At 50.8% G+C, this 57,671-nt stretch carries 48 protein-coding genes and 1 tRNA gene; 16 read left to right on the top strand and 33 right to left on the bottom strand.

Translation table 11 applies throughout. The features are described 5' to 3' along the window. Positions 1 to 44 precede the first annotated feature (44 nt). The 6 genes from flgM (at position 45) to AR688_RS00220 (ending at position 5,812) form a co-directional block, all read left to right on the top strand. Positions 45 to 335, top strand: a complete 291-nt coding sequence (gene flgM / locus AR688_RS00245; protein ID WP_068227595.1) for a flagellar biosynthesis anti-sigma factor FlgM — start codon at positions 45 to 47, stop codon at positions 333 to 335. Next, positions 332 to 763, top strand: a complete 432-nt coding sequence (gene flgN, locus AR688_RS00240) for a flagellar export chaperone FlgN (RefSeq protein WP_068227593.1) — start codon at positions 332 to 334, stop codon at positions 761 to 763. The genes flgM and flgN overlap by 4 nt, the downstream gene beginning before the upstream one ends. A gap of 34 nt (positions 764 to 797) precedes the next feature. Beyond that, positions 798 to 1,229, top strand: coding sequence for a bactofilin family protein (locus AR688_RS00235; protein ID WP_068227590.1), 432 nt, complete (start codon positions 798 to 800; stop codon positions 1,227 to 1,229). Positions 1,230 to 1,294: 65 nt separating this feature from the next. Further along, positions 1,295 to 2,488, top strand: coding sequence for a GGDEF domain-containing protein (locus AR688_RS00230; RefSeq protein WP_197412065.1), 1,194 nt, complete (start codon positions 1,295 to 1,297; stop codon positions 2,486 to 2,488). A 124-nt stretch (positions 2,489 to 2,612) separates the two neighbouring features. Further along, on the top strand, positions 2,613 to 5,045 hold the full coding sequence (locus AR688_RS00225; protein WP_068227584.1) for a hypothetical protein: 2,433 nt from the start codon (positions 2,613 to 2,615) through the stop codon (positions 5,043 to 5,045). A gap of 149 nt (positions 5,046 to 5,194) precedes the next feature. Beyond that, positions 5,195 to 5,812, top strand: coding sequence for a TetR family transcriptional regulator (locus AR688_RS00220; RefSeq protein WP_068230975.1), 618 nt, complete (start codon positions 5,195 to 5,197; stop codon positions 5,810 to 5,812). Between the two features lie 81 nt (positions 5,813 to 5,893). Here AR688_RS00220 and AR688_RS00215 read toward each other — a convergent pair whose 3' ends face one another. The 4 genes from AR688_RS00215 to AR688_RS00200 form a co-directional block, all read right to left on the bottom strand. Then, positions 5,894 to 9,043: an efflux RND transporter permease subunit gene (locus tag AR688_RS00215; protein ID WP_068227581.1), complete on the bottom strand. Its 3,150-nt coding sequence runs from the start codon at positions 9,041 to 9,043 to the stop codon at positions 5,894 to 5,896. Between the two features lie 15 nt (positions 9,044 to 9,058). After that, positions 9,059 to 10,213, bottom strand: a complete 1,155-nt coding sequence (locus AR688_RS00210) for an efflux RND transporter periplasmic adaptor subunit (RefSeq protein ID WP_068227578.1) — start codon at positions 10,211 to 10,213, stop codon at positions 9,059 to 9,061. Positions 10,214 to 10,464: 251 nt separating this feature from the next. Next, on the bottom strand, positions 10,465 to 10,869 hold the full coding sequence (locus AR688_RS00205) for a hypothetical protein (protein ID WP_068227577.1): 405 nt from the start codon (positions 10,867 to 10,869) through the stop codon (positions 10,465 to 10,467). A gap of 285 nt (positions 10,870 to 11,154) precedes the next feature. Beyond that, positions 11,155 to 12,414 carry an ABC1 kinase family protein gene (locus AR688_RS00200; protein ID WP_197412064.1) on the bottom strand — a complete coding sequence of 420 codons (1,260 nt, stop codon included), beginning with the start codon at positions 12,412 to 12,414 and terminating at the stop codon, positions 11,155 to 11,157. Positions 12,415 to 12,663: 249 nt separating this feature from the next. Between AR688_RS00200 and AR688_RS00195 the strand changes: the two genes are divergently transcribed. The 5 genes from AR688_RS00195 to AR688_RS00175 all read left to right on the top strand — a co-directional run bounded on the left by AR688_RS00195 (position 12,664) and on the right by AR688_RS00175 (position 15,846). Next, positions 12,664 to 13,458, top strand: coding sequence for a hypothetical protein (locus tag AR688_RS00195; protein WP_068227574.1), 795 nt, complete (start codon positions 12,664 to 12,666; stop codon positions 13,456 to 13,458). A 110-nt stretch (positions 13,459 to 13,568) separates the two neighbouring features. Further along, positions 13,569 to 13,808: a type II toxin-antitoxin system ParD family antitoxin gene (locus tag AR688_RS00190; protein WP_068227571.1), complete on the top strand. Its 240-nt coding sequence runs from the start codon at positions 13,569 to 13,571 to the stop codon at positions 13,806 to 13,808. Positions 13,809 to 13,811: 3 nt separating this feature from the next. Further along, positions 13,812 to 14,102 (top strand): type II toxin-antitoxin system RelE/ParE family toxin, encoded by a 291-nt coding sequence (locus AR688_RS00185; protein WP_068227568.1) that lies wholly within the window; start codon positions 13,812 to 13,814, stop codon positions 14,100 to 14,102. 107 nt (positions 14,103 to 14,209) lie between these two features. Then, positions 14,210 to 15,529 (top strand): type II toxin-antitoxin system HipA family toxin, encoded by a 1,320-nt coding sequence (locus AR688_RS00180; protein WP_068227566.1) that lies wholly within the window; start codon positions 14,210 to 14,212, stop codon positions 15,527 to 15,529. Further along, positions 15,526 to 15,846 (top strand): helix-turn-helix domain-containing protein, encoded by a 321-nt coding sequence (locus AR688_RS00175; RefSeq protein WP_068227563.1) that lies wholly within the window; start codon positions 15,526 to 15,528, stop codon positions 15,844 to 15,846. Before AR688_RS00180 ends, AR688_RS00175 begins: the two co-directional genes overlap by 4 nt. On the opposite strand, the gene AR688_RS00170 is transcribed toward AR688_RS00175, so the two are convergent. Continuing rightward, positions 15,824 to 16,450, bottom strand: coding sequence for a hydrolase TatD (locus AR688_RS00170; protein ID WP_068227561.1), 627 nt, complete (start codon positions 16,448 to 16,450; stop codon positions 15,824 to 15,826). The two genes, AR688_RS00175 and AR688_RS00170, sit on opposite strands and share 23 nt — an antisense overlap. A gap of 183 nt (positions 16,451 to 16,633) precedes the next feature. Between AR688_RS00170 and AR688_RS00165 the strand changes: the two genes are divergently transcribed. Next, positions 16,634 to 16,822, top strand: a complete 189-nt coding sequence (locus tag AR688_RS00165) for a YgaP family membrane protein (RefSeq protein ID WP_068227558.1) — start codon at positions 16,634 to 16,636, stop codon at positions 16,820 to 16,822. Positions 16,823 to 16,864: 42 nt separating this feature from the next. Here AR688_RS00165 and AR688_RS00160 read toward each other — a convergent pair whose 3' ends face one another. Beyond that, on the bottom strand, positions 16,865 to 18,889 hold the full coding sequence (locus AR688_RS00160; RefSeq protein WP_068227556.1) for a S9 family peptidase: 2,025 nt from the start codon (positions 18,887 to 18,889) through the stop codon (positions 16,865 to 16,867). Between the two features lie 272 nt (positions 18,890 to 19,161). Next, positions 19,162 to 19,238, bottom strand: a tRNA-Arg gene (locus AR688_RS00155). A 168-nt stretch (positions 19,239 to 19,406) separates the two neighbouring features. On the opposite strand from AR688_RS00155, the gene AR688_RS00150 reads away from it, so the two are divergent. Both AR688_RS00150 and AR688_RS00145 read left to right on the top strand, forming a co-directional pair. Further along, positions 19,407 to 21,344, top strand: a complete 1,938-nt coding sequence (locus AR688_RS00150) for an ATP-binding protein (protein ID WP_068227553.1) — start codon at positions 19,407 to 19,409, stop codon at positions 21,342 to 21,344. Positions 21,345 to 21,482: 138 nt separating this feature from the next. Next, positions 21,483 to 23,666 (top strand): M3 family metallopeptidase, encoded by a 2,184-nt coding sequence (locus tag AR688_RS00145; RefSeq protein ID WP_068227550.1) that lies wholly within the window; start codon positions 21,483 to 21,485, stop codon positions 23,664 to 23,666. Between the two features lie 175 nt (positions 23,667 to 23,841). On the opposite strand, the gene pmbA is transcribed toward AR688_RS00145, so the two are convergent. After that, positions 23,842 to 25,188 (bottom strand): metalloprotease PmbA, encoded by a 1,347-nt coding sequence (pmbA, locus tag AR688_RS00140; RefSeq protein WP_068230974.1) that lies wholly within the window; start codon positions 25,186 to 25,188, stop codon positions 23,842 to 23,844. Between the two features lie 118 nt (positions 25,189 to 25,306). On the opposite strand from pmbA, the gene yjgA reads away from it, so the two are divergent. Further along, positions 25,307 to 25,825 carry a ribosome biogenesis factor YjgA gene (gene yjgA, locus AR688_RS00135; RefSeq protein WP_068227546.1) on the top strand — a complete coding sequence of 173 codons (519 nt, stop codon included), beginning with the start codon at positions 25,307 to 25,309 and terminating at the stop codon, positions 25,823 to 25,825. A gap of 229 nt (positions 25,826 to 26,054) precedes the next feature. Here the strand turns inward: yjgA and AR688_RS00130 are convergent, their stop codons facing one another. From AR688_RS00130 to AR688_RS20705, 24 genes are all read right to left on the bottom strand, one after another. After that, positions 26,055 to 27,050, bottom strand: a complete 996-nt coding sequence (locus tag AR688_RS00130) for a branched-chain amino acid aminotransferase (protein ID WP_068227543.1) — start codon at positions 27,048 to 27,050, stop codon at positions 26,055 to 26,057. 63 nt (positions 27,051 to 27,113) lie between these two features. Continuing rightward, on the bottom strand, positions 27,114 to 28,556 hold the full coding sequence (gene tldD / locus AR688_RS00125; protein ID WP_068227540.1) for a metalloprotease TldD: 1,443 nt from the start codon (positions 28,554 to 28,556) through the stop codon (positions 27,114 to 27,116). Further along, the gene (locus tag AR688_RS00120; RefSeq protein WP_068227537.1) at positions 28,553 to 29,398 is read right to left on the bottom strand and encodes a carbon-nitrogen hydrolase family protein; all 846 of its coding nucleotides are present in this window, start codon (positions 29,396 to 29,398) and stop codon (positions 28,553 to 28,555) included. The genes tldD and AR688_RS00120 overlap by 4 nt, the downstream gene beginning before the upstream one ends. After that, positions 29,391 to 33,311 carry a YhdP family protein gene (locus AR688_RS00115; protein ID WP_068227535.1) on the bottom strand — a complete coding sequence of 1,307 codons (3,921 nt, stop codon included), beginning with the start codon at positions 33,309 to 33,311 and terminating at the stop codon, positions 29,391 to 29,393. Before AR688_RS00115 ends, AR688_RS00120 begins: the two co-directional genes overlap by 8 nt. Next, positions 33,311 to 34,777, bottom strand: coding sequence for a ribonuclease G (rng, locus tag AR688_RS00110; protein ID WP_068227532.1), 1,467 nt, complete (start codon positions 34,775 to 34,777; stop codon positions 33,311 to 33,313). The genes AR688_RS00115 and rng overlap by 1 nt, the downstream gene beginning before the upstream one ends. Next, positions 34,774 to 35,349: a Maf family protein gene (locus AR688_RS00105; RefSeq protein WP_068227529.1), complete on the bottom strand. Its 576-nt coding sequence runs from the start codon at positions 35,347 to 35,349 to the stop codon at positions 34,774 to 34,776. The genes rng and AR688_RS00105 overlap by 4 nt, the downstream gene beginning before the upstream one ends. Then, complete coding sequence (gene mreD, locus AR688_RS00100) at positions 35,346 to 35,828, bottom strand: rod shape-determining protein MreD (RefSeq protein WP_068227526.1); 483 nt, start codon at positions 35,826 to 35,828, stop codon at positions 35,346 to 35,348. The genes AR688_RS00105 and mreD overlap by 4 nt, the downstream gene beginning before the upstream one ends. Continuing rightward, on the bottom strand, positions 35,828 to 36,706 hold the full coding sequence (gene mreC / locus AR688_RS00095) for a rod shape-determining protein MreC (RefSeq protein ID WP_068227523.1): 879 nt from the start codon (positions 36,704 to 36,706) through the stop codon (positions 35,828 to 35,830). The genes mreD and mreC overlap by 1 nt, the downstream gene beginning before the upstream one ends. 28 nt (positions 36,707 to 36,734) lie before the next feature. Beyond that, entirely contained in the window at positions 36,735 to 37,778 is a 1,044-nt protein-coding gene (locus tag AR688_RS00090) for a rod shape-determining protein (protein ID WP_008219881.1), read from the bottom strand. Positions 37,779 to 37,996: 218 nt separating this feature from the next. Continuing rightward, entirely contained in the window at positions 37,997 to 42,412 is a 4,416-nt protein-coding gene (locus AR688_RS00085) for a DUF6701 domain-containing protein (RefSeq protein WP_068227520.1), read from the bottom strand. Further along, positions 42,412 to 42,822, bottom strand: a complete 411-nt coding sequence (locus AR688_RS00080) for a type II secretory pathway component (protein ID WP_068227519.1) — start codon at positions 42,820 to 42,822, stop codon at positions 42,412 to 42,414. The genes AR688_RS00085 and AR688_RS00080 overlap by 1 nt, the downstream gene beginning before the upstream one ends. Next, complete coding sequence (locus tag AR688_RS00075; RefSeq protein ID WP_068227516.1) at positions 42,812 to 43,555, bottom strand: prepilin-type N-terminal cleavage/methylation domain-containing protein; 744 nt, start codon at positions 43,553 to 43,555, stop codon at positions 42,812 to 42,814. The genes AR688_RS00080 and AR688_RS00075 overlap by 11 nt, the downstream gene beginning before the upstream one ends. Continuing rightward, positions 43,555 to 44,103, bottom strand: a complete 549-nt coding sequence (locus AR688_RS00070) for a type IV pilus modification PilV family protein (protein WP_068227513.1) — start codon at positions 44,101 to 44,103, stop codon at positions 43,555 to 43,557. The genes AR688_RS00075 and AR688_RS00070 overlap by 1 nt, the downstream gene beginning before the upstream one ends. Beyond that, the gene (locus AR688_RS20580) at positions 44,097 to 44,549 is read right to left on the bottom strand and encodes a type II secretion system protein (protein ID WP_068227510.1); all 453 of its coding nucleotides are present in this window, start codon (positions 44,547 to 44,549) and stop codon (positions 44,097 to 44,099) included. Before AR688_RS20580 ends, AR688_RS00070 begins: the two co-directional genes overlap by 7 nt. A gap of 13 nt (positions 44,550 to 44,562) precedes the next feature. Further along, complete coding sequence (locus AR688_RS20575) at positions 44,563 to 45,066, bottom strand: prepilin-type N-terminal cleavage/methylation domain-containing protein (protein WP_068230973.1); 504 nt, start codon at positions 45,064 to 45,066, stop codon at positions 44,563 to 44,565. A 13-nt stretch (positions 45,067 to 45,079) separates the two neighbouring features. Further along, positions 45,080 to 45,643, bottom strand: coding sequence for a prepilin-type N-terminal cleavage/methylation domain-containing protein (locus AR688_RS20570; RefSeq protein WP_068227508.1), 564 nt, complete (start codon positions 45,641 to 45,643; stop codon positions 45,080 to 45,082). An 86-nt stretch (positions 45,644 to 45,729) separates the two neighbouring features. Beyond that, positions 45,730 to 46,959, bottom strand: a complete 1,230-nt coding sequence (locus AR688_RS00050; RefSeq protein WP_068227505.1) for a type II secretion system F family protein — start codon at positions 46,957 to 46,959, stop codon at positions 45,730 to 45,732. A 5-nt stretch (positions 46,960 to 46,964) separates the two neighbouring features. Then, positions 46,965 to 48,692 carry a GspE/PulE family protein gene (locus AR688_RS00045; RefSeq protein WP_068227501.1) on the bottom strand — a complete coding sequence of 576 codons (1,728 nt, stop codon included), beginning with the start codon at positions 48,690 to 48,692 and terminating at the stop codon, positions 46,965 to 46,967. 4 nt (positions 48,693 to 48,696) lie between these two features. After that, the gene (locus AR688_RS00040) at positions 48,697 to 49,860 is read right to left on the bottom strand and encodes a tetratricopeptide repeat protein (protein ID WP_068227500.1); all 1,164 of its coding nucleotides are present in this window, start codon (positions 49,858 to 49,860) and stop codon (positions 48,697 to 48,699) included. After that, positions 49,857 to 50,774: an ExeA family protein gene (locus AR688_RS00035; protein WP_068227497.1), complete on the bottom strand. Its 918-nt coding sequence runs from the start codon at positions 50,772 to 50,774 to the stop codon at positions 49,857 to 49,859. The genes AR688_RS00040 and AR688_RS00035 overlap by 4 nt, the downstream gene beginning before the upstream one ends. Positions 50,775 to 50,776: 2 nt before the next feature. Continuing rightward, the gene (mshL, locus tag AR688_RS00030; protein ID WP_231731871.1) at positions 50,777 to 52,429 is read right to left on the bottom strand and encodes a pilus (MSHA type) biogenesis protein MshL; all 1,653 of its coding nucleotides are present in this window, start codon (positions 52,427 to 52,429) and stop codon (positions 50,777 to 50,779) included. 4 nt (positions 52,430 to 52,433) lie between these two features. Continuing rightward, positions 52,434 to 52,754: a hypothetical protein gene (locus tag AR688_RS00025; protein ID WP_068227490.1), complete on the bottom strand. Its 321-nt coding sequence runs from the start codon at positions 52,752 to 52,754 to the stop codon at positions 52,434 to 52,436. Next, positions 52,732 to 53,382, bottom strand: coding sequence for a hypothetical protein (locus AR688_RS00020; protein WP_068227485.1), 651 nt, complete (start codon positions 53,380 to 53,382; stop codon positions 52,732 to 52,734). The genes AR688_RS00025 and AR688_RS00020 overlap by 23 nt, the downstream gene beginning before the upstream one ends. Further along, positions 53,379 to 54,137 carry a PilN domain-containing protein gene (locus AR688_RS20705; RefSeq protein ID WP_442965984.1) on the bottom strand — a complete coding sequence of 253 codons (759 nt, stop codon included), beginning with the start codon at positions 54,135 to 54,137 and terminating at the stop codon, positions 53,379 to 53,381. The genes AR688_RS00020 and AR688_RS20705 overlap by 4 nt, the downstream gene beginning before the upstream one ends. A gap of 820 nt (positions 54,138 to 54,957) precedes the next feature. Between AR688_RS20705 and AR688_RS00010 the strand changes: the two genes are divergently transcribed. Further along, positions 54,958 to 55,911, top strand: coding sequence for a 1-aminocyclopropane-1-carboxylate deaminase/D-cysteine desulfhydrase (locus tag AR688_RS00010; protein WP_068227482.1), 954 nt, complete (start codon positions 54,958 to 54,960; stop codon positions 55,909 to 55,911). On the opposite strand, the gene AR688_RS00005 is transcribed toward AR688_RS00010, so the two are convergent. Further along, on the bottom strand, positions 55,868 to 57,493 hold the full coding sequence (locus tag AR688_RS00005) for an EAL domain-containing protein (RefSeq protein WP_068227476.1): 1,626 nt from the start codon (positions 57,491 to 57,493) through the stop codon (positions 55,868 to 55,870). The genes AR688_RS00010 and AR688_RS00005 overlap by 44 nt on opposite strands. Positions 57,494 to 57,671: the final 178 nt, after the last annotated feature.

Below are 57,671 nucleotides of genomic sequence, written 5' to 3'. Positions count from 1 at the left end.
CGCGCCGCTTTATCAGATCAGAGCCAAATTGTGGAATAGACAGTATGCAAATAGATCCGAAAAATCCGCTGCAGGTAAACCCGGTAAACCGGCTGGCGCAAGAGCAACATAGTGCAGAGCAGCCGCAAAGCCCGGCTGCAGGCAAAACTGAAGCAGGCGTAAGCCAGGTTAGCGCCTTTAGCCGTTCACTGGAGCAAACCTTTCAGTCACTGGCAGATAAAGACAGCGTAGATATGGCCAAAGTGCAGCAGCTAAAACTGGCAATTGCCAACGGCGAGCTACAACTGGATGAAGACGCTCTGGTCAGCGCTATGCTGGAAATGCACAAACGATGAGCGCCCAGCTGCTGAAACAATTTATCAGCAGCCTGCAGCAGGATGTGCAGCGGCTGGATCAGCTAAACCAGCTGCTGGAACACCAGTATGAACTGATGAGCCAGCGCGACGGCGAACAGTTGCAGCAACTGAACCAGCAGTCACTGCAACTGATGACGGCGCTCGAACTTAGCCACAATGAACGTGATGTGGTGCTGCAGCAATTTGGTTTGCAAAATAACCGCGACGGTATGCGCCAACTGGTAAGCCGGTTGCCGGCGCCGGTGCAACACGGCACCCGTCAGTTATTGCAGGAGCTGACGTTAAAAGCCCGCTTATGCCACGCCCAGAATGAAAAAAGCGGTAAGCTACTGGCCAGCCAACGCCAGCTAATGCAAAAACTCACCGGGATGCACAGCCGTACCAGCTATCCCGCCATGCCGCTGTAATAGCGGTCAGCATTCGCCACAGGAAGCCAACACCATGTTTTCAGCTAAAGTTACGCAGGATAAAGCCGCTACTAAACACGCAACATTGCTCTCTGAAGGCTGTGAATTACAAGGCGACCTGATGCTGAACTGCAATATGCAGATTGACGGCCGCTTGCAAGGCAATATTCGCAGTGTGCATGCAGTAACCATCAGCCAGCCAGGCCGGGTGCAGGGCAAAATTTACGCCCGCCATCTGATAATCAAAGGCAGCGCCGAGGGCGAGTTTTACGCCGAACAGGTTGAAATTCTGCAGTCGGGCGTACTAAATGGTACCATTTACAGCGATAATCTGAGCATTGAACCGGGTGGCCGCTTTATCGGCGAAGTGCAGGCAGCTGATGCCAACAGAAAAACCGGCAGCAATAAATCGGTATTGCCACTGCGTGGCGCCAGAGGCAAAGTACTGAGTATGACCACTGCATAATATAGTGCCAATTTACGCTGCTTATTAACGATACCGATTAATTATCACCGAGGTTTTGGGTGCATTTGTTTGTTCTGTTACCGCTGTTGCTGATCCTGTTACTGCAATGGCAGTTTGCGCCGCTGGCATCGGCTATCAGTGCCCTGTTTCCTCACATTGTTTATACCATGCTACTGCTAACCGCCATGCTGGCCAGCCTGATGCGGCAATGGCACTGGCTATATGGCCTTAGCCTGCTTGGCAGCCACTATTATGTAGTGCAACAGGCACTGCAGGGCCCGCTGACCGAGCCTGCTACTGCGGCCCTTAGTTTTACCTTGCCGCTAATGTTCACGGTACTGATGTTAGTGCTGCAATTGCAGCAAAAGCCGCAATTACTTACCCCGCGCGGGGTATTGCTGCTACTGCTGATGTTGCTGGCACCACCGGCATTACTATGGTTACCACTGGCCGATTGGCTGGCGTTGTTACCCCTGCCGGCAGCCTTTTTCCAGCCGGTATCAGCACAATTTCTGCTTAGTTGGGGCCAGTTATGGTGGATGGCAGTTATCGCTGCCTGTTGGTTGGGGTTATTAAATTTCTATGCTGCTAACAGCCAGCGCTGGGGCCAGTTTGCCGCCTGGCTGGCCATAATGCTGTTTTATTTGTTGATCCAGCAACCGCAAATGTCAGGCTGGATGACACTGGCAGCCAGCTTAAGTTTATTACTCAGCCTGGCCAGCCAGATGCTGCAGCTGGCCTATATTGATGAGCTAACCCAGTTACCACAGCGGCGCGCCCTGCTTAGCCATTTAAGCCGCCTTGGCCGGCGCAGCGCCGTAACGATGCTGGACGTTGATCACTTTAAAAAATTTAACGACACCTACGGCCATGATGTTGGCGATCAGGTATTAAAACTGCTGGGCTCTTTGCTTGGCAGCGAGCGCGGCCTAAGTGCATACCGCTACGGCGGTGAAGAATTTACGCTGGTATTCCGCCACAACAATAAAGATACCCTGGCAGACAAACTGGAGCAGGTACGCGCAAAGGTTGCAGAGTACCCACTGGTGATCCGCCAGCAAACCCGGCCGCAAGACAGTAAGCAAGGCAAACAACAACGCGGCAATACGCCGGGCAGTAAAACCGTGCATGTCACCATCAGCTTAGGCTGCGCCATCCGCAACCCCGGCGAAACCACAGAACAACTGCTAAAACGCGCCGACGAAGCGCTATACAGCGCCAAAAAAGCCGGCCGTAACAGGGTGGCTTTTGCGCGTTAAGACATAACATCAAACAAACATTTCACATCGCTTTAAAATAATAATTGACTTATTTTTGGCCTGAATATAGAAATAGCACAAATCTTAAACAATTTAACCTACCCCCTAATCAAGGATGATTTTCATGCAAAAATCTTATTTGCAGCCTTCAGTAATGCTGAAGTGGCTGATGTTTTGTGGTGCCTTCGGTTTACTCAGTGCCTGTGGCGGTGGTGGTGACAACAACACCGGCACTACCGTTACAGACACTACCCCGGCTGCCTTTAGTTTTACCGCGCAAACCAATACGCCGTTAAATCAATTGGTTACCACCCCCGCTGTTACTGTAAGCGGCATTAACAGCGCTACTGCTATCAGTGTCAGCAATGGCGAATTCGCTATTAATGGCGGTAACTTTACCAGCAGTAATGGTTCGGTAAGTAACGGTAATACCGTGGTTGTACGCCATATGGCATCAGCACAAAATGCCACTACAACAAGCAGCATTTTAACAATAGGCGGTGTCAGTGCCACTTTTAGCAGCACCACTGTGCCCGCAGCTACCGGCAACGTTGAGGCATTAGTAAATATTACCTTTCCGCTGGGTAAGGCGAAAACTAACAGCAATACAATAAGGGTTACCGGCACTGCCAACAGCACACTGCCATTGGCTAACCTGAGCGTTAATGGCACAGCTGCAACTATTGCAGATCTCAGCGCATCCGCACCCGGTAAAGTATCTGCAGCTCTGTCACCGCCAGATTATGCAGTTAGCTGGTATGCCGATGTTCCATTAACAGCTAACGCAGATAACACCTTAACAGTGGCGGTAACAGATGATGCTGGTAACAGGAATGATAAGGCTGCTACCGTGCAGGTTAGCCGTAAGTTTGCACCTTCAACTTTCAGCTATGATGCAACGGCAAACCGTTTATATGCCGTAGTAGAAAACAACGACCTGGTCAGCATTGACCTACAAAGCTATGAGTATCATGCTCTTAGCAACCTGCAATCGGCACATAACCTGGTATTTGCCCAAGGCACCGGCAAAGTATTTTATGCTAGCGCACTGAACAATAATGTCACATTGTACAGTACTGATATTGAAACGGGCATTGTTAACCAGGTACATACTTTTAGTGTCGCACTGCAAAATAGTCAGTTTATTAACCTGACGGATATCGTTTATGCCGACGTTACACAAACGCTGTATTTTATGCTGGTCTACCCATCCAGTGACCGAGCGTTATATTTGCATGAATTGTATGGATTCAACCTTAACTCAGGTGTTTTATCATTAATCTCCAGCGATTCTGTCGGCAATGGCCCACGGTTGGAAACCAACAAATTACTCGCAGTCAATAATATGCTACTTGGCTTTACCTGGGAGCGGGAAGGCCTGATTAGTATTGACCCCGCCACAGGCAACCGCAGCTTATTAATAGACGGTATAGCCGGCCACAATATGGTTCTGGCAAAAGGGGAAACTGATAATATTATTTACACCGCCGGTTTTGCTGGTGTATTTCGTATTGATTTAACAGCGCAGGAAATAACCAATATTTCGCCGGAAGCAGAGCAAGACATCTATGTTACCGAGCAAATACAAAGCCTGGCACTGGATGCTCAGGGTAACCGCTTACTGCTGAGTGACTCCACAGCTGGCCTAGTGCTGGCGGTCGATTTAACCACAGGTGAACGTAGTAAAGTGCTAAGCTCTGGCGTAGGTGATGGCCGCTACCTGTTGATGCCTCAGTTTATCGCTACAGACACCACTACAGATACTGTATATCTGCTGGATGCCAATACTAATGCCAACCAGGCACTACTGGAGGTAAATCTTAGCACTGCCAATCGTAGCTTTGTTACCGATAGCAATGCCTTACCTGATGATATTGCTGCCGATTTATTACTAGACAAAGCCCGTAACCGCTTAATTGCTATTTACTATAACCAGATAGTGGCTATCGACTTAACCAGCCGCGCTGTCAGTACACTAAAAACCAATAGCGGAGCTGCAGGCATAGCGGTACAAACCTTTAACGGCGGCGTAATTGACAGTGTAAATAATAAGCTGTTGATAAGCGCCTTCCATACAGATAATACATTGATAGAATTAGACTTAATTACCAACCAGCACCAGTTGCTGTCAATAACACCTGCGAATACCAATGCACCGGTAAGTGGTATTGTAGATATCGCCTTAAATGCAGATGGCAGCAAAGTTTATCTGCTCAGCCAGCACACCGGGGTTATTCATCAGTTGGATCGCAACTCTGGTGTAGCACAGGTGATCGTCAATGAATGTCTCAATGCATCGGGCATGAATATGCTGGACACTGATTACACAACGCTGCACAACATTATTTATAATCCTTATAACGACAGTGTGCTCATTACGGCCAATGCCGTACTGGAAGTAAACCTGGCCGACAACAGTTGTGTGGCTTACGGCAATAATGACGACAGTTATATTGATGTAAGCCTGACCAGCGATAATCAATTGCTGGCAACCGAACAGAATAAGCTACTGCACTACGATCGTATTAATAACCAAAGTGTGGTGATTTCACGCTAAAGGTTTTTTCTCTGCCGTACCACCAAATCCCGCTGCGGCGGGATTTGTTTTTCTTCTGATCCTGTAACCACATTGGGTTAGGCCCCAATCGGCAAAATATGGTAAAATTGCTGCCGTATTACGCAGATAACAGGGTTAAAAGACAACAAATGGCAAGACGTACCAAGGCCGAAGCCGAAAGCACCCGGGCAGCTATTTTAGATGCCGCAGAAGTGTTGTTTTTTCAGCACGGTGTATCGCGTACAACACTGGAAAAAATCGCCGTGGCCGCCAATGTAACCCGTGGCGCTATTTATTGGCACTTCCAGAATAAAGCGGATTTATTCAATGCCATGCTGGAACGGGTACGTTTACCGTTTCAAACGCTGTTAACTGAAATAGACAATAACCCCACCGACAACCCTTTTGACCAAATCCGTAATTTAATGATTAACGGTTTGCAGCTTATTGCCTCCAGTGATCAACACCACCGCGTGCTGACTATTGTATTTCACCGCTGTGAATATATTGATGAGCTAAACCCGGCGGTAAATAAGCAGGATGAACTGGATGAGCAAACCATTGCTATATTGCAACGGGCCTTTGAACGCGCAGCGCAGGCAGGTTTACTTCGTGATGGTATCTGCCCCTATCTGGCGGCAACAGCTTTACATATGTATATGGGCGGCATTATCAGTAACTTCTTACTGCGCCCGCAGCAGTGTGATTTACAACAACATGCCAGTGCGCTGGTAGATGCCATGCTGCAGGGCCTGAAAAAGCCATAAAAAAACCGGCAATTCAGCGTGGGACCGAAAAGCCGGTAAAGGTACAAACCTGACAGGGCAGCGTTGCTGCCCTGTATTCATTTAAGACTGCTTCACCACTTTGGTATCATCTTGTCCGGCATCATCCTGCTGCGTGGTTTTAGCTTTTGCTGCAAACACCCGCATTATCACCAGATAGAACACCGGTACCAGAAACACAGCCAATACTGTTGCTGAGATCATGCCGCCCAGTACACCGGTACCAATGGCATTACGGCTGGCAGAACCCGCGCCACTGCTGATCACCAACGGTAACACCCCTAAAGAAAACGCCATTGATGTCATAATAATGGGCCGTAAACGTAAGCGCACTGCCTCTAATATGGCATCTACCAGCGCTTTACCCTGCTGTTGCAGTTCACGGGCAAACTCGACAATTAAGATGGCGTTTTTCGATGCCAGCCCCATGGTGGTCAGTAAGCCCACCTGAAAGTACACGTCGTTACCCAGGCCGCGCATATAAGCGGCGGTCAGTGCACCAACAATACCCAGCGGCACCACCAGTATTACCGCAAAAGGTACGCTCCAGCTTTCATACAATGCCGCCAGACACAAAAACACCACCAGAATAGATAACGCATACAATGCCGGTGCCTGTGAACCAGACAGTTTTTCCTGATACGAGGTTGCCGTCCATTCAAAACCAATACCGTCTGGTAACTGGCCAATTAAGCGCTCCATGGTGGCCATGGCATCACCCGAGCTGGAGCCCGGTGCCGGTTCACCCTGAATTTCCATTGCCGATACACCGTTGTAGCGCTCTAACCGCTGTGGGCCGTACACCCAGTCGCTGCTGGCAAAAGAAGCAAAGCTCACCATTTCGCCGTTGCTGTTACGCACATGCCAGCGTTTGATATCTTCCGGTGTCATACGAAACTCAGGCTCAGCCTGCACATACACTTTTTTCACCCGGCCACGGTCAACAAAATCATTAACATAGGTAGAACCCCAGCCAATTGACAGCGTTTGGTTTATATCGCTAAGCGATACGCCAAGCGCCTGCGCTTTTAGCTGATCCACGTTAATTTGTAACTGCGGGGCATCTTCCATGCCATTTGGCCGCACACCTACCAGGCCTTGCTCTTGCGCTGCCATACCCAGTAACTGATTACGCGCATTCAATAATTCCTGATGCCCTACGCCACCACGGTCTTGCAAAAACAGCGAGAAACCCGTTGCCCGGCCCAGCTCCGCAATAGGTGGCAGGTTAAAGGCAAAAATCTGCGCTTCTTTTACGGTACTAAAAAAGCCCCAGGCGCGGCCAATAACCGCCTGCACACTATCTTCCGGGCCACGATCACCCCAGTCAGCCAACCGCACAAACGCTAGGCCCATATTCTGGCCCCGGCCGGCAAAGCTAAAGCCCGATACGGTAAAGACCGATTGCACCGCAGCCTCAGAGCCATAGTGCTCGGCCACTTTATCCATTACGGCCTCAGTACGCTCCTGGCTGGCACCGGTTGGCAGTTGTACCAGAGATAAAAATACACCCTGATCTTCTTCCGGCAAAAACGAGGTGGGTAAGCGCATAAACATCAGCGCCATAACAGCCACAATAGCGCCATACACCAGCATCGACCGCTTAGGCCGTGCCAGCATGCCGGCGACACCGCGCTGATAATTACGGTTGGTGCTGTCAAAACCGCGGTTAAACCAGCCAAAGAAACCGCCCTTGGCCTGATGATCGCCCTTAATGGGTTTTAACATAGTGGCACACAGTGCCGGGGTAAAAATTAACGCCACCAGCACCGACAACGCCATGGCTGTTACAATGGTAATAGAAAACTGCTGATAAATTGCCCCGGTAGCACCGCCAAAAAACGCCATAGGCACAAACACTGCCGATAGCACCAGGCCGATACCTACCAAAGCGCCGGTGATCTGGCCCATAGATTTACGCGTGGCTTCTACCGGGCCTAAGCCTTCTTCGCTCATTACCCGTTCAACGTTTTCAACCACAACAATGGCATCATCTACCAGCAGGCCGATGGCCAGCACCATACCAAACATGGTTAAGGTATTAATGGTAAAGCCAAAAGCCGACATCACACCAAAGGTACCCAGTAACACTACCGGTACCGCAAGGGTAGGAATTAACGTAGCGCGGAAGTTCTGTAAAAACAGATACATCACCAAAAATACCAGAATAATGGCTTCAATCAGCGTTTGCACAACCGAGCTGATAGACACCTCAACAAAGGGCGTGGTGTCGTAAGGGATCACGGTGGATAAACCAGCCGGGAAATAAGGCTCCAGCTCGGCCAGTTTAGCCCGTACCGCATTGGCGGTATCCAGCGCGTTAGCGCCGGTGGCCAACTCAATGGCTAAACCGGTGGCCATTTTGCCGTTATAACGGGCAATAACTGAGTAATCTTCACCGCCCAGTTCAATACGGGCAACATCAGATAGTTTTACTGTCGAGCCATCAGCATTAACCCGCAGTAATATCTGGCCGAATTCTTCAGCCGATGTCAGCCGGGTTTGCGCCAAAATAGCGGCATTAAACTGCTGGCCCGGCAACGCCGGAGCACCACCTAACTGGCCGGCAGTTACCTGGTTATTTTGCACCTGAATAGCCGAGGTGACATCGGCCGGTGTCAGCTGAAACTGGTTTAACTTATCAGCATCCAGCCATACCCGCATCGCATACTGGCTACCAAATACCTGCACATTACCTACACCCAGCGTACGGCTTAGCGGGTCTCTTACGTTGGCTACCACAAAGTCGGATATATCATCACGCGCCATGCTGCCATCTTCAGAGATAAAGCCGACAACCATCAAAAAGCCGCCGTTAGACTTGGCTACCCGCACGCCGTTTTGCTGCACTTCCTGCGGTAATAACGGTAACGCCTGCTGCAGTTTATTTTGCACCTGCACCTGGGCAATATCCGGATCAGTACCGGTTTCAAACGTCAGCGTCAGGCTGACATTACCGGATGAATCGGTATTAGCCGACATATACATCAGGTTATCCAGGCCGTTCATCGCCTGCTCAATTACCTGGGTTACTGCATCTTCTGCCGTTTGCGCCGCAGCACCACGGTATGAAGCACTGATACTGATTGCCGGTGGCGCTACACGTGGGTATTGCTCTACCGGCAGTTGTTTAATCGACAACACCCCGGCCAACATAATTACTATTGCAATTACCCAGGCAAAAATAGGCCTGTTGATAAAGAAATTTGCCATCTGCTACTCCTGAGTTTACTGCGCAGCAGTATTAGCGGCGTCGTTTTTAGTAGCAGCTTGCGCTGTAACCACTTTAACCGTGGCACCCGGCTGCACTTTTTGCAGGCCTGCCACAATCACTTTTTCACCCGCTTTAAGGCCCGACAGCACCTGCCAGCTTTGCTCAACAGTACGGCCGGTTTCAATAACGCGGGCTTCTACTTTGTTTTCGCTGTTTACCAGCATGACCGACGCCTCGCCTTTAGGCGTGCGGCTCACCGCCGCCTGCGGCACTAACAAGGCATTATCATCGGTACCGTGATGCAGGCGCGCCCGCACAAACATGCCTGGCAGTAAATCGCCGGTTTCATTCGGAAACACCGCCCGCAGCGTTACCATGCCGGTGCTGGGGTCTACATTCACTTCAGAAAACTGCAGGCTGCCTTTGTGCGCATATTCACTGCCATCATCCAGCAATAAATCCACGCTGACTTTTTCGCTGTTGTCGCCACTGTGCTGGCGTTTTAACCGCAGCAGCTCACTGCTTGATTGGGTTAAATCAACATAAATCGGGTCTAACTGGCGAATGGTAGCCATTACCTGAGCTTGGTTTGCTGTTAACAGCGCGCCTTCAGTAACCGCAGAGCGGCCAATCTGGCCGGCGATCGGCGCGGTAATTTCGGTGTAATTCAGGTTAATCTGCGCGGTTTGCAGCGCAGCTTCACTGCTGGCTACTGCGGCATCAGCCTGCATCAGCGTCGCCTGGGCATCATCAAAATCCTGCTGGCTTACCGCTTTGCCACCGAGCAAACCTTTAAAGCGGTCGGCTTTAAGCTTCGCATTGTGCTGCACGGCTTTGCTGCTGGTAAGGTTGGCTTTGGCATTAGCCAGTGCGGCCTGGTAAGGCGCGGCATCAATTTTATACAGTACCTGGCCCGCTTCAACCAGTTGGCCTTCAGTAAATAAACGCTGCTTTAAAATCCCGTTCACCTGCGGGCGGATCTCGGCCTGGCGATAATCCGTAGTGCGGCCCGGTAATTCGGTAGTTAACGCCACAGACGACTGGCTTATTGTGACCACCTCAACCTCGGGTGTGGCTGCCCCCTGTGCTCCGGCTTGCTCCGGCTCGCTACAGGCTACCAATAACACGGCCAGCACTGATGCACTTAACAGCTTAATATTTACACGCATACAAACTCCTGTGAGACACTGCCCCAACACGCTGTGCACAGCATAGGCAGAATAAGACTGGCAATATACATACAGGCTTGTATGTAATCAAGCGTGAACTAATCGCTGCGCGACCAACGGTGCAAAAACGCTGACCAACAGCAAAAATGTTCAGGATAGTAATGTCTAGTATAGTCTCGTCAGAGCAAAGCGGCAGAGGCGCCGGGCAGGCCAAACTCCGGCTCTGCCTTAGCGCCTGTGTTGTATAGCGCTTATTGGTGTGTAAGGGGTTTAGCGGTGTCCGGGGTGGGTGCTACCGGCAGCTTGCTGTCTGCTGGCTTGTTGTCGGATGCCCAGCTGGCCAACCAGGGCTGAATAGTGGCATTGGCTAATACTGCTGTGGTTTCAGAATATGCCGGCCGCGGGTAAGATTTATGGTCAAGAGCTTGCACCATATAAGATGAAGCAAAAAATACACAAGCTCCCAGGCCCAGCGCAGCTAAGGCATTTTTATAATCATCGTTGTGGCGGGTAATAAAAAATAACATCAACATGGCACAACAGGCCGCCATGTAAACTGCGACATAATTAAAAACATTATTACCGACAACAACACCCACGGTATAAATGCTCAGATACACCAGCACCGGTGCAGCCAACATAAATGTAGATTTCATATACCTGTACATGGTGTAAGCTCCTGTCGTTAAAGGTTAGTTGTTATCTGCAACCTAATTCAACGTTATGCCAGCAAAAAACAAACCAACCATACAATATTGTTTTTATTAAGATATTTAAAAGCTCCTTGTTTTGCTTATGTAGTTTTTACAAAAAGATTGGATTTTTTTCCTGCCATGCAGCGTTGCTGCCGGTAAAAAACAGTGCAGAGGGAAAAGGCGGTATTGTTAGTATCACGCACGCCACTCAAAGCGGTAACAGCGCGCGCACATTAACTCTGGCTTTTAGCCGCGCGGCCAGTAAATACAGGCCGGCAATTTTGCGGTGTAAAAAATGGCATCTGCCGGTGGCGCATGCCAGTAATTCTGCTGTAGGCTAACGGCGGTACCGGCTTCGCGCAGGCGCAGAGCTAAATCGGTATCGCCAAAATCAAACACCGCATCCTGCATCAACGGCTCACAGGCCATCGCGACCAGTTGCAGCACAGCCTGCTTCTGCTCTGGCACTATCTGCTGGCTAAAAAAACCAATCTCACTTAATGCCTGCGCCATTGCCGCGTTATCCTGTACCAGGGCGGCAGTAAATAAACGCCGGTAGTCCTGGCTAAACTTTGGGCTGTAACGGCGGCAAGCGCCAAAATCCAGCAGCACCAACTGCTGTGACGCAGGGTTATATAAATAATTGGCAAAATTAGGATCGGTTTGCACCAACCCAAATTCAAACAGCTCGCGAAACAGCAAAGCAAATAATAACTGCATTACCCTGTCACGCTCGGCCTGGCTATGCTGCGCCAACGACTCCACTGGCACACCGTCAACAAAGGTCATCGCCAGTATATTGGCCGTGCTCAGTTCAGCTATAGGTTCAGGCAATAAAAAGTCGCTGTTGTCGGCCAGCAACTGGCGGTACTCCTGTAAATACGCCGCCTCTTGCAGGTAATCAGCCTCGGCTTTTAATTGTAGCTTGGCCTCTTGCAGCAGGCTTTGGTAATCCACCCCGGCGGGCAGTGAACCACTAATGCGTAGCAGCGTAGCCACATTATCTACATCACTGTCGATACTGTGTTTTACACCGGGATACTGAATTTTTATCGCCAACCGGCGGCCATTATCATGATACGCCTGATGCACCTGGCCAATAGACGCCGCCGCTAACGGCGTAAAGGTAAAATCAGCAAAATGCTGCTGCCAGTTATCGCCCCACTCGGCCTGTAACACCGCCGCCAGTTGCTTTACTGGCATAGGGTTCGCCCCAGAGCGTAACCGGGCCAGAATATCGCTCAGCGTCGGTGGCAACATATCGCCGGCATCCATCGACAACAACTGCCCCACTTTCATCGCCGCACCACGTAAATGCGCCAGCTGATCAGCCACCCGGCGCACATTCGCCGGAGTCAGCAACATATCGGTTTTCGCCGGTACCTTACCCTGCGCCAACTGGCGCGCACCTTCAGCCAGCATGCCACCGGCAACCCGCCCCGCCAGCGACGCCAAACTGCCCAAACGGGAAAACCGATGCGCCGGAACCTTAGACCCTGCCGCCATAAATACCCCAAAGCTATTCAACAGTTAAGCTATACGCCAAAGCCGTGGGGTTAGTTTGTTTATATGTGGCAAAACACAAACTTCGGCTGATAGTTGCTTAGGTTTATCTCTAAGCTTTGAAACAGTATAAAGCACAGGTAGTATCAAAGCGTTTGTTGCGAAACCACGGCCAGTTACTCCCACCAGCGACCACCAAAACCTCAACACCAACTACCAATTTGGTTATAATGTCCAGCTTTGGACGCTGCTATGGCTAACGATACCCACTACCACCTGCTTGTGCCCACCCATAGCAACAGCTTTAATACCTGCTTTTACTGCGGCTGTATTGCCGCTACGCATGACTATGCGCCGCCGTTGCAGTATCTGGAGTTTTACCTTGCTACGCGCGAGGCCAGTGAGTTTTTAAAAATTCCGGTTTGTAATGAGTGCCATGAACTGGTTAAACCCTGCAAGGCCGGCACTTTGGATGAACGGCACAAATTTGCCAAAACCAAACTGGCTAAAAAGTATGCCAAGGCGCTGAGCATTTATGACATGTGGACAGTGGATGAGTTAGCGGCGTTAGATTTTAGCCTGCGCCACAGTATTGAAGCGGGCTTAAAGCTGGGCGCGGAAACCACAGAGCGGCTTAACTTTTTTGGCTTTGACTATGAAGCCGGTGGTATTAGCCAGCAGGTGCAAGATAGCGCCCCGTTGCACTTTGAGGTGTTTGGCGAGAGCTTTGATACTTTTCGTGAAGCACTGGATTTTGCCAGTAAGGCTTACCGCATCCCGAAAAACGCGTTAAAAGAAGCCTTTGCCGATAACGGCAATAGCTTTGAGCAGGCGATCCAGGCAATTCACCAGCAAGTGGCAGAAAAAGAATTTAACCAGCAGCTAAAGCAGCAATGCGCCGCCTTTGCCAAACAACATAAACAAGCAGTGATTTTTGTGCACAAACAGGTAGAGCGTTACCTGAGCGAAAACGCCGACATGACGATAACCGAAGCGCTGCAGCACTTATATGACACCAGAGTAAAGCCGGCAGCAGCCAGGCGTTAAATTTAACTTAAGCCATAGTTGTGCCTGGTTGGCCTAAGACTGATGAGCAAACTTGACAAAGTTTGCCATAACAGCACAATTAGCTTAACTGCAGTAACAGAGACAAGCCAATGGCAACCATGAACGTATCACTACCCGATGGCATGAAGCATTGGGTAGAACAACAAGCACAAACCGGCCGCTACAGTAATGCCAGCGACTACGTGCGGGACCTTATTCGGCGAGATCAGGAACGGGCAGCCAAAGTAGCCCACCTGCAGCAGCTGGTTGATGAAGGCATAAACAGTGGCCGGGGACACCGCACTATGGCACAGTTGGAAGCTGCGGCCCGTGCGAAACTGGCGCAATAACGCATGGCTTATATTCTTAGCAACAAAGCTGAAGAAGATATAATTGCTATTTTTGTCACGGGTGCAGAGCAGTTTGGCCTGATACAGGCGCAGCGTTACCACCAGCAATTAACCACTACTTTTGAGTTTTTGTCTGACAACCCGCAAGCAGCGCCTGTGCGCGAAGAACTTATCCCACCTGTGCGGCTGCATCCTGTCGGTTCACACCTGGTTATTTACCAACTTGAAGATGACAGCAGTATTTTTATTGTTCGCGTGCGCCACGCGCATGAAGATTGGTTAAATAATAACTAACTGCTAAACCTCTCACTTGGCAATGTCTGATATATCAGACAAATAATTGTCCTTTCTGCCTTTTTGTACGCTATATTAGACAACAGAACAGCAGCAACAGGACATTTATGCAGCTTACACTACAAGCCTTTAATGATGGCCACTGGCAGGATGCTTTTGTTATTACCATCGCCGCCCCGGAGGCAGGCAAACACAGCCGGGTTTCTTTGCAAGCCAGGACAACATACGCCGCAGCTTATTTTGATGAGACGGGATCACGTAGTTTTTCGGTCATGTACCCGGTTAACCCTATGGACGTGTACAGCTTTAGCAGCTGGCCCGGCGTATTTGAAGATATTATGCCGATGGGCTATGCCCGCACCTTATGGCTGGATATGCTGGGCCTGCAGCAACAACCGGTGGCCGTGCAGGATCTCACCTTATTGCAAGCCGGCACCATTGCCCCTGTGGGTAACTTGCGCTTGAAAGAGTCGGTTGAAATGGCCGCCGGGCAACAGGTAAATGCACTGGAGCAGATGCGTTTTGAGCAGCCGCAGGTAATAGAGCGCGACCATGACTTTCTAAACTATGCCCGACAACGCGGCGCAGTGTCGGGCGGCGCAACAGGTGCCGGTGGTGCCGCACCTAAATTGTTGGTCAGGCTAAACCCGCAGCGCGAAGTGTGGATAGACACACTGCAAAACGATAACAGTGCTGACGCACATTATCTGGTGAAATTTCCACGCGGTAACACTGCGATAGACCAAGATATTTTGCGCACGGAATACCACTACTACTGTGAATTGGCAGAGCTGGGGTTCACCAGCATGGACGTTGCCAAACTGCAGCTGCACGAAGGTAGCAAACAGCCCTCGCTTTGGTTGCCGCGCTTTGACAGGGAATTTAGTTCAAATGCTGTACAACGTTATGGTGTTGAATCTGTGTTCTCGCTGTTAAATAAACCCGCTGGCAGCCATTTGAAACATGAAGAGGTATTAAAGGTACTTATTCAAGTGGTTAACAGCCAAACTGAGGCAGAATTAACCGCCGAATACCTGAAGCGTGACTTGTTAAACGTGGTATTTGGCAACTCTGATAACCATGGCCGCAATATGGCGGTACTCAAACACGCGGCGGCGGTATCACTGGCCCCCATTTATGACTTTGCCCCCATGAAAGCAGACCCGGAAGTGGTAATGCGTACAACCCACTGGAGCAACACATTTGAGCGCGGTGGTGATATTGACTGGCTGGGGTTATGTGACAACCTGGCCTGTTATGGTGAAGCTGAATTGTTTAAAACCGAATTACGCCAATTGGCCGGCAAACTACAACACTTACCGGGGCGCTTAACAGAGCGCGGCGTGCCTGCCAGCATAATGCAGATGCCGGTGATGGGCTTTGCCTGTCTGGAAACCAGACTGCAGAAGTGGGGGTTATTACCATGACAAAAACTAAGGCCACTACCACAATAGATCGCTTTGCACTAAAACAACGCCTGGTGCAGCAAATGCTGTCTGGCAGCACAACTCTGGGCCAGATTGGTAAAGCCTTACGCACCGAAGGCTTGCAGATGTCACAAACAGACGTATGCAAACTTACCGGTTTGAGCCGCCAGGTTGTCAGCGATATAGAAAACGATAATGGCAACCCGCGGTTAGATAATTTACGCAGCTATTTTAAATTGCTCGGATTGGAGCTGGCGGTGCTGCCGCGCCAGCGCACTGAGCTGGATAGCTTGCTTAAGCCCCCGGCTGAGGTTTAACCACAAACTGCCGGGCGCCCAGGTCAAGCGCCAGCGCGCGCAATTCGCTTTGCTGTTTTACCGGGGCATAGGCAAAGCAGCTAACCTGTAACCCCGCCTCGCTGGCAGTATGAATAAACTGGCACACTTCACTAAAACCCAATTGTGTTGGCTTAACGGCCTGCTGATAGGCCGGCGGATTTGTGGCTGGCAGGTAAATTTCCAGCTTTTCTACTTCCAGTTCAAGCAGCTGTTGGCATAACGCCACAGCCTCACTTGGTACCACCAGACCATAACTGATTAACGTAACCGGCACGCCATGGCGCTGCCGTTTAAAGGCAGGCAATACCTGCGCCAACAGATCCAGTTGCAACAGCGGATCACCAATACCGGCAAAAGCCAGCCCCTGTAATTCAAACTCGGTGGAGGCCTGCTGCTCGTAACCTGCCTGATAAGCTTGCTCTGTGGCATCCAGTAATTGCTGCGCGGTGGGCTCTGCTGCCAGTTGCGCCAGCAGCGGTTCGTTACCCGCCAGTTGCAGCAAGGATTGCGCGGCCGGTAGCTGGCTGCCGCTTTGCAGCGTTAAACGCTGATGATCAAAATAATGGTAAGGGGATGATGACATTACGGTGCTCCATTTCAGGCTGAGCTGAAAGTAACACAAGCCGGTTTGGCTGTCTTGTTGCAACGCGATTTGGCCTATTGCACTACATATTGACGCAGCGCAGGTTTTAGCCTGATAAAGCTGCCTCTGTGCCGCCAAAACAGGCTAACATAAATAAGAATATACTAATTTATGAGGTGGGTTATGCAAGCGAACGTAGGTGGCATTGACAAGGGGCTGCGCATTATTGCCGGTATTACACTGATGATGCTGGCCGCAACCGGCACCGTAGGTGTGTGGGGCTGGCTGGGTATAGTACCGCTGCTGACCGGGCTGTTTAACTTTTGCCCGCTGTACAGCTTGCTGGGTATTAAAACCTGCAAAATCAGCTAATTGATGTAAAAACGGCGCCCGCAGGCGCCGTGATATTAAGGTTTAACGGGCGCCGGGTTCGGCGAACTTGGTCATCCAGTCTTTTACCTGATTATACCAATAAATGGAGTTATTCGGTTTTAAGATCCAGTGGTTTTCATCGGGGAAGTAAATCATCCGCGATTCTACGCCACGACTTTGCAGCGTGCGGAACAACTCAAAACCCTGGCCTACCGGTACACGATAGTCCAACTGGCCGTGGATCACTAAAGTTGGCGTGTTAAATTTGTCGGCATGGTAGTGCGGCGAGATGTTTTTGTAGATGTCGGGATTTTCCCAGTAGCCGCCAAAACGGGTGGAATGCACGGCAAAATCGGCCGCCATTTGCGAGTACATATTGTATACCGCAGCATGAATAAGCAGCGCTTTAAACGGGTGCTCGGTGCCCAGCAGCACTGAGGTTAAATAACCGCCGTAGCTGGCACCACCGGCTACCATGCGGTCTGTGTCTATCCAGCTTTGGTTTTCAAGCCATTTGGTTGCTGCCTGTATATCGGCTAACGGTTTGCTGCGCCAGTCGGGGTTTATCGCATCGGCAAAGTCCTGGCCAAAACCGCTTGAACCATGAAAATTCGGCCAGGCGGTAACATAACCCCAGGAGGCAAAGGTCTGGGCATTCCAGCGGTAGCTGAAACTGTCGCCAATGGCATTATGCGGCCCGCCATGGATCAGTAAAAACAGCGGGTATTTTTTGCTTTTATCAAAGCCCGCCGGGTAATGCACCCACATCTGAATATCTTTACCATCGGCGCCTTTATAGGTTACCGACTCATAACTACCCAGTTCGGTGTTATTCAGAATATCGTCATTAAAGCTATCCAGCCGGGTGGTTTTGCCGTTACGGGTATCTACCGTTACCAGCCGCGCCGGGTACATAAAGCTGTCGTTGGTAGCAACCAGAGTATTGCTGCCCGCTAAAGCTGGCTGGCCAAAGCTGGTAGCCTGGGTAATAGCGCGGGCTTTACCGCTTTTGGCATCGATATGGTACAGACGCTGGGTGGCGGCATCGTCGATACTGCTGTAAAAACCGCGGCTGTCGGCTGTCCAGACAAAATTACTGACTGAACGGTCCCAGTTGCCGGCTAACTCACGGCTGGTTTTCCTGGCCAGATCATAGATAGTTAATTTGGCGGTATCGGCATAAAAACCGTGAATACGCTGGCGGGTAAAAGCCAGGCTTTTGCCATCCGGGCTGAAACTGGGGTTAGCGTCCGGCGCCTGGTTATCGGTCGTCAGGTTTTGTGCGCTGTCGCCACCAATGCGGGCCAGAAAAATATCAATTTTGGCATCTACCTGATTATCCCAGCCGTTGGCAGTAAAGGCAATGTACTGCTCTTTGCTGTCAATATCGTAGCTGGATGCACTTTGGCTGGCACGCGGTAATTCATAACCCAATGGCTGGGTAACAGCCTGCACCTCACCGCCGCTGGCCGCGATACGAAATACATGCGCCTGGCGGTTTTCGTCTATCCAGTGGTCAAACTGTGAGTAAGGCAGCGCATTCCACTGCCGGGCCGACACTTTTTTATCTTTGTCGGCTTTTAGCTGTTCGCTCATTTCATCCCAGCTTTTACCCGGCCAGACACGGCTGATAAAATACAGGTGTTTACCAACCCATTTAATACCATGCACACCCGTTGGCACTTGCGTTAAGCGCTGCGCTTCGCCGGGTTTACCCATTGGCAGCAGATAAATTTGCCCGGCGTCGTCTTTGTCGCGCTGGCTGATAAAGGCTAAGGTTTTGCCGTCGGGTGAAAAAGTGGCCTCGCTGGCACGCAGGCCTTCGGCGCTAAGCGGTGTTTGCTGTTTGCCATCGGCACTGAACAGCCACAGCTGGGTTTGGCCTTTATCGGCCTTAACATCATATTTGGTAACCGGCGCAACAATATAAGTGCCATCGTTTGACGCCACGGGCGAGCCTATGCGCTGCAGTTGCCACAAGCGCTCTACGCTCAGGCTGTTGTCGTCCTGCGCCATGGCCATAAGTGGCAGCAGGCACAGCACCAGCATAAGGTGCAGTTTTCTCATCGGTGAAACTCCCTGGTTGTTATTAGTATGATACCGGGGAAGATACTAGCATAAGGCAGCAGCCTGTCAGCTAAGCGTAAGACAAACGGCGGCTTTAAGGCTGTTAGCGGTATAAGGGTAACCGCCGCGATTACTCGGGCTATCCTGCCCTCGCCCTTCGGGCCAGCTAAAGCTGTTCCAATGTGCTCCAGGCACATTAGTGGTCGAACGACGCGCTCTCATCGGGCAAGGTGTCAAAAACAAAAAACCGCCTGATTGGCGGTTGTTTGTTTTGGTGCACCCGCCGCGATTCGAACGCGGGACCTCTGCCTCCGGAGGGCAGCGCTCTATCCAGCTGAGCTACGGGTGCACAATCTGCAGTTATGCAGAAGCTGCGCATTATAGACAGCCTTGCCTTGTGTGTCTATCGCTTAGCTGAGCGTTTTTTCGGCACTCAGTTTACACAGGCGTATTTACAAGTTCGCCGCCTTAGCGCTACAGTGTTATCCGACCTTCTTTTGGTGTAACGCTTTAACTCATGCGCAATAAATTTCTGCCGTCTTTCTGGCAATGGCTGTTACTCATAACTCTGCTGCTTATTGCGATATTTGCTACCGAAACGTTAGTAAAGCACGAGCAACAACATGCCCGCAGCCAGCAATTGCGCCATGAAATTGCCAGTGCCGGGCAATTGCGGGCGCTGATTGAGTCTGAGTTGAATATACCGCTGTACCTTACCATTGGCCTTACTGCCCATGTGCAAGCCAGTAATGGTGAAATTTCGCCGGCCGAAATGCATTTATTGCTGCCTGAACTGGTGCACCAGGCCCGGCATATCCGCAATATTGGTATCGCACCTGGTAATACCCTGCGTTATTTGTATCCACTGATCGGCAATGAGCAAGCCATCGGCCTGTATTACCCCGACTTAAAAGAACAATGGCCGGATATTGAAGCTATTATTGCTCAGCGTGAAGCGCGGCTGGTGGGGCCTATTTCATTGCTGCAGGGCGGCACTGCTTTTATTTACCGCCTGCCGGTGTATATGAACGCCACCAGCTATTGGGGCATTATCAGTACAGTGGTTGATATCGATTCGGTGTGGAAGCTATTGGAGCAACAAACCTCTGAACAGGAGGTGCAGGTTGCTATTCGCAGCCTGTCGGCCAAAGGCCGTGCCAGTGCAGCGTTTTATGGAGATGAACGGCTGTTTCATGATGACAGCATGCTACTGGCGATTAGCCTGCGGGGTGCTTTATGGCAAATGGCGGTCCGCTCACTGACGCCGCCACCAGATCGCACGCTGCCTATCCGCGCTACCGCCTACAGTGTAGCCGCGCTGCTAATAGCATTGCTGTGCTGGTTGTTTATGTCGCGCCAGCATTTACGTAGCAGCGTGACAGAGCAGCAGCGCAATAAATTACAACTGCGCAGTATTATGGATAACGTGGCCGATGCCATTATTACCACCACACCGGACGGCACTATAGAGCAGGTGAACCTGTCGTGTTACCCGATGTTTGGCTATACCGCGGCAACCTTACCCGGTATGCACTGGTCTGCTTTACTGGTTGATCCGCAGCGGCTGGACGAGCTATACACCGCAACATCGACCAACAAAGCGGAATATGAAACTCTGGGCCGGCGGCGCGACAACAGTGTGTTTCCGCTGGCCATACGGCGCAGCCACATCAGGCTGCGCCGCCAGGCCCGCCAGTTGCTGGTGCTGCGGGATTTGTCGGAGCAGCACAGAACCGAGCAGTTAAAACAAGAGTTTATTTCTACCGTCAGCCATGAGCTGCGCACACCGCTAACCTCTATTTCAGGTGCGCTGGGGCTGGCAACAGGTGGCGCCCTTGGCGAGCTGAATTCATCGCAGCTACGTATGCTGCAGTTGGCACAAACCAACTGCCAGCAGCTTACCACTCTGGTAAATACGCTGCTGGACGTAGAAAAGCTGGCCAGCGGCAATATGCAGTTTCAGTTAAGCGTGCAACCGCTGCTGCCGTTGCTGCAACAATGTATTGATGATTGCCAGATACTGGCCCAGCCACAACAGATTACGCTAACGCTAGCCTGCCCAGCCGAGCTGCAACAGGTGCAGGTGCAGGCGGATGCGTCACGGTTAAAGCAAGTACTGCTGCATCTGCTGGGCAACGCTGTAAAGTTTTCTCCACCAAACAGTACGGTGCAGGTAAGCCTGCAGTTGCAGCAACGCCAGCTAAGGGTATTAATTGCCGATCAGGGGGCGGGTATCAGTGAGCAATTTGTGCCTAAATTATTTAGCCGTTTTAGCCAGGCCGACAGTTCTGACAGCCGCATACATGGCGGTAGTGGCCTGGGTTTGGCTGTCAGTAAAAGCATCATCGGCCATATGCACGGCAGCATTGGGTATATGCCCAATACGCCGCAGGGCAGCTGTTTTTATATAGAACTGCCATTTGACGCATCAATTCAGCCGGGACAGTTGCCCTGAGCCGGTTTTTGTCTTAATTTGTTGGCGTCTGGCTGCAAACTTAGTTTATCGCTGGGTATTTTTGGCATACTCGGTCAGGCAGCCTGCGCTAAGGCGCAATTATTACAACAAAGCTTTACATCTTCCAGGGAGATACTCATGCGTAAAACGCTTATCGCCACGGCCGTTGGCACTGTACTGGCGCTTACCGCCTGTTCTGACAACACGGCACCACAACAAACCGACACGACTCAAACCCAAACGCAGCAAGATGCTGCACCGGTAGCCGATGTGACTTCAACTAACCCGTTATTTGTAAAAAGTATGCTGCAATACGAAGCACCAAACTTTACTGAAATAAAAGATGAGCATTTCCTGCCCGCCTTTGAAGAGGGCATGAAGCAACACATGACCGAAGTGCAGGCCATTGCCAGCAACCCGGAGCCAGCAACCTTTGAAAACACGCTGGTAGCTTTAGAAAAAAGCGGCGAGTTATTAACCCGGGTTTCTCGTGTATTTTATAACCTGGCGGGTTCAGATTCTAACCCGGAGCGGCGTAGCATTCAGTCAGAGCTGGCGCCGAAAATGGCCGCACACTCAGACAACATTAACTTAAACCCACAATTGTTTGCCCGGATTAAAAACCTGTACCAGCAACGCAACGAGCTGAAGCTGGACAGCGAATCAGTGCGCTTAATTGAAGTGTACTACGAGCGCTTTGTGCGTGCCGGTGCACAGCTGACTGAAGAGCAAAAAACTGCTATTCGCGCGCTGAACGAAGAGCATTCTAAGCTCACTAACCAGTTTTCACAAAATCTGCTGGCTGAAACCAAAAACATCGCCGTTATCGTTGATACTAAAGAAGAACTGGAAGGTTTGTCAGATTCAGATATTACCGCTGCCGCCAAAGCTGCTACAGATGCCGGCCAAGAAGGTAAGTACCTGTTGAGCATTACCAACACTACCCGCCAGCCGGTGCTGTCGCAGCTGAGCAACCGCGATCTGCGTAAACGCGTATGGGAAGCGTCTGCCAACCGCGCGCAAAGCGGCGAAACCGACAACCGCCCACTGGTAGCCCGTTTAGCCCAGCTACGTGCTGAGCGCGCTAAACTGTTAGGTTATGACAACTGGGCCAGCTATGGCCTGGAAGCGCAAATGGCCAAAACGCCACAAGCCGTATTTGATATGTTAGGCAGCATGGTGCCTGCAGTAGTGGCCAACACCAACCAGGAAGCGGCTGCCATTCAGGAAATGATCAAGCAAAAAGGCGGTGATTTTGAGCTGGCACCGTGGGACTGGGAATACTATGCCGAGTTTGTGCGCCAGGCTAAGTTTGATCTGGATGAAAACGAAGTTAAACAATACTTTGAGTTTAACCGCGTATTAAAAGATGGCGTGTTCTTTACTATGAACCGCTTGTACGGCGTAACGTTTAAACCGCGTCCGGATTTACCGACCTACCACCCGGATGTAGACGCTTACGAGCTGTTTGATGCCGATGGTACCAGCCTGGCAATTTTCTATGCCGATTACTTTGCCCGCGAAGGCAAACGTGGCGGCGCCTGGATGAGCTCATTCGTTGGTCAATCACATTTAACCGGCCAAAAACCGGTAGTGGTTAACGTAATGAACATTCCAAAAGCACCTGAAGGTCAGCCTACGCTGGTAAGTTATGACCACGTAACCACTATCTTCCACGAACTGGGCCATGGCTTACACGGCATGTTCTCAGACGTGAAATACCCAACTCTGGCCGGTACTTCAGTATCACGCGACTTTGTTGAGTTTCCGTCTACGTTTGAAGAAGACTGGGCAGCACACCCTGAAGTGATTGCTAACTACGCTAAGCACTATGAAACCGGCGAGCCCATTCCAGCTGAGCTGTTGCAAAAAGTAATGAACTCACGCAGCTTCAACCAGGGTTTTGACACGCTGGAATATATGTCTGCTGCGCTGCTGGATATGGAATGGCACTCACTGTCTGCTGACGAGCCACTGCAGGATGTTAACGCTTTTGAAGCAGCTGCGCTGAAAAAACACGGTGTAGATTTAGCTGCAGTACCACCGCGTTATAAATCTACCTTCTTCTCACACTCTATGGGCGGCGGCTATTCTGCCGGTTACTATGCCTATATGTGGAGTGAGATTTTAGCGGCTGATGCTTACGCTTATGTACAGCAACAAGGTGGTTTAAAGCTGGAAAATGGCCAGAACTACCGGAAAAACATTCTGTCTGTCGGTAACTCACGCCCACCAATGGAGTCTTACAAAGCCTTCCGTGGTCAGGAGCCTACTACCGATGCACTGTTAATCCGCCGCGGCCTGAAAACCAAAGTAGATTAATATCTTGGCGGATATTGGTTTACTCTAAATCAACCGTTGAAGGCATGGATGCCTGAGTCGAGCCTACAGGGACGTATTTACGGCGCGTTGATGTGAGTAAACCAGTTAGCCGCCTGCCTGTGATACATTAAAAAGCCCGGCTAAGTTAGCCGGGCTTTTTGTTAGTGGCCCTTAATTAACTACCGGCCACCTGCATCTGGTTGATCAGTACCGAGCCGGTTAATACCCCTCCACGGCGGTCAACGTCGTTACCTACTGCACTGATATTCATCAACATATCTTTTAGGTTACCGGCGATAGTCACTTCAGATACCGGAAACTGAATTTCGCCGTTTTCTACCCAAAAACCGGCTGCACCACGCGAGTAATCGCCGGTTACGGTATTTACGCCCTGGCCCATCAGCTCGGTAACCAGTAAACCTTTGCCCATAGTGCGGCACAGTTGCAATAAATCTTCATCACCATGATTTACCAGCCAGTTATGAATGCCGCCGGCATGGCCGGTGCTGGCCATACCCAGCTTACGGGCAGAGTAAGTGCTGGTAAGATAAGTAGTCAGTACGCCCTGCTCAATTACCGCTAAGTCGCGGGTTTTTACGCCTTCGCCATCAAACGGGCTGGAGGCCAGCGCTTGTTTTAAATGTGGCTGCTCTACAATGGTAATCCCAGGCGCCATAATCTGCTGGCCTACTTTACCCACTAAAAAGCTGGAGTTACGGTAAATGGCGCCACCGCCAATCGCCGACACTAAATGGCCGAACAAGCTGCTGGCAATATCAGCGCGGAAAATTACCGGCACTTTTTGCGTGGCAATTTTACGGGCATTTAAGCGGGCGATAGTTTCCAGCGCGGCTTCACGGCCAATTTGTTTGGGGTCCAGTAACTGGCTGTACTGGCGTGCTACGGTAAAGCTGTAGTCGCGCTGCATATCGTCGCCATCTTCACCTATTACCACGCAGCTAAAGCTGTGGCGTGAGCTGGGATAACCCACTAACTGGCCGTGGCTGTTACCATACACCTTTAACCCCTGGTGCGTTGAGAACGACGCGCCTTCAGAGTTGGTAATACGTTTGTCGGTGGCAAAAGCCGCCTCTTCAGATACTGCACACAGCGCTATGGCTTCATCGGTGCTAATGCTGTCGGGGTAGAATAAATCCAGATCCGGCGGTGACATTTCCAGCCAGCTGGCATCAGCCAAGCCGGCGTGCGGATCTTCAGAAGTATAACGGGCAATATCGGCAGCGGCTTCAACCGTGCGGCGCAGAGCCTGCGGGCTTAAATCGGCAGTGGATGCCGAGCCTTTGCGCTGGCCAAAATACAGGCTGATGCCTAAGCCGCCATCCTGGTTAAACTCTACCGTTTCTACTTCGCCATGGCGGGTTTCTACGCTTAAGCCTTTGGTGCGGCTCATTGAGGCTTCAGCCGTGCTGGCGCCAAGCTGCTTGGCATGGGCCAGTACTTCGGCTACGGCCTGTTTAACTTCGTCAATTTCCTGCCAGATACTGGGTTGAGTTACTTGCATAATGTTCTGTCTGCCTGAAAAAATTGCCCTCAGCTTATCATAGTCTGCAAACGCTGGCTGCTGTTGCAACACCAGATCATGTATACTTAGCGGCATTATTGTTAAGAGTGAAGCAAGCATGACCGATTTTATTAACGGCGATACCTGGGATGAAGAAGAAGGTAAGAGTAAATCTCAGGTAAAGCGTGAAATGCACGAGTTACAAAAACTGGGCGAAGAGCTGGTGTCGTTAAGTGCGGCAGCCCGCGCTAAAGTGCCACTGGATGACGAGTTAAAAGATGCACTGCAACTGGCCGACAAGCTAAGCAATAAACGCGAAGCACTGCGCCGCCATATTCAGTTTATTGGCCGCTTAATGCGTACCCGTGAGCTGGAGCCGATAGAGCAAGCCTTAGCGGTATTGCGTAACACCAACCAGGCGGCCACACGGCAGTTTCATAAAGTAGAGCAATGGCGCGATAAGCTGCTGGCCGACAATGACACTGTAACCGACTTTATTGCTGCTTATCCTGACGTTGACGTACAACAGTTGCGCCAGCTTATTCGTAATGCGAAAAAAGAGCAGGAAAAACAGCAGCCGCCTAAAGCGTTCCGCGAGTTATTCCAGCTAATTAAGCCTTTGATTATTCAAGAGTAGTTTATCTGCTACAACGGCTACAACTCCGTTGTGCTAACTAAGCCAGATTGGGATGCCGTTGCGCACAGCCACAGACCATTTTCGCGTTAGCGAAGGCGGGTAAGGCATTCGTCAGGAACGAATGCCTTCAGCGCAAGCTGGCCCGCCAGATGAGGGGCAGGATTGCCCCGAATTCCACTGTGGCGAGCACAGCGGTAACCCAATCTGCCCAAGCGCAAGCAAGCCCGACTTAACAAACTTTCGTTAGCCAGCCATGTTTATCTTCAGCCTTGCCCCACTGAATATCATTTAGTGCCTGGCGCAGCGCATTGGTGGTGCTGCCGGCTTCACCTGAGCCTACCTGATATTCTTTGCCATTATGGATCAGTGTACCCACCGGCGTTAATACCGCAGCAGTGCCCGATAAAGCTGCTTCTGTACCTGGTTTTGCCGCACGTTCCAGCAGCTCATCCACTGTTAGCTCGCGCTCTGATACTGTCATACCGCGGTCGCGCGCCAGCGTTAAAATAGAATCACGGGTTACGCCGTGTAAGAACGAGCTATCCAGTGCTTTGGTAATAATTTCATTGCCGTCGATCAGCAAAAAGTTAGCTGCGCCGGTTTCTTGTACGTCGCCATTAGGGCAAAACAGTACCTGATCGGCCTGCACTGCGGCGCGGGCTTTCATAATGGGCTGCAGCGCACTGGCATAGTTACCACCGCTTTTTACCATACCCATATGGGCGGCACAGCGGGCGTTATCTTCCAGTAGCAAGCGCAGTGGCTTGGCGCCACCGGCAAAATAATCACCTACCGGTGATAACAATACATACAGCATGGATTCCAGGCTGGGTGCCGCGGCTTTGCCGATAGACGCCTCAGTACCGATATGTGTCGGGCGGATATACATAGAACCCGGTGGAGTCGGCACATCTGCAGCATAGTGCTTAACAATATCCAGAATCATCCGGTTTAGCATGGCGCCGTCTACTTTGGGCAGAGACAGCAGCTCGCTGCTTTGCTGTAAACGGTTGACGTTGCGGTCCATGCGGAACACATAAACGCCGCCATCAGCGTGGCGAAACGCCTTTAGGCCTTCAAAGCAGGTGCTGGAATAATGCAGCACATGCGCGCCCGGGTGCAGGCTGATGCTGTCAACCGGAACCATTTGTGGCTGGCTCCAGCCGGATTGCTCATAACGGGAGATCACCATCTCTGGGACAAACACAGTGCCAAACGCTGCCATCTTGTTTTATTTCCTGCTGTTGTTTTGGTTTAAATGCCGCCTTAACGCGGCTTTGCCTGTTATTTAGTGCTGGGTGCCACCTACGGTAATGGCATCCAGTTTTAATGTCGGCTGGCCGACACCTACCGGTACGCTCTGGCCCTGCTTACCGCACACACCTACTCCGGCGTCGAGCGCTAAGTCGTTACCCACCATTGATACCTGTTGCATCGCCTCCGGCCCCATACCAATTAAGGTTGCGCCTTTAATCGGCGCGGTAATTTTGCCGTTTTCAATTAAGTAGGCTTCAGAGGCCGAAAACACAAACTTACCTGAGGTAATATCTACCTGGCCACCACCAAAGTTAGGTGCATAAATGCCCTTTTTCACGCTGGCGATAATCTCAGCCGGATCGCTCTGGCCGGCCAGCATATAGGTGTTAGTCATGCGTGGCATCGGCAGGTTAGCAAACGACTCGCGCCGGCCATTACCGGTTGGAGCCACACCCATTAGCATGGCGTTGTGTTTGTCCTGAATATAGCCTTTTAAAACACCGTTTTCGATCAGCACATTGTGCTGGCTGGGTACGCCTTCATCGTCGATATTCAGCGAGCCACGACGGTGCGCCAAAGTGCCGTCATCAACAATAGTACATAGCTTCGACGCAACCTGCTCGCCAATGCGGCCAGAAAATGTCGATGAACCTTTGCGGTTAAAATCGCCTTCCAGGCCATGGCCTACGGCTTCGTGCAGTAAAACACCCGGCCAGCCGCTGCCCAGCACTACCGGCATAGTACCGGCCGGTGCATCTATGGCGGTTAAATTAACCTGGGCCTGGCGCACGGCTTCGCGGGCATAGTGCTGCCAACGCGGTGTGCCATCACTAAGCTCAAAGAAGTAACTGTAATCGGTGCGGCCACCGCCACCGGCGCTGCCACGCTCGCGCCGGTCGCCCTGTTGCAGCAACACGGAACAGTTTAACCGTACCAGTGGGCGGATATCACTGGCGTAGGTGCCATCGGTAGCCGCCACCAGTATTTCTTCATACACGCCGGAGATACTTACCATCACCTGTTCGGCGCGGTTATCCAGCGTGCGGATATAGGCTTCAATCTGATGCAGCAGGGCAACTTTATCGGTATTGGTTAAGCTTTGCAGCGGCTCGCACGGCAAATAGATATTGCTGTTACTGCTTTTGCTAAAGGCTTTGACACTGCCGCTCTGGCCCTGTGCTGCTATGCCACGCGCCGCTGCCGCGGCCTGTTTTAATGCCGCAGCGCTGATGGTGTCTGCATAGGCAAAACCAGTTTTTTCACCGCTGATAGCGCGCACGCCCACACCACGTTCAATATTAAAAGAGCCATCTTTAACTAAACCGTCTTCCAGCACCCAGGATTCATGCACGCTGGATTGAAAATACAAATCAGCAAAGTCGAGCTGATGGTCAAATAAATAGCCCAGCGTTTGCTGTAAATCAGCAGCGGTCAGCTCGGAAGCGGTGATCAGGTTCTGCTCTGGTGCAGTCATGGTTTGAGCTCACTGTTAAATCGGTTATGTTGCGCCAGCGGCATGCTTTGCCGCAGCTGCACAACGTCAGTTAAATCTATTGTTGCTGATACCCAGCCCGTTGCACTACCGGCATCGGCCAGTACCCGGCCCCAGGGATCGATAATCAGGCTGTGACCGTAAGTTTCACGGCCATTGGCATGCACGCCGGTTTGGTTTGGCGCCAGCACAAAGCACTGGTTTTCTATCGCCCGCGCTCTTAGCAACGTATGCCAGTGCGCCTCGCCGGTAACTTTAGTAAAAGCCGATGGCACTGTCAGCAGGTTCATGCCTTTACTGGCTAACGCCTGCGCCAAGCCTGCAAAACGCACATCATAGCATATAGTCAGGCCAAGCTTTAACTCAGCCAGTTCCACCAGCGTGATTTTCTGTCCCGGATAGGTGCTGGCCGATTCGCGGTAACTGCCGGTGCTGTCACTAACTTCGACATCAAATAAATGCATTTTCTGGTAATCGGCCACTATGCTGCCATCCGGCGCAAATAAGATACTGCTGGCACTGAAACGTTGCGGCTCAGGGCTGCTGGTGGGTAAAGAGCCTGCCAGTAAATACACGCCAAACTGTTTGGCCAGTGCAGCACAGCCTTGCTGAATAACACCCTGCCCCAGCGGTGCCTGATACTGCAATTGCAGGCCATCACGTCCGCCAAACACGGCAAAGCATTCGGGCAGTGCCACTAAGTGCGGCAGGCCGTCGGCATAAGTATCTGCCAATTGCTGCAGGTACAGTGCAACCTGCGCCAGGTTTTGTGCCGGATCAGGTGTGCTGGTTAGCTGAATGGCCGATACGCGCCAGTTAGCCATGCGGTTTATTCCTGTCGGTTTCGGGCTGCGTGGCTGCCGGCAACTGTATAATCGCCTCGGGCTGGGCTACGCGCACCGGTACCGGTATTTCGGTGCTGTGACGGTTTACTTCGGTAACCACGGGCTTGTCAAAACTGCCGGTAACGGTAAAGTTAATTTTCGAAATTACCTCTGCACTTTGAAACACTTCATCCAGCGCCAGTGCTGCCAACCCGGTAGCCGGGTTTACCATCCAGGCAATAATCACCGGTAAACTAGAGGTCACTTTGGGTGAAAACGCCATTTGGTAATCCAGTTTTTTGCTCACCAGATCGGCATAACCCTGAATTTGTAAATTGCCCGGCACGCCGTCAATACTGGCATCACTGGTTTGTGCTACGCCGTTTGCGAGAGCCAGATTACCGCTCATTTTGTTGTAGAAAAAGCCTTTGGCAAACACATCACGAAAATCCAGCCGCAGTTTACGCACCAGCGAATCGAGACTAAAAATAGAGAACAAGCGTGAACCCTGATCGCTGACCTCAGTTAACGAGCCTTCGCCCAGCGTATAACTCACATTGCCGGATAAATCGGCCACAGCATACTGGTTAGGCGCACCGGGCCAGTTCAGAGCAAACTGAATGTCGGCACTGCTGCCGGCAATGGCAGATGTCAGCTGAAATTCGTTCAGCATGGCGCCAATATTCGGGCTTTGCAGCTGGCCGGTAAATTCACTGACACCGGCATCGCCGTCGTTCTGCCAGAAGCCTTGCACCTTTAGCTGGTGTCTTTTGTAAAGCGCACTGAGTTCAGTAAGCTGCCAGCGCTGCGCGGTGCTATGGGCTTTGGCGCTAATCTGGCCAAAGCGGTAGTTGCCAATGCTGCAGTCGGCACAGCTTACGCTTAGCGGTGGCAACTCTAACAACCAGCGCTGAGCTGTCAGCGCCAGCTTCTCGGTTACTTTGGCAGCCTGTTCACTGGCACTGACCGTTTCACTCAGTGGCAGATGCAGGTAATCAAAGGCAGCAACAATACCCTGTTGCTGCCAGTCCTTGCTAAATTGCCAGCGGCTGGCCAGCTCGGTGCCATTTAACTGTAATTGCCAGTGATCCGGCTGTTGTTCAGCATCGAACACGGTGTTGTGCAGCCTGACTCCCGGCGCTATGTCCAATTGCGCTACTTTACCGCGCACCTGAGCCAGCCGCGGAAAAAATTGCTGCTCGCTATCACTGGCGCTGGCATAAAGCTGCTGCTTGATCAAATCAAACCAGGCCAGAAAATCCAGCTCAGGTAAGTTAATGCTGATGGTAAACTCATCTGCCACCGGTGCGGGTTCTTGCTGGCCCAGGCTAAGGTGGGCACGGCGTAGTTGCTGGGTATCGTGTTGCAATAAAGCATTAAAGTGCAGCCGCCGGGCGTCCTGCTGGTTGGCATCATTTTGTTTGGCATCTTTTTGTTGAGCATAGCCGAGCGCTATGGCCGATTGCGCGCTGTTGCCGGTTACGGTCAGCGTTAGCTCTGCCGTTTCATCTTCAGCTTTGGTATAGGGTGCAGGCAGCAGCAAAGCAGTATTTTGCAGGTTGCTGCTCAGCTGCGCCTGATAATTTATGTCATCCTCTGCCAGATTAAGCGCCAGCTGCAACTGCCAGTCGGTTGTACCGGCCACCAGAGTAGCAGCCGGGGCATGTAGCGCCTGCAATAATTGCTGGCTGTCCTGAGCGCCATTTAGCTGCAGTGCCAGCTGGTAACCATCGGCAGTATTTTCACCCTGTAGCGCGGCAGTAACCGGCAGGCCGCGCCAGCTCAGCTGCAGTTTATCTGCGCGAATTTTGTCGTTGTCAAAGCTTAAGCTGCCTGTTAGCTGCTGCACCTGCATTGCCGGGGCCTGCAGGTTAAGGCTGGCATCAGCAAAGCTCACTGTGCCGCTGGCCAGCACTTCGGGCTGCTTCAGGCTAACAGCCAGCGTGATATCGCCCTCAGCCAGCCCTTCGGCGCCCAGGTGCTGCAGTGTTTTGCCAATACTGTCACGCAGCGGCGATTGCTGCATTAATGCGCTGACAGCGCTGGCTTCTACCCGTCGCTGAATATGAATATCCAGGGCTTGGGCATCAAACAGATCCGGGATCACAGCGCTAACGCCTTGCTCAAGCTCAATGCCGTTTAAACTGCCCGCTTCTGACTGAATGGCCATGGCAGCATTTTCAAACCATAACTGTGCGCTTAAGCCTTCTATTTGCGGCCAGTCGGGGGCGAAGGCAAAGCGCCCTTGTTCCAGTTTTGTCAGTACCTGAAACACGCCTTGTTGTTCGGTATAAGGAAACTCGGCCGGTTTACCCTGCCACAGCATAGTCGCTTCATTCACCCGGCCGCTGACAATAGCGCCGCTCAGATATTCACGTACACTCTGTGGCATATACCGCTGCGGAAAATAATGCACTGCCCGGCTGGCATCCAATTGCTGCAACCGTGCCAGAATACTTAACTCGTCGGTTAGTTTGATACTGGCGTCTAACTGCAAATCAGCGCTGTGAAGGCTGAGTGAAGGAATGCTCAGCTGCCAGTTAGCGGCCTCTTTGTGCAACAATATTCGGGCAGATAACACATCGTACGCGGTGGCCTCACTGAACAGGCCGTCCCAGCTTAGTTCACCGCCTAAACTATCAAGCTGGATTCTGGCCAGCGTTGGTGTAGCAATAAAATCGCCGCGCATATTGCTGACACCGGGAATATCGCCCTGCGCCACCGAGCTGACATTATCTAACCGGCCTTGCAACTGCCACTGCTGATCGGCAAAGCGCCATTGTAACTGTTGCACGTTGCCGGCGGGCTGATAAGCCACCAGTTGCTGTAATATGCTGATATCGTCTGCCAGCAGGTTCGCCAGTGGCGTAATGGCATTGAGCGAAAAATTATTTACCTGGCCCAGCCACTGTTGTTCGTTGCGTTGTAGCTGAAACTCCAGCCCATGCCATTGCTGTTGCTGATCAGACAGGGTTAGCGGCCCGGAATGCACTACCCAGCCATCCGCTGCCGGTTGCCATAACAACTGCCCTGGCCCCAGTTGCAGGCTATGTGCGGTATCACCGCGGTGCCAGCTTAAGCTGTTATTAGCCAGCTCTACCTGTATCCGCTGCAGCAAACCGTTATCTACCTGGCCCCAGGCTTTAAAATTGATGCTGGCCTGCTCCAGTTTCTGGCTGGGCGGCAATAAGGTACGAAACCATGGCAGTACGTCCAGCTTGTCGCTTTCCAGATACAGTTGGCCGGTGGAGCTGTCCAGCGTATCGCCATGTAAATCGAGGATAAACGACACCGTATTAGCTGTTACACCGGCCAGAGCTAAATCACCGTAGCCCTGATGCCGGTTACCGCGGTTGGCCCAGTCCAGCTGTTTAATATCGACAACCAGATCCGGATTGTCGTCATTTTGCAGTACCAGTTGGCTGTCTACCACGGAGAAATAGGTCAGCTGCTGAAAAAACAATTGTTCCAGCGCAGCAAAAACAGGGGCGCTGTCCAATGCCGTGGCGCCTTCACTGCTTAGCAGGCTGTCGGCATCAACATAGTACTGCAGACCGCTCAGCTCAAAATGCCTGGCTGTCAATTGCCAGTTTCTCAGGCTGCGCCAAAAATCCAGCCGCACCCGGGTTTCACTGATATTCAGTTGCAACTGCCCGGCGCTATCCAGCAGCTTAACATCGCGCAGCAACAGCGCCGGGCCATACTTTTGCCAGCCTGCGCTAAGCTCACCAATGCTAACATCAGCGCCATAACGGTTGCTGATAAGCTGTTCAATATGGTGCTTGTAACTGTCGGCATGTGGCAGGGTGTAACGCAAAACGGAGATCGACACAGCCAGCAGCACCAGCGTAACAGCCAGTGCCAGCCAGAACTTATGTAAACAATAAAAACATACCCGTTTTGTGCGTTGCACTACATCATCACCACATCAAATTGTTCCTGTGTGTATAAAGGCTCAGTGTGAATACTGATTTGCTTACCAATAAACACCTGTACTTCGGCCAGGCTGTGAAACTCGTCGTTGGTTAAGGCGTCTTTTACGGCCGGCGACACATACACAACAAATTTGTCGGCGGCATAAGCGCGGTTTACCCGGACAATTTCGCGCAGTACCTCAAAACATACCGTTTCAACCGTTTTTAAGCTGCCGCGCCCCTTACATACATGACACTCTGAACAGAGGATATGTTCCAGGCTTTCGCGGGTTCTTTTGCGGGTCATCTCTATCAGACCCAGCGCCGAGAAGCCGTGAATATTGGTTTTGGCCCGGTCACGGGCCAATGCCAGCTCTAAACTGTGGTATACCCGGCGTTTATGCTCGGCGCTTTGCATATCAATAAAGTCGATAATAATAATGCCGCCCAGATTACGCAGCCGCAACTGGCGGGCAATGGCCTGGGTTGCTTCAGTATTGGTATTAAAAATGGTTTCTTCCAGATTACGATGGCCGACAAAAGCACCGGTGTTGACATCTATCGTCGTCATCGCTTCGGTTTGGTCGATAATCAAGTAACCACCGCTTTTTAGTGGCACTTTGCGCTCCAGCGCGCGCTGAATTTCATTTTCAACATCAAACATATCAAAAATCGGCCGCTCGCCGGGGTAGTACTCCAGCAATGGCGATAAATGCGGAATAAACTCTTCACAAAAAGCGGTCAGTTGTTGAAAGGTTATCTTGGAATCTACCCGGATGCGCTCCAGATCAGCGCCGACAAAATCACGCAGAATACGATATGTCAGGGTTAAATCTTCGTATACCACACCCTCTTTGCGGGTTTTTTGTTTGCGTTTAATAATTTTGGCCCAAAGCTTCTTCAGAAACTTAGCATCCTGCGCCAGCTCTTCGGCGCCAGCACCTTCGGCCGCAGTGCGGACAATAAAACCGCCGCTATCGTCCAGGTTCTGGCTGACAATATCTTTTAAACGCTGCCGCTCGGTTTCGCTTTCCAATCGCTGCGATACCCCGACATGCGGTGAGCCAGGCATAAACACCAGATACCGCGACGGTAAGGTAATGTCAGTAGTTAAACGTGCGCCTTTGGTGCCCAGCGGATCTTTTACCACCTGCACCAATAAATACTGCCCCTCGCGCACCAGTACGCGGATATCCTTGCTCGCCGCCGGTTTGGCTTCCAGCTCGGCCAGAGTATCGTGCTGTACTATGTCTGAGGCATGTAAAAACGCGGCTTTATCCAGGCCAATATCAACAAAAGCGGCCTGCATACCGGGCAACACCCGGCTGACTTTACCAACATACATATTGCCAACCAAACCCAGTTTGGCCTGGCGTTCTATATGCAGCTCCTGCAATACACCATTTTCTATCAGGGCAACCCGGGTTTCACTGGGTGTCACATTCAGTAGTAGTTCTGCGCTCATACCGGCTCCTGCCACTGCTGTAATAATTGTTCGGTTTCACATAATGGCAGGCCCACTACTGCGGTGTAACTGCCATTAATGCGTTGGACAAACTTTGCTGCCAGCCCCTGGATCCCATAACCACCGGCCTTGTCGTGTGGCTCGCCACTTTGCCAGTAGCTGTCAATATCCCGTGCTGTTAACGTTCTGAAATACACTTCCGTGCACACCAGCTGCTGCAAAGTGCGTTCGCTGCTTACCAGCGCAACGGCGGTCATAACTTTATGGCAGCGGCCAGACAACAACTGCATAGTACGATTAAACTCGGCAAAATCGGCTGGTTTACCCAAAATCTCGTTATTGGCTACCACTATCGTATCGGCACCCAGCACCGGCATTTCGGTGGTTAAACGTGCCAGCCCGGCCAGCGCTTTCTGCCGCGCTAAGCGGGTAACATACAGCCTGGGAGCTTCATTTGGGTAGGGTGTTTCATCAATATCAGCTTTCACCAGCTGAAAATCTACACCGAGCTGCGCCAGCAATTCACGCCGGCGTGGAGAGGAAGAGGCTAAGGCAATACGTGGATAACTCATTGAATTTTCAGCTGTCGGCGATAACGCCGCAGTAACCAGAACAACCAGGGCCAGACCAGCATACCGGTAACAACCGGCCACAGATATTGCGGCATAAAGTAAACGCCGGTAAGAAAATGGCTAAGCCAGAATAGCAGTAACTGATACAGCGCCAACAATAACCCCAGCAGCAAAGACTGCTGCACTATAGAGAAATTACGTATTTTCAGGTGATGCTGGGCAACAATAAAAATTACCACGGAAAATGCCAGGGCATTTACCCCCAGTACGGTACCTACCAGCACATCAACAATAAAACCGCTGAAAAACGCGGTGCCAACACTGATACGCTGTGGCAGCGCCATTGTCCAGTACATCAGTACCAGCAGTACCCAGTCGGGCCGGGCCAGTTTTACCAGTTGTGGCATTGGCATTACTGTCAGGATCAGTGCCACAAACAATGACAGATAAATAAAGCCTATGCGGCCAGCTTTTCGCATCAGGGTTGCTCCTGTGGTGCAGCGCCAGCTGCTGGCTCTTCTGGCTGCTCAGGCATGCGCGGCGTATTGGATAACAGCAGTACATGGCGAATGCGATCGAGTAAGGCGTAAGGCTCGGCATACACCACCATAAAGGGCTGGCTGGCATCCTGGCTTATTTTTGACACCCTGGCTACCGGATACCCTTCCGGAAAGCGGCCGTCCAGGCCGGAGGTCAGCAATCTGTCGCCTTCGCGAATATCAGTACTGTGTGGCAGGTGCATCACCCGCAGTGCGTCCCACTGGCCCAGGCCTTCAACAATAGCCCGCACACCGGTACGCTCTGCCCGCACGGCGATGGCGTGGGTATTATCAGAAATCAGCAGCGCCCGGCTGCTGGTAGGGCCTACACTCACTATCTGGCCGACGATACCCTGATCATCAATCACCGCCTGATGCTCGGTTACGCCATCTTTGGTGCCTTTATTCAGCACTACCTGATGGCTGAACGGATGGCTATACACCGCCAGCACTTCTGCAACCAATCGCTTATCTTCAATAACCGCAGAAGATCCCAGCAAAGCGCGCAGTTTTTCATTCTCTTGCTGTAAATAGCGTAATAGCTGCAGTTGGCCACTTTGTTGCAGCAGGGTTTCTTTTAACCGGGCGTTTTCGTCCAGCACGGCCTGCTGCGACATAAATTGTTCTGACGCGCCGGAAAACAGCGTTTCCGGCAAGCTGGCAACATAAAACAACGGGCTTACTGCGGTAGTAAGATAACTGCGAAGCTGGGTTGAACTGTCGGTGTAACGATCAAGAAACATCAGCCCAGCACTGCACACTACGGCCAGAAAAAGCCGCAGTGGCAGTGACGAGCCCCGACTATAACTTTGATTCATAACGCTGCCTGCACCGGCGATGGCTCAGTTAGTCATAACTGAACACATCACCACCATGCATATCTATCATCTCCAGTGCCTTACCACCACCACGCGCCACGCACGTTAGCGGATCATCAGCCACTACTACCGGAATACCGGTTTCTTCCATCAGTAAACGGTCCAGATCGCGCAGCAAAGCGCCACCACCAGTTAATACCATGCCGCGCTCAGAAATATCTGACGCCAGCTCTGGTGGGGATTGCTCCAGCGCAACCATTACTGCGCTGACAATACCGGCTAACGGTTCTTGTAGAGCTTCTAAAATTTCATTGCTGGTCATAGTGAAGCTGCGTGGTACACCTTCGGCCAGGTTACGGCCACGTACTTCAATTTCCAGTACGTCATCACTGGGATAGGCTGAACCAATTTCAGTTTTAATGCGCTCGGCAGTGGCTTCGCCAATTAAAATGCCGTAATTACGACGGATATAGTTAACGATAGCATCATCAAACTTGTCGCCACCAATACGTACAGAAGAAGAGTACACCACGCCGTTTAACGAGATAATAGCAACTTCAGTAGTACCACCGCCGATATCGACCACCATAGAACCGGTGGCTTCTGATACCGGCAAGCCGGCGCCGATAGCCGCGGCCATAGGTTCGTCAATTAAATACACTTCACGCGCACCTGCCCCCTGGGCCGATTCACGGATCGCCCGGCGCTCTACCTGGGTAGAACCACAAGGCACGCACACCAGCACGCGCGGGCTGGGCCGCAGAAAACTATTGCTGTGCGCCTGACGGATAAAATGCTGCAGCATTTTTTCTGTGACGTAAAAGTCGGCGATAACGCCATCTTTCATCGGTCGGATCGCTTTAATGTTGCCGGGGGTGCGCCCAAGCATACGCTTTGCTGCATGGCCAACCGCCGCAACACTTTTGGGCCCGCCAGCACGCTCCTGACGAATGGCAACAACTGAGGGTTCGTTCAGTACTATGCCCTGATCTTTAACGTAAATCAGTGTATTGGCAGTACCCAGGTCGATAGATAAATCGTTTGAAAAGAGGCCACGCAATTTATTAAACATGAAGAAACCGGATCCTTATAAACCTGAGCCGCCAAAGGCAGGTCAGCACTGCACCGCACTAAGGTCGCAGCAATGGTAAATATAGCGGCGTTTATTCTAAGTAACTCGCCAGCGTGTGAATAGCCTTATCTTACATTTTTGTGCAATTAAACCAAGTATTGCCTGTATTTATCTGTCAGCAACCACTTACCAGCGCTCAGCCTGCATTAGGCTGGCGTTTAGCGGAATAGTTCACGCCAGAAAATTTGCCTTGGATTACCACGAAAACGGCCAAACATAATCTCTGCCTGCGGGTTTTGCTGATAATTCGCCGAAGCGCCACGCCAGTGATATTGCAGCCAGGGTTCGGCCATATATTCAACCTGCCAGACACCGGGAACACCCGGTGGCGCCAGCGTTAAAGACTGGGCAGGAAAGCGGCCATTTTGTACCACACCGCCCACACCCGTCATGCTTAGCGCCGGAGTGCCGCTTATTGTGCTGAGTAAAGCTGAACTGTTGCTGATTAGGCTGCAATTATCTTCAATGTTATTGATAAAGCGCCCGCCCTGCCAGTACTCCGTTTTAAAAGCCAGTGGCACAGGCTCATCCTCAGGCCCGCCGCTATTTTGCAGTACCAGCCGGCCATAGCGCATATTTAGCGTACCACTTAATGCCAGTGCATCAGTACCCAGCGTAAAGGCCGGAAAATTACGGCTGTCTTGTTCTGACACTATCTGTAACCCCAGTTGCATATTGGTGTAAGGCCCGTCAGGCGCAGCTACCCGGTTAAAGCTGGCGTTATTTTGTTGTACCCGGTACACACCGTGCTGCCATTGTGCTGCCTGCACGGCTAAGCGCTCTGCCGCCAGCCGTGTGCTATTGTCCTGCGCCACCGTTAGCATAGTTGCAGCGCCCGCAGGATAATGAGCACTGTGGTAGTTTTGCAACGTATTACCACCGCGGCCTTTGGCTTCCAGCTGGTAATTCACCGTTAGTGCCGGTTGTGACATATAACTGAAATTGGTGCAGCTGTTGCTGACCTCACTGCTGGCCAGCGCAAAATTATCCGGATAAAACCGGCCTACGGTTTCACTTACCGGTTTAACCGAAATGTCGGCAATGCCAAGATAGGTATCATTTAACAGTTTTGCCCGCAGTGTAATGCTACCAGCTTCATTCCAACTGACGCCTGTTACTGTCTGCCGCCCGTTAAGTGCAGCAGTGGCAGTGTCAACAGCCCCGCCATTAAAGGTACCGTTGTTACCTGACGGCGGATAAACCAGCTGATTAAATACCGCCTCTCCCCTTTGCCGGTTTAATTCTTTACCAAAATTTGGTGTTGCCTGCCCGTCAGCATTGCGGGCTTCAATGACCACATTAAATGGCTCTGAGGCAGCGACAAAACCATTTCCGCCGGTTTGGGTGGCAGGGTTAGCGCTACCGTTTTGCCGCAGTGCCTGCACCACTGCCAGCGTATGCGGCCGCACCACAAAGGCATTGCTGCTGCCGTTCAGTGTTATGGCCGGATCGGGAGATTGTTCCGGTAAAGCCAGACTGGCGTGCAGGGCTAACTGCCCCACATCGGTATAACGCATGGTTAGCGGTGCACTGCCGTTGCTATTAAATGTCAGGTTAACATTACTACGATTAGCGCTGCTTGCAGCACCATTGCCTGCAATCTGGGTGTTGTTAATACTAAATTCTTGCCCGGCAATACAGCTGGACGGATTTTCACAACTAAAGCCCAGGCGCACAGTCTTGCTGCCTTCGGCTCTGGCCTCACAGGCTCCGGTAGTGGTATTGGTGCGAATGGCCCTTAGCACGCCGTTAAAAGCAACACCGGCTGTCTGATGACTAAGGGGGGTAACACCATCGGCCTGTGCAAACAATAAACCAGCGTTAGCAAAATTGATCTGGCAATTACTGTTGTTGCTACCCACCTTGCATACCGTTTGGCTAAAGGCTTTTCTTGGCGGCACCGTTTCTGTTACCCCTATGGTGGCCACACCACCGCCGGGGTTTCTTAAATAAGCAGTACCCACGCCATTGCTTAGGGTTATGGGATCTGTTTGCCAGTTACCAGCTGAATTAGCAAGATCTACCGAGACAGGGCTGGTGAACAAAGTACTACAGTCTGCATTTAAACAGGCTTTTACCTGCACAGCAGAAGCCACACAAGCGATACCCGTTGCCTGATGTGTTAATTCAATATGATCTATTTGCTGGCCAACCGGGTTTGATCTAAGTGCGCAAATGCTTAAATTATCCAGCTCGTGAATATTATTAGAACCACCGGTTGAGCCGGTAATAGAAACAAAGAAATTCTCTGGCACTGCGGCTTGCCCGTTCATAGCTTGGGCATTAAATGCAGGAATTAAATTGGTAAAACCGCTCCCTGTATTTCGGTCGACAGATACCAGCGTTGAGCCAGTTTGACGGGAATCAATGGTAAAACGATAACGATGTGGTGAGTTTTGGTTACCATCTACCGCTGGTGTTAGGCAATTACTGCTAGCATTGTCTCTTCCGTCATTGCAGGTGCCCCGTAAATAGCGATAACCCGTGGTGCCAGAGCCTGAGCCACGCACAACTACAGACTGCTGCCGTCTGCCAACATTGGTGCTACCGCCCTCAGCAGAATAGTTACCATATTCATCCAGGCCAAACCCCAGCCAACCACCGGCAAAACCCGGAATACCGGGTTTAAAGCCATAACCCAAAGGCCCGCCAAAAGAACCAGGCTGCGGCGTAACAGTAGCGTCTGATAATACCAACGCTAATCCATCAGCACCGTTACCGCCATAAGCTAAATAATCAAACTCAACCACTACCAGATTATTTGCTGCCGGGTATAAACGCTGATAGGTCACGGAGGTTGACTGGTTGCCGACATTTTGCGTCATACGCAAACGCCCGTTAACCACCGACGGGGTAAAACTGCCACTGCTGCGGGCAGTAATCCAGCTATCTGATAAGGCACCAGTAAAGCTGTCATTAAGACACTGTAGCGGAAGCTGCGGACATTGGCGCACTTCGCCGGACAGGTTACGCTTTTCCCGCTGCAGGTTATATAAGCGCTGCACTTCCTGCGTGCTAATCACACTGCTATAAACCTGTATTTCATCAAGTGTCGCAGTTAAATAGTTAAAATTGCTGCCGTTGGTATGACGTACCCGGCCGATATCATTAAACTGGTTACTCACTACCCCCTGCATAGCGCTGTAACTGCCACTACGGTTTAATACGCCATCAATAAAAATCTGAAATGCGCCGGTATTGGCGTTGCGGGTTAACACCACATGACGGAACTGGCCATTGTTTATAGCAACAGATGATTTAGTGTTCACAACGGCCGAACTGTAATCCCCCTTGGTCAGGCCAATCCGGCCCTGACTGTCAATCCAGCCCCAGAAAATATCATCAGCGCCACCACTTTGCTCTACCCCGGTTATAGCCGGAGCCTGCCACACCGTGTCGTTACCTGTGGCCGTGGTTTTAATCCAGAAACTCAGTGAAGCAGTTCCTCTTAGCACTGATAAGTCTGGCACCGTTACATAGCTGGCACCGTTAAACTCACCGGCGCGGCATATTTGCCCGGCATTTTCTGCGCTCGTTTGCGCAGCAAAAGCAGTGCCGTGATTATTACCAATAGAATCGAGAACCTCAGCGGTTGCTCCTGTCCATTCAGACTGATCAAAACGATATTCATATTGGGGCGTAGTATAAAGAGCACAGGCACTAGCAGGAGTAGAGTTTGGCAAACACTGGCCATATACCTGGCTACCCGTTTGTACATTCACGGTTGAATAGCCCGGAGCCTGCAATACGCCGTAAACCACACTGTTATTGTTCAGCGTTACGGCACCACTGTTACTGCTGACATTAATCATATTACTAGCAGAGCCAAGCTGGCTATTGCTAATAGTTACAGTACTGGCACCGCTGATACTGCCGGATGTCATCGTTACATCGGTAAAAGTAGCCGCAGTATTGGCATTAAGCACAAAACTACCGGCAATAGTGCCGCCGGTGATAGCAAAACCCGACTGTGCGGTTGCGCCATCTGCCAGATTAGTATCATTAGTAATCACTCTGTTACTGCTGCTGGTTACCCTGCCACCGACACTGCCACCGGTAAGATTAACATCGCTGTTTGCCGTTACAGTACCCGACACGGCTACATCAGTCAGCGTGACACCGTTATTCGCGTTAATAGTGCCGTTTACCACGCCGCTATTATGAGTATAAGTATTGTTGGTCTGCACATTACCATTGACTGTAGCAGAGGTAGCAGAAACAGCACCGCTGGTCGTCTGTACATTGCCCCAGATCACACCGCCGGTAGAAATAACCACAGTACCGTATTCTGCTTGCAGGTTAACCCTGTTGGTGTTGCTACCCAGCGTAACATTTGTGCCAAGTTGAACGCCATTGGCAGCTATCAGCGTAATGCTGGCAGCAGGCGCGGCAATGATATCGCTGTTTGCCAATGTTACCCGGCCATTTCCGCCACAGGTATAAGTATTACCATTAACTGACCAGTTGGTACTGCATGGCGGGCGGCTGCCTTGTGCCATAGAGTAAGTGGCCGCATAAGCACCAAACGGCAACAACATCAGACATAAAATTGCGAAGCGGTATATTAACGACATCAACGCACCTCTATTTGCACAGTGCGGCGGGTTTGAAAACCTCCTGCCGTGCACTCGGCTGTGCTGCTAAGCTGAAACAGAGTAATGCTGTCTGGCGCCGCATTGGTAAAGGGGGTGCAACTGATACTGACATTGCAACTTTGCAAACTGTCGGCATTAAAACTGCGCGACGCTGTAACAACACCACAACCAGCTGCAGTGCCATTTAGCGGAAATAGCTGTGTTAACGCTATATCAAGCCCGCTTTGCGCCGCAAACAGTGCCCGTGTGCCCTGCACTTCATATACTACAGTTTCACTGCTGCTGATTAGCAAGCGCGACAAACCCACTGCCAGCGCCAGCATAACAACGATAACAAAAACGGCGATAACCAGCGCACTGCCGCGCTGCTTTTGATAGTTAAGGTACATTGGGAATATGCACCTCGTAGTTAAAAAACATATCGGCGTTGCCACCATAGCCAAACTGCAAAAAGATATTCACCACCGAGTTACGGGTTAGCACGGCGTCAGTTACGCGAAACACCTGAGATTCTCTTAACCCCTCAGCCATAAGCACACTATTACGTGTAATATTAAAACGGCCACTGCTTGCGCCAACAAGACAGTACTGCACTATTGCATCGGCTATATAAAAACGCTGCTCGGGCGATTGGCGGGTAAAGCGAAAGCTATCAAAATTCAGCGTAAAGCGCGCAGTGGCAGAATCTAGTGTGCTGATACTATTCAGCTGTACGGTGCCTCCGGGGTTTGCTGCGCTGGTAGGGTAAACCGTCAACTGTGGCCTGCTTGCTGCAGCATAGGTACGCGGGCTTACCGCCCGTAAATCGGGGCTTATTACAGTCATGCTGGTGCCGTTTTGTTCAAAGGGCGCATTGGTGTAGATACCACTATATAAAATTGGCCGAAACTGCAGGCAGTTGCTGGTACTGGAAAACACCACGCTATTTGGCACGGCATTACGCAGCTCGCGCACCATCCGCTCAGCAACAAAGCGGCTTTGCCCCAGCACCTGCTCCCGCTCGGCGGCGTCGCTGTACATACGGGCACCCAGGCCAATATAGCTGGTAATACCCAGAGCCAGTATAGCCAGCACTACCATGGTAATAACCAGCTCAATTAGCGTAAAACCGGCGCTGCGCATTACCAGTTTCCTTTATAGGCGGCAAAATCGATTTGCGCACCAGTGGGTGTAGTAACCGAGACAGTAATTCTTTTAACCTGCTGGTTATTTAAACCAAACTCCGCGCCAGCATAGGCTACGGCAACATTAAGTTTGTAACTGCGATAGTAATCAGACAATTCTGGCTGCAGATCTAAAATATTGCTAAAAATTTCACCGGTGCCGGTAAAATTATGAAAATCATCTACGTCGTTAAAACTCAGCCGGCTTTCGCTGCCATCCGGGCCAAAGTTTGCCTCAGCAGTGCAGCTTTGGGCACCAGTTTCATTACAACGCAGCAAACTGCCACTGCGGCTGCTGTTTTGATCATAAGAGCGGCCCAGTATTTCGTTGATAAAACTTTGCCCCAGCTCAGCAGCGCGCACCTGATGCCAGGGATCAGCGCTTTTAATAAACAACGGGCCTAATACCGAGGTAATAATACTTAAGCTAATGGCCAGCACCACTATGCCGACAATTAGCTCTATTAAGGTAACGCCGCGGCTATATTTTAGGCTGAGTTTTAGCATGGGTGAATATAGCCTTCAGCTTCAATGCAAATGGGCAGCGCAACAGCCCCCTGAATGGTTATCCGGCAAGTGCCGGTTGCACAGTTACTTAACGGACGGCCATTGCTGTCAAAATTCAGCTGAATATTAAAGCCTGTTTTAGTTAACGTAATAGTGCTGCTATCCTGCGGCGCTATACATAAGTGTGTGGCATCATTTAAACAGGCATTAGTGCCCGAGAATATTCTGTCGCTTTGTACTATAACGCCCTGTGAGCCACAGTCAGTGCACTGCATCGCCTGTATTTGCACCCGGCGCAGTATATTTAAGGCCTGATCACGGTATAAATATTCTGATGTACCGGAGGCATCAAAAAAACGGGGTACAACGCTAACAGCGAGTACCCCGATTAATACCAGCACCACGATAAGCTCAATTAGGGTAAAGCCGCGGTGCTGTAGTTTCATAAGTAGTTACCACTTAGCAACCATCAGCATACACTGTAATAATCGGTTTAATACCATCACCTGTTGACTGGACATAAACAACATGACACGAATCTGCCTCGGTAGTAGCTAAATTAGTACCGACAGGTGAAATTACAACAGATGTAGTGCCAACAGCGCCAAATCCTGGCGCATTATTAGCGGTACTTACAGCCATATCCCATTCAGCAGCCACAAGCTCTGTGGCACCACGTAAAGACGCAACATCCGCCGCAGGATAACCGTTGACTAAAGCGACAGCTGCAACAGGACTGTCAGCTACAGCCACGGCATCATCATTTTGCACCCCAGCGATAATTGCACGGCCATAGACCAACGCACCTGCTGATTCTAAAGCACCACGCACACCATTCAATGTTGACGTTCTGGCATCTCCTGAAAAATCTAAAAACCGTGGTGCGGCTGTAACTGCCAGAATACCCAGAATAACGATAACGATGATTAATTCAATTAATGTAAAACCTTGGTTACGTTTCATATTTAACACTCTCTTAATTGGGTTTATTTAAAAACAGTTCAACCTGGCCAGTGGCAGGGCGGTACGAAAACGAGTTATTATTTGTTGTATCAGTTGGTGTAGCTGCTAAACCAGCTGTTTGATGGTAAAAACACCGCACACCATTGACGTTGCTAGTGTCCAGCCGGACAAAAATACGATTGTTGGCACTAAATGTAGTGGAAGCGTCAACTGTGTTCTGAAATAAGTTGTCAATTAAAAACAGGCAATCATCCGCATCAACATTAGCCGCTAATGTGTCCGCCTCACTTGGGTTGCGTGTCGGGTAGCCAATATTACCATCAACACCAATAGTGATATTGTCGTAACTCACAGTATTATCATTAGTTGCTGTATCATTAGGACGGCCTTCAACTTCCCATTGTGCCCGCACCAAACCAACGGCAGAGGCAAAGCCACCGGCTATGCCCTCAATTGCGGCATCTTCGGCTTGTTCGGTAACATTTAAAAACCGGGGTAAGGCGGTTGCAGCCAGTAACCCTAAAATAATAATTACTATAACCAGTTCTATCAGGGTAAAACCTGTTTGTCTTTTCATACCTGTGCCTCCAAGTTGCTTATTGTCGTTAGTATATCGCTAATATTAGTAATTACATCCCAATGTCGCCCACAATTGTAAAAACGTTAACCGGTATTACCCTTATAAGCATTGAGCATATCCCACATTGGCGTAAAGATACCCAATGCCAGAATCAGTACCATCACCGCCACTATAGCGATAAGAATGGGTTCAATTTTTGCGGTCAGGCTTTTTAAATCAAAGGCCACTTCACGCTCATAAAAACCGGCTACTTCACCAAGCATATCGTCCATGGCACCGGTTTCTTCGCCTACGGCGATCATTTGCAATACCAGAGGGGTAAACATCCCGCTTTGCTGGCTTACCCGCAATAAACTTTCACCGCGCTCAATATTACGCCGCATATCACGGATTTTTTCACCCATATATTCATTGTCTACCGCATCGGCTACCAGGGTTAGTGCGCTGGTCATCGGTACACCGGCTTTTAACATCATGCCAAAACTACGGGCAAAACGGCCCAGCGTGGCACGGTAAATAACATTGCCGATAATAGGAAACACCAACCGCCAGCGGCCCCAGACAACCCGGCCTTTATCGGTTTTGATATAACTGCGAAAGCCAAACGTAGCACCAATTGCAGCAATAATAATTAACGGCCAGTAGGCGACAAAAAATGCCGAACTGGCCAGTAATGCTTTGGTAGACCAGGGTAATTCGGCATTAAAGCGGGCAAACATATTGGCAAATTGTGGAATAACTGCCAGGTTAAGAATAAACATGGCCACTACCAGTGCTATTAGTACAAAAAACGGATAACGGGTGGCTTGCTTAATTTGTTTGCGGGTTTCCAACTCTTGCTCAAAATAATAATTCAGCTGTAAAAAGGCCTCGTCTAAGCGGCCGGTGTTTTCACCTACGTGCACTATGCTAACCATTAAGCGGCTAAATACCTTGGGATGTTCGGCCAGCGCTACCGATAAACTGCGGCCATTTTCCAGCTGACCAACCAGCTCGCCCAGCACCCTTTGCAAACGTTTAGAGCTGGTGCTTTGCGCCAGGCCTTCAATAGCCCGCACTATTGGAATACCGGCTTTCATCAGAGAATACATCTGGCGGGAAAACAGAATTAAATCGGTTAGCGATACTTTAGCCTGCCACAGCTCTAACTGGCCAATCGAGGTTTTACTTTGCTCCGCCTGGCGCTGAATAGTGAGCGGAATAAAACTGCGCCGGCGCAGTAAGTCGGCAGCGGCGCCTTCGTTGCCGGCCTCTATCTGGCCGCTAACAGCATTACCGTTGTTATCGCGTGCGGTGTAAACAAAGTTAGCCATCGTGCTTAGGGCTCCATTGTCACTAAGCTTTCGGTATCAAGGTATTCCGACACCCTTATTACCTCGTCCAGGCTGGTAATGCCTTGCTGCGCATAATGTAAAGCCATAGTACCCAAGCTGACAAAACCCTCACTGTGGTGCGCCAGATGGGCAAAACCGGCCGTATCGTTGCGCCGTAGCGCATCGGCCAGTGGCTTGGTGATTAACAGCAGTTCAAATACCCCCAGGCGGCCTTTGTAACCACTGTGATTACACGACTGGCAACCTTTGGCATGCCAGTAAGACGCGGTAGTATCTGCTTTATGATGGCGTAACCAGCTACTTTCCAGCTCGTCCGGCTGATAGGGCTGTTTGCAGTAATCACATAAACGCCGCACCAAGCGCTGAGCCACTATAGCGCGCAGTGCTGACGCCACCAGATAGGGCGCCGCGCCCATATCAATTAAACGCAAGGTACTGGTTACGGCATCGTTGGTGTGTAATGTCGATAATACTAAATGGCCGGTTAACGCGCCGCGCAGACCCATTTCGGCGGTTTCCTGATCGCGCATTTCACCCACCATAATAATATCGGGATCTTGCCGTAAGGTAGTGCGCAGCACGTTGCTGAAACTCAAGCCAATTTTATGGTTAACCTGCACCTGATTAACCCGCGGCAAACGATATTCGACCGGGTCTTCCACGGTAATAATTTTGCTGCCAGCTTGGTTAAGTTCACTTAACAGCCCGTACAAGGTGGTGGTTTTACCAGAGCCGGTGGGGCCGGTTACCAGAATCATGCCATGCGGGCTTTTGATAATACGCCGTAATTTACTCAGCAAGGGCGCTGGCATGCCGGTTTCTTCCAGTTGTAGCAAACCGGCAGATTGGTCAAGCAAACGCATTACCACTGATTCGCCATATTGCACCGGCATAGTAGAAATACGCACATCTATCTGGTGTTTTTTTACATTGATCTGAAAACGGCCGTCTTGCGGCATGCGCTTTTCTGAAATGTCCAGATTTGCCATCAATTTAAGCCGCAGCACCAGCGCCGATGCAATACTGACTTCATTTAGGATACTTTCCTGCAGTACACCGTCGACGCGCTGACGAATACGCAACACTTTTTCGTCCGGCTCAATATGAATATCCGATGCCTTTACCTGCACGGCATCTTCAAACACCGACTGCAGCAGTTTAGCGATGGTGTTGTCGGCATCGGCCTGCTCATCCAGTACATTCAGCTCAAGGTTGCTGTCAGCACCATGCTCGGCTTTAAGCTGGGTAGCAAAACTTTCAATTTCTTTGGTACGCCGGTACAGAGTGTCGAAAGCCTCAATCAGCTGGCTTTCCCGCACTACCGCCAGTGCCACCTCTTTTGGCGCCAACAGCCGTGAAATCTGGTCCAGTGCGGCCAAATCTGCCGGATCGCTCATGCCCAGCAGCACGGTATCGCCATTATCTTCCAGCACCAGCGCTCTGAAACGCCGCGCCTGCACCTCTGGCAATAACTGCACTGCTTTAGGGCTTATCTGTTTTTGCGCAATATCAAGAAAGGGCACATTCAGCTGCTGCGCCAAAAACTGCAGCAACTGTACCTCTGTCAAAAATTTCAGCTCGGTAAGCGTAGACCCCAGCTTACGGCCGGTTTCTTGTTGCCGGGCCAACGCCTGCTGTAACTGGGGTGGCGAGATAATACCCTCGTCTACCAGTAAATCACCCAAGCGCATTTTTAAACGAGGTCTTTGCATAAGATTACTCTGTTGCCACTAAACGTTGTTGAATATAAGTTTTGCTCTGCACTGACAAGCTGTCACCCCATTGCAACGCGTTAAGATAATACTGATGTGCCTCTGCCGGGCGCTCTAATGCCTCCAGCGACACTGCGCCACCAAGCCACCATTTGCCCAGTTGCGGCTGCAGAGCGCTTAACTCAGCAAACCAGTCAAATGCCTGTTGATGCTGCCCAAGCTGTTGTAAAGCTGTAGCTTTAAGGCCGTAATAATCGGGGTGCAATGGCACAGCAAAACCGGCAGGTAACAATGCCTCTACCTGCAACCATTGCTGACGGCTGGCAGCTGCCTGGGCCAGCATTAGCTGAATATCGGCATCCATAATACCCTGGGCTTTTGCCTGTAATAAACTGGCTTCAGCCTGCTGCGGCTGGCCCAGTTGCAACCAAAGCCGGGCCTGCGCCAGATAAACCACCGCATCCTGTGGTGCTAACTGCTGCAACTGCTGCCAGTATCGCAGTGCCTGCTGTCCCTGCCCGGCCTGCGCTGCCGCCATTGCCTGCTGGCGTAGCTTGGCCTGACTTTGCGCTGCTGTAGGCTCACGGCTGGTGACACTTAAACTGCTGCCGGTTTTAGCTGTTGGGGCTGGTGTTGGTGCCTGCACAACCGTAGCTGCTTGCGGCACAGCATCAACCTGAGCGGTTAGTACGCCCGGTTTTATTTGCTGTGGCTCTGGTTGTGCGGCAATTTCGGCCGCATCTGCAGCACTAGTATCTTCTGGTGTTGCAGTTTGCTCTGGTACGGGGCTGGGTTTTGCAATTGTGCTTTGTGTCAGCGCCGGGCCTGATGTTGGTGCAGGGCTTTCTGTGGGCGTTGGCTCAAGGCTGTCTGTTGGCTCAGGGCTTTTTGTTGGCTCAAGGCTGTGCGCTGCGATAGCAATTTCAGCCGGTTTTGCTGGCAGCTGTGCAGCTGGTTCCGGCACCACAGCGGTTAATGTAGCCGGTGGCATAACGGTACTGCGGCTTAATACCGCATAAATTGCAAAGCACAGTAAACCAAAGGTCAGCAGCAGTAGCACGGTTAACCAAAGCGGCTGACCAGGGCGGCGGGCAATAACCTGGTTTACATTGGCTGCATTGTGGTTGCGCTGATCTAAATCGCGCAGCATTTTATTAATGACACTCATTGGCCACCTGCCAGCCGGAACAAGCCGGTTTGCGATGCGGCAGCCACACATGCCAAAGTCAGCAAGCCCGTGCTACCGGCGTACCACCACCAGGCTTTGGACTTGGCGGTAACATCTTCGGTATCGATTGCCGCCAGTTTCACATGCCGCAGTGCGGCATAAGGCTTACCTTCACCAAAAGCCAGCAGCAGTGCTTTATGCGCCAGAATATTTACCAGCCTTGGTACACCACGGCTGTAGCGGGCCAGAGCATTTAAGGCAAAGTGGCTGAAGAGTGCACGGCTACACCCGGCCTGCTGTACGCGCAGACAGACATAAGCGCTGATCTGGCTTTTGCTCATTAAGGCTAAGTTACTGGAAAAGGTAATACGCTGGCGCAACTGCCGAAAACGATAACCAGCCAGCTTTTTATTCAGCTCTGGCTGGGCAAACAGTACCACTTGCAGCAATTTACGTTTTTCTGTTTCCAGGTTGGTTAGCAGACGCAGCGCCTCCAGTGTCTCATCCGGCAGAGCCTGGGCTTCATCAATCAGCACTATGGCTTTTTTGCCTTGCGCAGCCAGCAACAGTAACTGACGTTGCAGCAATTGCAGCAATTGGGGCGGTTCGATATTGGCAGAGTGCTTCAGGCCCAGCTCTAATGCCAGTGCCCAGCGCAATTCCAACGGCGTAAGGCAAGGATCCGGGATATACGCCAGTTGCCAGTCGGGCTCAGTATGTTGTAACAGCTTGCGGCACAACAGTGTTTTGCCACTGCCTACCTCACCGCATACTTTAATAAAACCTTCACCGGCACAAAGCGCCGTTTTCAACACAGCCAACACATCTTCGTGCTGCTCAAGCGGCACAAAAAAGGCGGTATCCGGTGTTAAACCGAACGGCATCTGGCTAAGCTGAAAATGCTGCAGGTACATAATTAGTTACCCTGGCTCCAGTCAGATACCAGCTTTGAAGACTGCTGAATTTGCTGCTGCCATACGCCTTCGGTAACAACTGTTGGCTTTAGCAGTATTACCAGCTCTTTCTTTTTCTCTACTTTGTTGATGCTGGTAAATAATTTACCCAGCAACGGAATAGCGCTTAATACCGGCGTACGCGACTCGTTGTCGGTGGTAACGGTTTGCATTAAACCGCCTATTACCACTATTTCACCACTACGGGCGCGGATAATAGTGTCAGACTCGCGGATATTACTTTGTGCCAGCGGCAGCACTATTTGCTCGTTGCTAAAACGGATAGTTTTATTTTGCTCGGCTGTTTCTGTAACCGAAGGGTGAACATGCAAAATAACACTGCCGTTTTGATCAATTTGCGGCGTAACATCCAGTGCTATGCCAGAGAAAAAGGGTTGCAAATCAATAGACGGTGAACTGATGGTGCCGCCCACTGTCGCCGTAGTTTCGCTACTGACATTGGTAACAAAGTACTCATCCTGCCCCACTTTAATCACCGCTTTCTGGTTATTCATGGCGGTAACCCGGGGGCTGGACAACACCTGAGTATTACCCTGAGTTTCCAGCAGGCTAATCACACCGTTAAAATCGGCATTGTTAAAGCTGATTGCCGTTACGCCGCCCAGCGAGCTGCTAATAGCATTGCTGGCGGCACCGGCGCTGGTGGTAAAATTAAAGCTGGTATTACGCAGGTTCATTATGGCATTTTGCCAGTTAATGCCCTGCTGATATTCGTCGTTCAGCGTTACTTCGATAATTTTTGCCTCCAGCACCACCTGGCGCTGCAAGTGCTGCTCTGACTGGCCAAGGTAAGCCTTTACCGCGGCAATTTCGTCCGGCATACCGCGCACGGTAACTAAACCGGCTTGTGGCGTTACTACAACCATACGCTCCGGCCCGGCACCCAGCACTGTACTAACTGCTTTTTCCAAGTCTTTCCAGAAATCAGTTTTGCTTTCACTTTGAATTGTGCTGCCGTTAAATTGTTGCTGCCCGGATTGAGACTGGCTCTGATTGCTGAAATCGCCCTGATTGGAGTTACTTTGTGACGAGCGATTATTCCTGTTGTTCTGGCCGTTCTGATTATTCTGGTTGTCTTGTGATACACCACCGGAATTGACCGCCACAGAAGAAAACCCCTGGCGCTGCATCATTAAATAGTTAACCGCTATGCTTTCTGTACGCAGGCCAGCCGGATATATTTTGTAGATAAGCCCCTGCTGGCGAACGTCAAAACCATACAGTTGCTGCACTATTGCCATCGTTTCCGGCAGGGTTACCTGTTTTAGCTGCAGGTTAATTTCGCCACTGACCCCCGGGTGCATCACCACACTGTAGGGTGTATCTGCAACCAACGACTGGAAAAAATCATTCAACCCGGCATTTGCGGCCGCGACATCAAAGCGTGGCAACTCGGGCTGTACCGGCGTGTAACTGCTACTAAGCAAATCCTGCGTTACGGCCAGCGGCACCGGTGCGGCTGAAGCGCGTGCCGGAGCCTGCTGCGCTGCTGCTTGCTGTAATTCACGCTGAGCGCCTTGTGGTACATCACTTTGCTGAAAAGCCTGACATCCGGTTAATAAAATACTTCCGCACAACCACCCTAACTTATTCACTGGCTTATTCTTCATCTTGTTTGATCGCCGTATTAACTAAACGCAGTATTTGCCGTTCACCATTTAGATCCAGTACAACATGATCAGCTGCAATATCATGCAGTTGATACTGTCTTATTTTTTCACCTTTACGCAGCAGGCTGCCGTTTATTACGGCAATGCGGCCATTTGCTGTCTGTTTTATCAGTTGCAAAGATAATGCTTGCGGTTGTACTGCCGAGTCTGCTGTTGCCGTAGCTGCCAGCCAGGAAGGCGCGGGCCGGGTAGGATCGGCCAGTGCCGTGGCACTGAGGAGCCACAGGCTACAAACGAATAAAGTCTTCATACTCACTCACTGTAATAAGTGTCAGGGTCAGCTCGGCCTGCGGATACTCAACCACCTGATAATCCAGCGCAGACCAGTTCAGCAACCAGGGCAATTGTTCCATACGTTGCAATGCTTTGAATAAATCCGTGTAACCACCGCCAATCACCAGTGTTGTAGTGTGTTGAAATAACATAGCAGGGTCGTCAGGTTGTTGCCCCTGCAAACGCACAGCTTTAGGTGCCGACGTCAGCAGGCTTTTTACCTGCACGCCTTTACTGCTTTGCAATATATTGCGTAGCAAGGTTACCATTTGCTCTGCACCAATAAAGTAGCTGGCGCTTTGGCGGATACGTTCGTTCAGCTGTTGCTGCTGCTGTTCGAGGTTACTTATACGCTCGCGGTAGTCCTGGTTTAAATCAGTGCTGAGCTGGGCAAGCAATACTTCAGCCTGTTGTTCTGCATCCTGCAACTGCTGGCTGGTTTTAAGTTGTAGTGCACGCGTCTGCACTGTTTGATGCCACAATGGCTCCAGCACATAAATTACACTAAGCCACAGCAATAATAATAAGCTGCCAAAGAACAACAGCGACTTCTCGCGCCGCTGTAGCTGGCTGAAACGATCTGACAGCAGTTGCCACTGGCTCACAGCGTTTCTCCTTTTTGTGCCATCAATACAAAACTGACGGCGGTATTATCAGGTACCTGCGCCATGCTCACCTGGCTAAAACGTTGGCCCTTAAAATAAGCGAGTTGCTGCAACCCTTCCAGCCACAGCGTAATGCTGGCAGGCTGTAACGTCACACCGCTAAAGCTGCTGCTGCCCTGGCGTAAGGTGAAATTAGTTAACCATAACTCTGCCAGATCAACTTGTTGTAAATGCTGCAGCACCGGGCTATAAAACTGGCTGGCCTGTTGCTGCTGTTCTGCCAGATAACTTAGCAGTTGCTGTTTTTGTGCTACAGCGTATTCTGCCTGCTGATACTGTTTTACCAGTGCTTCATCTGGCTTACGCTGCGCTAATGCCTGCTGATATAAATCGGTTTGCTGTAATTGCCGCTGTAACTGCAGCTCAGTCTCTGCCAGCGCTGCACCAGCCTGTTGCTGTTGTTGCGATAACAGCAGCCATCCCAGCACTACTACTGCTGTTAATGCAGCTGCGCTGCCAACCAGGCGTTGCAGGCTTAACCGCTCACGTACCGGATGCAGCCGGGCCTGATATAAGTTTACCCGTTGCTTAATATGGCTGGTTTTAGCGGCTGCACTGGCGGCAGCCAGCGCCGGCCAGTTATGCAGTAAATCGTCCTGGTTTACCGCCGCGGCAGACTGTGCCAAATTTAACGGCTCTACCCGGCTAAACCCACTTTGCACAAACAACTCACATATCAGCTCAGTTTGGGCCATTAATACACGGATATCGCGCACCGGTGGTTGTTTTAACTGGCTTTCGAAGTAGTCCATTGAGCGCTGCAGTTCAAGCAGCAAACGTTCAAGCGTGCCTTCGCGCAGTTCTGATTCTGAATTAAGGTGTAAATGGCTAAAACCACGGGTACGGCGGGAAAAATACAACTGACCATCACGGATGATCTGAATTAGCATTTCCTGTTCGGGTTGATGCACTACCAACATGGTCGCTTGCGCCGATACAGGCAAAATATGGCTGAGCAGCCATTCTTCGGGTTGGATTGAGCTAACGCTAAGACCCGCTGCATCAACCACTGCAGTTAATTGCTTTAACCAGGCATAACTACACACCACTACATTGATTTTTGCCTGTTGGGTGTTACTACCGGGTAAGTCAATGTAGTCGAGCACCATATCTTCCGGCGCTATTGTAACCAGATCTTTTATCTGCCAGGGCAATGCCTGCAGTAATTCGTGCTCGGCCAGTGCAGGTTTATCTAATTGCACCAGTTGATAACGCTCGGCAGACAGCACCAGATGCAAAGCACAGCCTGCGGGGACTGACCGCAGTGCAACTTGCAGGCTGTCCTGCCAGTTATCAGCTTTGTAACTAAATGTCTGACTTTGCTTAAGCTCTGTGCCTTGTAAAATCACCAGCCGGATGCTGGCTGTTGCCAGATGAATTGCAACAACCGTGTCTGAATTTTCTGCTGCCGGGCGAAGCCGTTTTATTATTTTTCTCAGCATAGCGATGCCCTGATCTCCTTATATGCAGCTATACTAGCGGCTATTCCGTTAACTGTCATTATTTCATACTGTTATGCAATCAGCAGAAGTTACCGCCGTACCTGTTTTGGCTGGTTGGCAACAAGTCCATCAGCCTTTGTTGTTCCAGCATCAGGTTGAGCTATGGGTTTACCAGCTAAATACTGCAATTCCACAGCTGTCGGGCAATAAATGGCTAAAGTTAAAATATCATATTGCCCAGGCGCAACAAGCACAGAAAGCTGGTTTTCTGACCTTTGGCGGTGCTTTTTCCAATCATTTAGCCGCTGTAGCTGCTATGTGTAATCATCATGGCCTGCAAAGTCTGGCTTATGTCCGAGCCGATCAACTCGACAAACATAACCCCACTCTGGCATTTTGTCTGCAACAAGGAATGCAAATTCAATTGCTGAACCGTAATCAATACCGGCTGCGTAACGATGCCGGCTTTCTGCAGCAATTGCAACAACAACATCAGCATTTACTAATAGTACCGGAAGGCGGATCTTCAATAGCAGGAGCGACAGGAGTTGCAGAACTAGATCTGGATTTAACCCCGACAGGGAATGCCAGCCACGTTATTTGTGCTGCCGCCAGCGGCGGCACTCTGGCGGGTGTGATTAATGGCTCTGGCTGCAAGGTACTCGGTATCGCGGTGGTAAAAGATCCGTCTTTGCCAGAACGTATTACCCAGCTATTGCAAAGCAATGATAAGCAACAACACTGGTCATTAAACACGGACTTTTGCGGCGCTGGCTATGCTAAGTTTGATGACACTATCTTGCAGTTTTGCCGTGACATGGCACAGCAGCGGCTTTATCTGGAACCCATTTATACCGGCAAAGCTCTGGCGGGTGTATTTACACTGATAAAGCAGGGTTATTTTCCACCCGGCAGCCGCCTTAGCTTCTTTCATACCGGCGGCTTGCAGGGCTTGGCTGGCTTACACTACCGCAACCTTATTACTACAGCTGACTTTGCGTTATTATCTGGTTCATCGGCTGGCTGAAATAAAACCCCTGCCCACCGGCAATACCCAGTTTTTGCAGAACCTGCCATTCTGCTTCAAGCTCAACACCGGTCGCCAATACACGGATACTCTTACCGGCATAACTGGCGATTAAACCCCGGACGAATAACTGTTGTTCCAGATGCTGATCAATATTCCGGACCACTGAAGGATGTAATTTTACCGACTCAAGCGGCAACTCATCCAGATAAACAGCGTTATCAATTACCAGCCCAACCTGATCAATAATCAAGGCAAAACCCAGAGTATGTAATTTAATTAAACTCTTACGCAGCTGTTTATAGTGTTTCAACAGATGGTGTTCGGTTATCTCAAGTGCCAGCGTATCGGGTTCTAACTGGCCGGAGATCACCATATGATCCAGCCACTGCCACCATTGCGGTTCAAGTAAAGCCTGAATACTAATATTGACGCTACAACGGCTATAATTACCCATGTCCGCAGCACACAGCTTGGCGGTTTTAATAAGTACATGCTGATCAATCTGGCTTGATAAACCGCAGTTATGCGCCATAGGCAGGAATATGGCAGCCGGGATCTGGCCATTGTCACTACTTTGCAGTCTGACCAGCACTTCATGTTGAATAATTTCACCGTCGTGCCAGGAAAAAACCGGCTGGAAACTTAAAGCAAATCGCTGCTCCTGCAAAGCTTTATTAAGTTCAGACCGCCACCAGACAGAGCCTTTTGCCTGCGGCTTGTCACTTTGCAAAATAAAACCAAAAGCCGCATTCGGGCCATGCAGCTGTGCTGTCTTTAACGCCATGTCTGCTTCAGATAAAATCTGATACGAAGTTTGCTCACGCTGATATTCTGCATAGCCAATGTGTAATACATCCTGCTCGGCACAATCGGCAAAACAGCTGGCCCGGCTTAACAGCACTGCCATCCGGTCACCGAGCTTTTCCATTTCTTTGCCGCTCAGCCCTGCAATCAGCATCACCAGATCTGTATCCGATAAACGCGCAATAACGGTATCGGCATAACCAGCTGCAATACCATTAAGCACATCTACACAACCTTTAAGCCGGCTTACCTGTTTGATGCCTGCCCGGCTGATTTCAGGATGCGATAACTGGATAATATAAACCGCGCCATAACCCACCTCAGACTGATCACTAAGATAATGCTGCAGCTTACTTTCAAAAAACACACGGTTACCAACGGCCAGCTCATGATCGATCAGCCCCTGCACCCGCACCAGATGCCGTACTTCCTGATCACGCTTTAGTAAATGCGTAACCTGGCTGGTAACTTTAGCCAAAGCAGCTGAAGGCGAGTCATCCCGCGACGTTTTAAGCTCCAGCTTATCTTCCAACAACGCGACAGCTGAGCGCAGCTTATCAGCATCAGCCATATAGGTTTTTTGTATACGAATGCTAAACCAGAGCGTAAATGCGCCAGTACATAGCAGCACAATATTAACACTAACATACAATAAAACAGCAGACACTATCGGCTGAACAGCCAGCATGACAGCATTGATAAACACAGCGCCAAGCAAAAGCGCAGCAAGCTGCAACCAAACAGAGGAAGAATATGATTGAGGTGTGCGGGCCAAGGGCAACTCCTTTTGAACCTTGTCACAATGCTATAGCTTAGCAGCTGAGTTGCAGATTAATATAGAAAAATAATCTTAACAAAGCAAAAAGCCCGACTCTTTCGAGTCGGGCTTATTACTGAATTGGGAGCCTGGCGGTGAACTACTCTCGCATAGCGAATGCTACACTACCATCGTC

It is taken from the genome of Rheinheimera sp. EpRS3, assembly GCF_001513785.1.
Lineage (GTDB): Bacteria > Pseudomonadota > Gammaproteobacteria > Enterobacterales > Alteromonadaceae > Alishewanella.
The sequence above is the reverse complement of the archived record's forward strand: the minus strand, read 5'-3'. Positions and strand labels throughout refer to the sequence as shown.

Bases quoted from the DNA above. Each gene is read 5' to 3' on its own strand.
- flgM (WP_068227595.1), top strand. From the start codon at position 45: ATGCAAATAGATCCGAAAAATCCGCTGCAGGTAAACCCGGTAAACCGG.
- flgN (WP_068227593.1), top strand. From the start codon at position 332: ATGAGCGCCCAGCTGCTGAAACAATTTATCAGCAGCCTGCAGCAGGAT.
- AR688_RS00235 (WP_068227590.1), top strand. From the start codon at position 798: ATGTTTTCAGCTAAAGTTACGCAGGATAAAGCCGCTACTAAACACGCA.
- AR688_RS00225 (WP_068227584.1), top strand. From the start codon at position 2,613: ATGCAAAAATCTTATTTGCAGCCTTCAGTAATGCTGAAGTGGCTGATG.
- AR688_RS00220 (WP_068230975.1), top strand. From the start codon at position 5,195: ATGGCAAGACGTACCAAGGCCGAAGCCGAAAGCACCCGGGCAGCTATT.
- AR688_RS00215 (WP_068227581.1), bottom strand. From the start codon at position 9,043: ATGGCAAATTTCTTTATCAACAGGCCTATTTTTGCCTGGGTAATTGCA.
- AR688_RS00210 (WP_068227578.1), bottom strand. From the start codon at position 10,213: ATGCGTGTAAATATTAAGCTGTTAAGTGCATCAGTGCTGGCCGTGTTA.
- AR688_RS00205 (WP_068227577.1), bottom strand. From the start codon at position 10,869: ATGAAATCTACATTTATGTTGGCTGCACCGGTGCTGGTGTATCTGAGC.
- AR688_RS00200 (WP_197412064.1), bottom strand. From the start codon at position 12,414: ATGGCGGCAGGGTCTAAGGTTCCGGCGCATCGGTTTTCCCGTTTGGGC.
- AR688_RS00195 (WP_068227574.1), top strand. From the start codon at position 12,664: ATGGCTAACGATACCCACTACCACCTGCTTGTGCCCACCCATAGCAAC.
- AR688_RS00190 (WP_068227571.1), top strand. From the start codon at position 13,569: ATGGCAACCATGAACGTATCACTACCCGATGGCATGAAGCATTGGGTA.
- AR688_RS00185 (WP_068227568.1), top strand. From the start codon at position 13,812: ATGGCTTATATTCTTAGCAACAAAGCTGAAGAAGATATAATTGCTATT.
- AR688_RS00180 (WP_068227566.1), top strand. From the start codon at position 14,210: ATGCAGCTTACACTACAAGCCTTTAATGATGGCCACTGGCAGGATGCT.
- AR688_RS00175 (WP_068227563.1), top strand. From the start codon at position 15,526: ATGACAAAAACTAAGGCCACTACCACAATAGATCGCTTTGCACTAAAA.
- AR688_RS00170 (WP_068227561.1), bottom strand. From the start codon at position 16,450: ATGTCATCATCCCCTTACCATTATTTTGATCATCAGCGTTTAACGCTG.
- AR688_RS00165 (WP_068227558.1), top strand. From the start codon at position 16,634: ATGCAAGCGAACGTAGGTGGCATTGACAAGGGGCTGCGCATTATTGCC.
- AR688_RS00160 (WP_068227556.1), bottom strand. From the start codon at position 18,889: ATGAGAAAACTGCACCTTATGCTGGTGCTGTGCCTGCTGCCACTTATG.
- AR688_RS00150 (WP_068227553.1), top strand. From the start codon at position 19,407: ATGCGCAATAAATTTCTGCCGTCTTTCTGGCAATGGCTGTTACTCATA.
- AR688_RS00145 (WP_068227550.1), top strand. From the start codon at position 21,483: ATGCGTAAAACGCTTATCGCCACGGCCGTTGGCACTGTACTGGCGCTT.
- pmbA (WP_068230974.1), bottom strand. From the start codon at position 25,188: ATGCAAGTAACTCAACCCAGTATCTGGCAGGAAATTGACGAAGTTAAA.
- yjgA (WP_068227546.1), top strand. From the start codon at position 25,307: ATGACCGATTTTATTAACGGCGATACCTGGGATGAAGAAGAAGGTAAG.
- AR688_RS00130 (WP_068227543.1), bottom strand. From the start codon at position 27,050: ATGGCAGCGTTTGGCACTGTGTTTGTCCCAGAGATGGTGATCTCCCGT.
- tldD (WP_068227540.1), bottom strand. From the start codon at position 28,556: ATGACTGCACCAGAGCAGAACCTGATCACCGCTTCCGAGCTGACCGCT.
- AR688_RS00120 (WP_068227537.1), bottom strand. From the start codon at position 29,398: ATGGCTAACTGGCGCGTATCGGCCATTCAGCTAACCAGCACACCTGAT.
- rng (WP_068227532.1), bottom strand. From the start codon at position 34,777: ATGAGCGCAGAACTACTACTGAATGTGACACCCAGTGAAACCCGGGTT.
- AR688_RS00105 (WP_068227529.1), bottom strand. From the start codon at position 35,349: ATGAGTTATCCACGTATTGCCTTAGCCTCTTCCTCTCCACGCCGGCGT.
- mreD (WP_068227526.1), bottom strand. From the start codon at position 35,828: ATGCGAAAAGCTGGCCGCATAGGCTTTATTTATCTGTCATTGTTTGTG.
- mreC (WP_068227523.1), bottom strand. From the start codon at position 36,706: ATGAATCAAAGTTATAGTCGGGGCTCGTCACTGCCACTGCGGCTTTTT.
- AR688_RS00090 (WP_008219881.1), bottom strand. From the start codon at position 37,778: ATGTTTAATAAATTGCGTGGCCTCTTTTCAAACGATTTATCTATCGAC.
- AR688_RS00085 (WP_068227520.1), bottom strand. From the start codon at position 42,412: ATGTCGTTAATATACCGCTTCGCAATTTTATGTCTGATGTTGTTGCCG.
- AR688_RS00080 (WP_068227519.1), bottom strand. From the start codon at position 42,822: ATGTACCTTAACTATCAAAAGCAGCGCGGCAGTGCGCTGGTTATCGCC.
- AR688_RS00075 (WP_068227516.1), bottom strand. From the start codon at position 43,555: ATGCGCAGCGCCGGTTTTACGCTAATTGAGCTGGTTATTACCATGGTA.
- AR688_RS00070 (WP_068227513.1), bottom strand. From the start codon at position 44,103: ATGCTAAAACTCAGCCTAAAATATAGCCGCGGCGTTACCTTAATAGAG.
- AR688_RS20580 (WP_068227510.1), bottom strand. From the start codon at position 44,549: ATGAAACTACAGCACCGCGGCTTTACCCTAATTGAGCTTATCGTGGTG.
- AR688_RS20575 (WP_068230973.1), bottom strand. From the start codon at position 45,066: ATGAAACGTAACCAAGGTTTTACATTAATTGAATTAATCATCGTTATC.
- AR688_RS20570 (WP_068227508.1), bottom strand. From the start codon at position 45,643: ATGAAAAGACAAACAGGTTTTACCCTGATAGAACTGGTTATAGTAATT.
- AR688_RS00050 (WP_068227505.1), bottom strand. From the start codon at position 46,959: ATGGCTAACTTTGTTTACACCGCACGCGATAACAACGGTAATGCTGTT.
- AR688_RS00045 (WP_068227501.1), bottom strand. From the start codon at position 48,692: ATGCAAAGACCTCGTTTAAAAATGCGCTTGGGTGATTTACTGGTAGAC.
- AR688_RS00040 (WP_068227500.1), bottom strand. From the start codon at position 49,860: ATGAGTGTCATTAATAAAATGCTGCGCGATTTAGATCAGCGCAACCAC.
- AR688_RS00035 (WP_068227497.1), bottom strand. From the start codon at position 50,774: ATGTACCTGCAGCATTTTCAGCTTAGCCAGATGCCGTTCGGTTTAACA.
- AR688_RS00025 (WP_068227490.1), bottom strand. From the start codon at position 52,754: ATGAAGACTTTATTCGTTTGTAGCCTGTGGCTCCTCAGTGCCACGGCA.
- AR688_RS20705 (WP_442965984.1), bottom strand. From the start codon at position 54,137: ATGGCCCAAACTGAGCTGATATGTGAGTTGTTTGTGCAAAGTGGGTTT.
- AR688_RS00010 (WP_068227482.1), top strand. From the start codon at position 54,958: ATGCAATCAGCAGAAGTTACCGCCGTACCTGTTTTGGCTGGTTGGCAA.